Here is a 57671-nt window from a genome sequence, read left to right as displayed (position 1 = left end):
TCGACCGGGCGGACACCCAGCAGGACCGGGACGCCGACCGACGACAGCTCCTCCAGCACCGCACGGGCCAGGACGGCCCAGTTCCCGGACGGCCCGAGGTCCGAGCCCAGCCGCATCACCACCGGCAGCAGCGGACCGCCGCCCGGCTTGAAACCCAGGACGCGGGCCTGCGCCGGGGCGTCCTCCGCCGAGATGCGGCCCTCCGCCAGGTCCGTCAGGAAGTCACCGCGGCCGCGCGCCGCCAGCTCCTCCTCCTGCCGCGCCTGCATCAGGACGACGGCCAGGACGCCCGCCGTGCGTTCGGCCGCCATCCGGTGCACCGGGAGCAGCGGTGCCGAGACCCCGACCAGGACCACCCGGGCCCGGACCGAGCCCGTGCCGTGGCCCCCGCCCGGGACGTCGACCACCACCGTGTTCGTGGCCGGTTCGGCCTCGCGTTGGCCGCGTAGGCCCTCCCACACCTGGAGCGGGTCCGCCCCCGCGTCCCCCGCCGCGCTGCCGGCGGCGTACAGGAGCTGCCCGTCGGGGGTCTCCAGGAAGACCGGGTTGCCCGTGAAGTCGGCCAGGATCCGCAGCACCTGCGGGATGCCCCCACCGCCCAGCAGGGCCTCCGTACAGCGGCGGTGGACCTCCTCGGCCCGTTGGAGCAGGGCGTAGTGGTGGTTGACGATCTCGGTGTGGACCTCCTCCGTGACGGCGACGAAGGGGACCTCCCGGTGGAGTTGGACCAGGGGCAGCCCCGCCGAGCGCGCGGTCTCCACGATCGTGGCGGGCAGTCGGGTGAAGCGCGGGCCCAGTTCGACGACCAGCGCGGCGATCCCGCGGTCCGCGAGGCGCCGTACGAAGGCCCGCTGCTCGGCCGGCCGGGTGCCGAGACCCAGGCCCGTGGTCAGCAGCAACTCACCGCCCTTGAGCAGGGAGGCGATGTTGGGGACCTCGCCCGCGTGCACCCAGCGGACGGTCCGCCCCAGACGGTCGGCGCAGGCCACCACCTCCGGCAGTCCGCCGCGCAGCCCCGGCAGCTCCAGTGCCCGCTGAACCGTGATCCCGCCCTGGTTTTCCATATCGCGGGACGCTACCGGCAGACCTGTCCCCATCGTCAGGCGGGCTGGATGTTGTGGTTGAAGCGGAAGATGTTGTCCGGGTCGTACTGCCGCTTCAGCGCGCCCAGTCGCCGCATGTTCTCGGTGCCGAGGCCCGAGACCACCCGCTCCGCGCCCTCGTCGCCGGTGAAGTTGAGGTAGACCGCGCCCGTGCTCCACGGCCGGGCGTCGGCGCGGACGTCCTTGACCCACTGCCGGCAGCGCTCGTCGTCGGCCGTGTCCTGCCAGATCCCGAACGGGTGCACCGCCCACGGCGCGTCGCGGTACGGCACCGGGTAGTCGGTCGGGCCGGAGGCGATGGCGCCGCCCTGCGGGAAGACCAGGTGCTGGGTGCCGGTCGGTACCGGCATGGCCTCGGCGCGGGCGCAGAAGACGTCCACGAAGGCGTCGGGACAGCCGGTGAGGTACTCGGCCGACCAGTAGTTCCGCATCCCCGGCGGGTCGTCGATCATGCACTGGAGATCGGCGTACGGGATGGCCGTCACGATCTCCGACTCGTGGGGGATCGCCAGCAGCGGCTCGGCCAGCCCCCGCATCTCGTCCTCGGGGCCCGCGTACGTCAGCAGCGCCCCGGCCAGCAGCCGGCCGACCAGGTGCGGCGGGACGAACTCCTCGGGCGGGCCCGTGATGTAGAGCGCGGCGCCCGAGGCCTCGGGCGGGGCGGCCTCGATGACGTCCCGGTACGTACGGACCACCTCGGGGCCGCGTTCCGGCAGGTACAGCAGCATCGCGATCGACATGACCGGCAGTTCGTGCAGGCGCAGGGTGAGCGAGGTGGCGATGCCGAAGTTCCCGCCGCCGCCGTGCAGCCCCCAGAACAGCTCCGGATGCTCCTCCGCGGTCGCGTGGACCAGCTCGCCCTCGGCGGTGACCAGGTCCACGCCCAGCAGGTTGTCCACGGCCAGGCCGAACTTCCGGTCCAGCCAGCCGCTGCCGCCGCCCAGGACGTAGCCGCCGACGCCCGTGGTGGAGGCGCGGCCACCCGTCGTGGCCAGCGCGTACGGTGCGCAGGCCCGGTCCAGGTGGCTCATCGTGGCCCCGCCCTCGATGTGCGCGGCCCCGGCCGCCGGATGGACCGTCACCTCGTGCATCCGCCGCAGGTCCACGACCAGGCCACCGTCGTTGAGGGACATCCCGGCCACGCTGTGCCCGCCGCCGCGCACGGCGACGTTCAGGTCCAGTTCCCTCGCGAAACGCACCGCCGTCACCACGTCCGCCGTGCTCTCGCACTGGGCGATGACGGCGGGTCTGCGGTCGATCATCGCGTTGAAGACGGTCCGGGCCTCGTCGTACCCCGGATCCTCCGGGGCGAAGACCTCACCGGAAAGATCCTCGCGGAGCGCGGTCAGGGCCGCGCCCGCCTTCGAGAGGGGAGCCATGGCTGCCCCCTTCCACCGCAGGGCATAGGACCCTTCCAGCGTAGGCGCGGACGATCACCGGGGCGCGGCGAGAAAGTTCGCGCCCCGGCGAGCCGCCACCGTTCAGCCGCCGTACGCCCCGCTGGCCGTCAGCCGCAGGGCCGTGTCGATCAGCGGAACATGGCTGAAGGCCTGCGGGAAGTTCCCGACCTGCCGCTGGAGCCGCGGGTCCCACTCCTCCGCGAGCAGGCCCAGGTCGTTGCGCAGCGACAGCAGCCGCTCGAACAGCCGGCGCGCCTCGTCGACGCGGCCGATCATCGCCAGGTCGTCGGCCATCCAGAACGAACAGGCCAGGAAGGCCCCCTCGTCGCCCTCCAGGCCGTCCACGCCGGCCTCGTCGCCCGCCGTCGGGTAGCGCAGGATGAAACCGTCGGGCGTGGACAGCTCGCGCTGGATCGCCTCGATGGTGCCGATGACCCGCTTGTCGTCCGGCGGCAGGAAGCCCATCTGCGGGATCAGCAGCAGGGAGGCGTCCAACTCCGTCGACCCGTACGACTGGGTGAAGGTGTTGCGCTCCTTGTCGTAGCCCTTCTCGCACACGTCCTGGTGGATCTCGTCGCGCAGCTCGCGCCACCGCTCCAGCGGGCCGTCCGCGTCCCCGCTCTCGATCAGCTTGATCGTGCGGTCCACGGCCACCCAGGCCATCACCTTCGAGTGCACGAAGTGGCGGCGCGGGCCGCGCACCTCCCAGATGCCCTCGTCCGGCTGGTCCCAGTGGGTCTCCAGGTAGCGGATCAGCTTGAGCTGCAGCAGCGAGGCGTAGTCGCTGCGGGCGAGCCCGGTCATGTGCCCCAGGTGCAGGGCCTCGGTGACCTCGCCGTACACGTCGAGCTGGAGCTGGCCCGCGGCGCCGTTGCCGACGCGGACCGGGCGGGAGTTCTCGTAGCCGGGCAGCCAGTCCAGCTCGGTCTCGCCGAGCTCCCGCTCGCCCGCGATCCCGTACATGATCTGCAGGTTCTCCGGGTCGCCGGCGACCGCGCGCAGCAGCCACTCGCGCCAGGCGCGGGCCTCCTCGCGGTATCCGGTGCGCAGCAGCGAGGAGAGGGTGATCGCCGCGTCCCGCAGCCATGTGTAGCGGTAGTCCCAGTTGCGGACCCCGCCGATCTCCTCGGGGAGGGAGGTGGTCGGCGCGGCGACGATCCCGCCGGTGGGGCCGTACGTGAGCGCCTTGAGGGTGATCAGCGAGCGGATCACGGCCTCCCGGTAGGGCCCGTGGTACGTGCACTGCTCGACCCACTCGCGCCAGAAGTCGGTGGTCGACTCCAGGGCCGCCTCGGCGTCCGGGGTCTCGGGCGCGTCGCGGTGCGAGGCCTGCCAGCTGATGCTGAAGGCCTTCCGGTCGCCCGGTCCGACGGTGAAGTCGGAGTACGTCGTCAGGTCCTTGCCGTAGGTCTGCGCGTCGGCGTCCAGCCAGACGGAGTCGGGACCGGCGACGGCCACGGTGCGCCCGTCGACCTTGTGCACCCACGGCACGACCCGTCCGTAGCTGAAACGCATCCGCAGCGCCGAGCGCATCGGCACCCGCCCGCTGATGCCCTCCACGATGCGGATCAGCTGCGGCGCGTGGTCCTCGCGGGGCGGCATGAAGTCGATCACGCGGACCTTGCCGCGCGGGGTGTCCCACTCCGACTCCAGCACCAGCGAGTCACCGCGGTAGCGGCGGCGTGTGGCACGCGGGGCCTCCGTGCCGGCAGGGAACGACGGGCCGATCCGCCAGAACCCGTGATCCTCGGTGCCGAGAATGCTCGCGAACACGGCGTGCGAGTCGAAGCGTGGCAGGCACAGCCAGTCCACCGCTCCGTCCCGACAGACCAGTGCAGCGGTCTGCATGTCCCCGATGAGTGCGTAATCCTCGATGCGCCCGGACACGTGCATCTCCAGTCGAACGGCCACGTCCGCCCCGAAGGGCGCTTGCATTGCGCGGTTGCGCGGTCTCCTGTGTGCAGGGATCTCCGCGTGAGCCCATGATTCCGTATATCGGCTCGGTTAGGCCGTCTGACGGACTGCCCGGCGGTGATGTGTGCAATATCCGAGCAGGATATGACGGCACCCTAGTGATCTCCGTGATCCCGTGGAGAATGCGGTTGGGCCGAACGGGTGAGCAGCGACGATGCGACCCCGGCGCACTCGGGCGCCCCCGCACCGAGCGTGTGCGCCGCGTGCCCGGAGGCGGACCCCGCCGGGCGCTGATAGGCTGGTACCCCGTGGACCGGTGGTCTGCCTGTGCGAATCAGGGGCCCCGAAACCGCAGCTTCGGCGCCCCCAGAGAGCCTCCGGTTCGATGGTGACCGGCGCCGGACGCACCTCACTTCGCGACCACGGGAGCCCCCTCTTGGCGAGCACAGCCATGACGACCAAGCACATCTTCGTCACCGGGGGTGTCGCTTCCTCCCTCGGCAAGGGCCTGACGGCCTCCAGCCTGGGTGCGCTGCTGAAGGCGCGCGGTCTTCGGGTCACGATGCAGAAGCTCGACCCGTACCTGAACGTCGACCCCGGCACGATGAACCCGTTCCAGCACGGCGAGGTGTTCGTCACCAACGACGGCGCCGAGACCGACCTGGACATCGGCCACTACGAGCGCTTCCTCGACGTCGACCTCGACGGCTCGGCCAACGTCACCACCGGCCAGGTCTACAACACGGTCATCGCCAAGGAGCGCCGCGGCGAGTACCTCGGTGACACCGTGCAGGTCATCCCGCACATCACCAACGAGATCAAGCACCGCATCCGCCGGATGGCGACCGACGACGTCGACGTCGTCATCACCGAGGTCGGCGGCACCGTCGGCGACATCGAGTCGCTGCCGTTCCTGGAGACCGTCCGCCAGGTCCGCCACGAGGTCGGCCGCGACAACGTCTTCGTCGTGCACATCTCGCTGCTCCCCTACATCGGCCCCTCCGGTGAGCTCAAGACCAAGCCGACCCAGCACTCGGTCGCGGCCCTGCGCAACATCGGTATCCAGCCCGACGCGATCGTGCTGCGTGCCGACCGTGACGTCCCCACCTCCATCAAGCGCAAGATCTCGCTGATGTGCGACGTGGACGAGGCGGCCGTGGTCGCGGCCATCGACGCCAAGTCGATCTACGACATCCCGAAGGTGCTGCACACCGAGGGCCTGGACGCGTACGTCGTGCGCAAGCTCGACCTGCCCTTCCGTGACGTCGACTGGACCGTCTGGGAGGACCTCCTGGACCGGGTCCACAACCCCGACCACGAGGTCAAGGTCGCGCTCGTCGGCAAGTACATCGACCTGCCCGACGCCTACCTGTCGGTGACCGAGGCGCTGCGCGCCGGCGGTTTCGCCAACAAGGCCCGGGTCCAGATCAAGTGGGTCACCTCCGACGACTGCAAGACCCCGGCCGGCGCGGCGGCGGTGCTCGGCGACGTGGACGCGATCTGCGTCCCCGGCGGTTTCGGCGACCGTGGCGTCAACGGCAAGGTCGGCGCGATCACCTTCGCCCGCGAGAACAAGATCCCGCTGCTCGGCCTGTGCCTGGGTCTGCAGTGCGTGGTCATCGAGGCCGCGCGCAACCTCGCGGGCATCGACGACGCCAACTCCACCGAGTTCGACGCCTCCACCCCGCACCCGGTCATCTCGACCATGGAGGAGCAGCTGGCCTTCGTCGAGGGCGCGGGCGACCTGGGCGGCACCATGCGGCTCGGCATGTACCCGGCGAAGCTCGCCGAGGGCTCCATCGTGCGCGAGGTCTACGGCGACCAGGCGTACGTGGACGAGCGCCACCGCCACCGCTACGAGGTCAACAACGCCTACCGCGGTGAGCTCGAGAAGAAGGCGGGCCTCGTCTTCTCCGGCACCTCCCCGGACAACAAGCTCGTCGAGTACGTCGAGTACCCGCGCGAGGTGCACCCCTACCTGGTGGCCACCCAGGCCCACCCGGAGCTGCGCTCGCGCCCCACGCGCCCGCACCCGCTGTTCGCCGGCCTGGTCAAGGCCGCCGTGGAGCGCCAGCAGTCCGCGAAGTGAGAGCCTGACCGCATAACGTAGGCAGCCGGGGCACGGATCGTGCCCCGGCTGTCGCGTTCTCGGGGAAGGTATCGGCCATGGCCATGGGCAACGACATCGTGGACACACCGGAGTCGTGGGAGGTCGTCGCCTCCCGGACGCCGTTCGAGGGCGCGAAGACGGCCGTGCGCTCGGACCAGGTCCGGATGCCCGACAGCTCGGTGGTGCGCCGCGACTACCAGGTGCACCCGGGCTCGGTGTGCGTCCTCGCCCTCGACGAGGAGCAGCGGGTGCTGGTCCTCAAGCAGTTCCGCCACCCGGTGCGGCACCGGCTGTGGGAACTCCCGGCCGGTCTGCTGGACGTACCCGGCGAGAACCCGCTGCACGCCGCCCAGCGGGAGCTGTACGAGGAGGCGCACGCCAAGGCGGGCGAATGGCGGGTGCTGGCCGACTTCTTCACCTCGCCCGGCGGCTCCGACGAGGCCGTCCGGATCTTCCTCGCGCGGGATCTGGCGGAGGCCGAGGGGGAGCGGTACGAGGTCTCCGAGGAGGAGGCGGACATGGAGATCGCCCGGGTCCCGCTCACGGACCTGGTCCGCGGGGTCCTGGCGGGGGAGCTGCACAACCCGGGACTGGTGACCGGGGTACTGGCCCTGGCCGCGGCCCTCGCCTCCGAGGGCGGCATCGAGGCCCTGCGCCCGGCCCTCGCCCCCTGGCCGGCCCGCCCGTACGAGGCGTAGGCGCCGTCGCCGCGGTCCGGCCGGCCCCGGCGGGCGGACCGGACAGGACCCGCCCCGACCGGCCCCGGCCGGCCCGTCGGGGGCCTCTTGTGCGAGCGGCGCGTGAAAAATAGGTCCATCTGCTGATCCGATTGGGGGATTTGCCCGCCGCGCTCCACCCGGGTCGTCGCTCTGCGTGAACTACGCTCGCAATCCGGTGGCAGGGAGAGGAGCGGATCCGTGGCGGATTTCGTCGGGCGGCGGCGTGAGCTCAAGGAGCTGCGCGAGGACATCGCGCGAACCGGGCTCGACACCCTCTCCGGCCGCAAGGCCAAGGCGCCCCGGGCCCGGGTGCTGCTCGTCGCCGGGCGGCCGGGGTCCGGGCGCACGGCCCTCGCCGAGGCCTTCGTGCAGGAGGTGGCCGAGGAGTACCCCGACGGAGTGCTCCGCACCCGGCTCACCACCCCCGGCGGGGCGACCGTGGACACCGAGCGGGCCGTCCGTGGCCTGCTGGAGGGCCTGGGACGGCCCACCCCGCCCGGAGCCGGTGAGGACGAGCTGAGCTCGACCCTGCGCAGCGCCCTCGAAGGCCGCCGGGTCGTCATCCTGGTCGACGACGCCGTCGACCCCGAGCAGGTGGACGCCCTGCTGCCGGACAATCCCGAGTGCCTCGTCGTGGTCACCGCCGAGGGGCCGCTCACCGGAATCCCCGACGTCCGGCCCTGCACCCTCGGCGGACTCGACACCCCCTCCGCCGTCGAGCTGCTCGTCCAGCGCATCGGCGACACCCGGGTCACCGCCGACCCCCGGGCCGCCGAGGCCCTCGCCGAGGAGTGCGGGGGCCAGCCCGCCGCGCTCGTCCTGATGGGCGGGTGGCTCGCCGCCCACCCCAAGGCCTCCGTCGCCGACGTGGCCAAGCAGCTGCACGACATGCCCGCCACCACCGGCGGCCCGCTCGCCCGCGGCTTCCGGCTCGTCTACGAGTCCCTGCCGCAGCCCGCCCAGCGGACCCTGCGGCTGCTGCCGCTCGCCCCGGCCGGCATCGTCGACTCGCACACGGCCTCCGCCCTGGCCGGCTGCTCCGTGGCCGCCGCCCAGTCGACCCTCGACGACTTCGCCGGGATGGGCCTCGTCCGCCCCTCCCGTGACGGCCTCTTCCTGCTGCCCGGCTGCCTCGCGCCGCTGCTCCAGGCCCTGCTGGAGGCCAAGGAACGCCCCGCCGAGGTCCAGCTGGCCCGGGCCCGGATGCTGGAGCGCACCGTACGACTGCTGCACTCCTGCCGGGCCATGGCCGAGGCCGAGGAGCCCGGGGTGGACGCCGCCGTCGACGACGACCTGCGCGAACTGCTGGACGGGCTGCCGCGCGCCCTGCGGTTCCCCGACCGGCGGGCCGCCGCCACCTGGCTGGACACCCGGCTGCCCGCGCTCACCGCGGCCGCCTCGCTGGCCGTGGCCGACGGCGGGCTCGACACCCTGGCCCGCCGGCTGGTCGCGGCCCTGGTCCGGGCGCTGGCGGACCACCGGGGCACGGCCGGGGCCGCCCCCGAGCTGTACGGACTGCACCGCCTGGTCCTGGACGTGGCCGAGCGCCGCAACCTGCACCGGGAGCAGGCCGCCGCGCTACTGAACCTGGCCGACCTCGATGCCGAGACCGGCCGGACCCAGGAGGCCCTGGAGCGCTACCGGGCCGCTCTGGACGCGGGACGGGCCGCGATGGATCCGTACGCCACCGGCCGCGCGATGGAATCCGTAGGCGGCGCCTACCAGGAGCTGGCGGACTGGCACCGGGCCTCCGACTGGTTCGGCCGGGCGCTCTCCCAGGCCCTCGCGCGGGGCGAGCGCGCGGACGAGGCCCGGTTGTACGGGCGGCTCGGCAACGTCCACACCTACGCGGGGCGGTACGGGGACGCGCTGCGCAGCTGGCGGGCCGCCGCCGCGGGCTACCGGAAGCTGGCCGATGTACCCGGCCAGGCCAAGGCGTTGAGCGAGATGGCGCGGGTGCAGGAGTACGCCGGTCGGCCCGAGGAATCGCTGCACACCTGCCGCGAGGCGGTGGAGCTGGCGCGCCGGGCCGGGGACCAGCGACTTCAGGCCGCACTGCAGGTCAGGCTGGCCGACACGCTCGACAGATTGGGCGACCCCGCAGCTGCCAGGCTGCATCGCTCCGCAGCCGACAGATTGCTGGGTGATGACCCCGCAGCCTGCGAAATCCGTAGTACTTCCGACTGAGATTATTCGTTTGCAAGGCTAGACAGCGAGTCATCCTTCATTAGACTGGGTTCACCGCGGCATCCCGTGGTGCATCCCGTTGCGCGTTCTTGTGGGCGGGTATGTATGGAAGTGCCCCTGTAATTCCCCCAACGTCAAGGACCGTGATCGACGATGAAGGTCGGCATCCCCCGCGAGGTCAAGAACAACGAGTTCCGGGTCGCCATCACGCCCGCCGGCGTGCATGAGCTGGTCCGCAACGGCCACCAGGTCTTCATCGAGCAGAACGCCGGTGTGGGCTCCTCGATCACGGACACCGAGTACGTCGCGGCCGGCGCCGAGATCCTCGCCACCGCGGACGAGGTCTGGGCCACCGCCGACCTGCTGCTCAAGGTCAAGGAGCCCATCGCCGAGGAGTACCACCGCCTCCGCAAGGACCAGACGCTCTTCACGTACCTGCACCTGGCGGCCTCCCGTGAGTGCACGGACGCCCTGCTGGAGTCCGGCACCACCGCCATCGCCTACGAGACGGTCGAGCTCGCCAACCGCGCGCTCCCGCTGCTCGCCCCGATGTCCGAGGTCGCGGGCCGCCTGGCCCCGCAGGTCGGCGCCTACCACCTGATGCGCTCGGCCGGCGGCCGCGGCGTCCTCCCCGGCGGCGTCCCCGGCACCCACGCCGGCGAGTGCGTCGTCATCGGCGGCGGCGTCTCCGGCTGGAACGCCGCGCAGATCGCCATCGGCATGGGCTTCCACGTGACCCTGCTCGACCGTGACATCAACAAGCTCCGCGAGGCCGACAAGGTCTTCGGTACGAAGATCAAGACGATCGTCTCCAACGCCTACGAGCTGGAGAAGGCCGTCGTCGAGGCCGACCTCGTCATCGGCGCCGTCCTGATCCCGGGTGCGAAGGCCCCGAAGCTGGTCACCAACGAGCTCGTCGCCAAGATGAAGCCCGGAAGTGTCCTTGTCGACATTGCGATCGACCAGGGCGGCTGCTTCGAGGACTCCCGTCCGACCACTCACGCCGAGCCGACCTTCATGGTCCACAACTCGGTCTTCTACTGCGTCGCCAACATGCCGGGCGCGGTGCCGAACACCTCCACCTACGCGCTGACGAACGCGACGCTGCCCTACATCGTGCAGCTCGCCAACCTCGGCTGGGTCGAGGCGCTGCGTCGTGACGCCGCGCTCGGCCTGGGCCTCAACACCCATGACGGCCAGGTCGTTTACGGTCCGGTCGCCGAGGCCCACGGCCTGGAGACCCTTGAGCTGAGCACGCTGCTCGGCTGACCCGTCAACGACTGACGTCAATCTCACGTATCCGGCCGGACCTTGCCCGCAAGGTCCGGCCGGTCGCGTTTGCGCGGCGCCCCGGGACCCCGCTCAACTCGCCTCGAACGTAACCCTTTAACCCTTTCGCACACCCGCGAAACTTCGCAGCGACAGCTCGTGCGCCCTTGACAGAGTGGTGTTCGGTTGCCGACACATCGTGCCGGGTCCGGTGGATTGTGTTGCCGCTGAGTGGTGACACGCCATAGAGTCGCCAACCGTCGGCATGGTGCCACGCTGACCTATCGATAAGTGTCCTGGTCACGTCCGAGGAGGTAAGACGACTTGTGAATGAGTCGACATTTGCTCCTGGGGGTGGTCGAGCAGGGATGCCTGAGCGGGGCCAAGGCCCTACCGGGCTCGAAGCCGTCGGCTCCGTCGCAGTACGCACCTTCGCAAACCACCAGCACATGACGACGCCCCAAAAGAGCATGGACGGCCTAGACGTGAACTCCAGGGCCGGCGACCTGAGCGGCGAAAAGCCCGTGGGTTTCGCCGACTACGACAATGTGCCCGAAGGGCACTTCTACGACCCCGACGCGGAGTACGAACCGGACCCCGAGTACGCGGCCACTCTCGCCCCCGACGCTGCCCGTCAGCGCCGTGAGCGGATCGGCCCGACCGGACGCCCGCTTCCGTACTTCCCGATCCCGGGTCCGCTGACCGACCACGGTCCGGCGAAGATCATCGCGATGTGCAACCAGAAGGGCGGCGTGGGCAAGACCACGTCGACCATCAACCTGGGTGCCGCGCTCGCCGAGTACGGGCGCCGCGTGCTGCTCGTCGACTTCGACCCGCAGGGCGCGCTGTCCGTGGGTCTCGGCGTGAACCCGATGGAACTCGACCTGACGGTCTACAACCTGCTCATGGAGCGGGGCATGTCGGCCGACGAGGTGCTGCTCAAGACGGCGGTCCCCAACATGGACCTGCTGCCGAGCAACATCGACCTGTCCGCTGCCGAGGTGCAGTTGGTCAGTGAGGTCGCGCGCGAGTCCACCCTGCAGCGGGCCCTGAAGCCCCTGCTGGCCGACTACGACTACATCGTGATCGACTGTCAGCCTTCGCTCGGTCTGCTGACCGTGAACGCCCTGACGGCGGCTCACAAGGTCATCGTCCCGCTGGAGTGCGAGTTCTTCGCGCTGCGCGGCGTGGCGCTGCTGACCGAGACCATCGAGAAGGTGCAGGAGCGGCTCAACCCCGAGCTGGAGCTCGACGGCATCCTCGCCACGATGTACGACTCCCGTACGGTGCACAGCCGTGAGGTGCTGGCGCGTGTCGTCGAGGCCTTCGACGATCACGTCTACCACACGGTCATCGGCCGCACGGTGCGCTTCCCGGAGACCACGGTCGCCGGTGAGCCGATCACGACGTACGCATCCAACTCCGTCGGCGCCGCCGCCTACCGCCAGCTGGCCAGGGAGGTGCTCGCCCGGTGTCACGCCGAGTGAGTCTGCCCGGAGCCGACGAACTGTTCCGTACGACCGGGGGGATGGCGCTCCAGTCGTCCTCGCCGCGGCGCGGGGTCGAGGAGGCGCCCGCCGCGGAACACTCGGCCACTTCGGCCGAGGGCACGGGGAGCGAGGGTCGCGGCCGGGAGGCCGCGGCCGCCGCGGACGCCGGCGGGCCCGTCGTGGGGCAGCCCCGGCGGCCGCAGGAGGGTTCTGCCGGTCCGTCGGGCGGCGTGGGGTCGGCCCCGGCCGGCGCCGGCCGCCGGGGCAAAGGGCAGGGCCGGGGCGCGAACCGGCGCCCCAGTGGCCGCGAGCGCCACGACGAGAAGATCACGGTCTACGTCTCCGCCGAGGAGCTCATGGACCTGGAGCACGCGCGGCTGGTGCTGCGCGGCGAGCACGGGCTGGCGGTGGACCGGGGCCGCATCGTCCGCGAGGCGGTCGCGGTGGTCCTCGCCGATCTGGAATCCCGCGGGGACGCGAGCATCCTCGTACGGCGCCTGCGCGGCCGCTGACCGCCCTGCGGGCCTGCTCGGCGGTGTCCGGGCCGCCTGCGCGGCGTGCGGCCCGGTGTCCTCGCGCCCACGCCTCCGGGCCGTTGCTCGGGCCTGTGCACCACCTTCCCGGGCCCGGGCGTCCGGTGTCCCGGTCACCTACCACCCCGTACCACCCGGCGGGCCCGTTGCTTCGGTGTTCCGGCCGTCCGGGCCGGGTGTGTCCTGGGTCTCCGGGGAGCCGAGGCGGTTCCCCGGAACCTCGACCGCCCGGTCCGGGCGGTGATCCGCCGGGTCGCACGGGCGAGCCCGTAGGCTGCTGGTGGCCGAGGCCTCGGCGCCCGGCCTTCCACGCCGCCCCCCGCACTTCCTGGACCGCGATGCCCCTCCCCGCCGAATCCGGCCGACCGACCCGGCGCGCCCTGGGGCGCGGCCCCGGAGCCTCCGACGAGGACGGGCGGCACGGGGGAGCAGGCCCCGAAACCTCTGAGGCGCCCGCTGCGAGCCCCGCGCCGGCGGCAGGCGGTCCCGAGCCGGAACGTTCCCCCGAGCCCGCAGACGGGCAGCAGCAGCCCTCCGAGCCCGCTCCGTCCCCGGGGGCCGGCACGCCACGGGCGCGCCCGGCGGCGCACACCGGCCCGGCCGGATCCGCGGACACGGGTGCGGCCGAGCACGCGGACGCCTCGGCCCCGAACCCGGACGCGCCGAGCCCCGCGGGCGGCGACGGGCGGTTCACCCTGCGGCTCGCCAACTTCGAGGGCCCCTTCGACCTGCTGCTCCAGCTGATCTCGCGGCACAAGCTCGACGTCACCGAGGTCGCGCTGTCCCAGGTCACCGACGAGTTCATGGCGCACATCCGTGCCATGGGACCCGACTGGGACCTCGACCAGACGACCGAGTTCCTCGTCGTCGCCGCCACCCTGCTCGACCTGAAGGCCGCCCGGCTGCTGCCGGCCGCCGAGGTCGAGGACGAGGCGGACCTGGCCCTGCTGGAGGCCCGGGACCTGCTCTTCGCGCGCCTGCTCCAGTACCGCGCCTACAAGCAGATCGCCGAGATCTTCGAGCGGCGCGCGGAGGCCGAGGGCCGGCGCTACCCGCGGACGGTCGGGTTGGAGCCGCACCACGCGGACCTGCTGCCCGAGGTGGTCATCAGCATCGGCCCGGAGGGATTCGCCCGGCTCGCGGTGAAGGCCATGCAGCCCAGGGCCAAGCCCCAGGTGTACGTGGACCACATCCACGCCCCCCTGGTCAGCGTGCGCGAGCAGGCCGGGCTGGTGGTGCGGATGCTGAAGACGCGCGGGGAGGCCACCTTCCAGGAGCTCACCGAGGACGCCGAGGACACCCTCACCGTCGTCGCGCGCTTCCTGGCCCTGCTGGAGCTCTACCGGGAGAAGGCGGTCGTCCTCGACCAGGAGGAGGCCCTGCACACCCTCACCGTGCGCTGGAGCGGCGGGGACGGCGACGGCATGCCGACCGTGACCGACGAGTTCGACCGGATCGTGGAGGCGAAGGATTGAACGGCGACGTGAGCGCGGTGGCCGCGCTGGAACTGAAGCCGGCCCTGGAGGCCGTGCTCATGGTCGTGGACGAGCCGGCCACCGAGGCGCACCTGGCCAAGGTGCTGGAGCGCACCCCGCGCGAGGTCGCGCAGGCGCTGCGGGAGCTCGCCGACGAGTACACGGCCGCGCGCCGGGGTTTCGAGCTGCGGCTGGTCGCCGGCGGCTGGCGGTTCTACACCCGGGCCGAGTACGCGCCCGCCGTGGAGGGCTTCGTACTGGACGGCCAGCAGGCCCGGCTCACCCAGGCGGCCCTGGAGACCCTGGCGGTCGTCGCGTACCGCCAGCCGGTGAGCCGATCACGGGTCTCGGCGGTCCGCGGAGTCAACTGCGACGGGGTCATGCGGACCCTCCTCCAACGCGGTCTGGTGGAGGAGGCGGGGACGGAACCCGAAACAGGTGCGATCCTGTACAGGACGACGAACTACTTTCTGGAGCGGATGGGCCTGCGTGGCCTGGACGAGCTCCCGGAGCTCGCGCCCTTCCTCCCCGAGGCGGACGCGATCGAAGCCGAGACGCAAGAAGGTGTGCCGTCGTTCGATCCGGACGCACCGGACACCGATGAAGACGACGACAAGACGACGGAACTTTGATGCGAAGCAGCGGCAACGGCAACGGCGGCGGTAACAGGAACAGCGGCGGCGGCGGTGGTGGCGGACGCGGTGGTAACTCCCGCGGCGGCTCCTCCTCCGGCGGCGGTGGCTACCGCGGGAGCGGCTCCGGCGGTGGCAGCGGCTCCGGCGGCTCCCGTGGCGGCAGCTCCGGTGGCGGTTACCGGGGCGGCAGCTCCGGCGGCTCCGGCGGCTCCCGTGGCGGCAGCTCCGGCGGTGGCTACCAGGGCGGCGGCTCCCGCGGTGGCTACCAGGGCGGCGGCGGTTCCCGCGGCGGCAGCTCGGGCGGCGGCTACCAGGGCGGCTCCGACTCGCGCGACCGCGACCAGCCGGCCCCCCGTATCCGCAACCCGCGTCCCGAGGAGCGCCGCTACGACGTGGGCCCCGAGGGCGAGCGCAGCGGACGCAGCGGCCCCAAGGCCGGCGGTGGCGGTGCCCGTGGCGCCGCGGCCCGCGGTGGCGCCAAGGGCGGCCCCCGTACCTCCAAGACCCCCGGTATCGGCGGAGCCGGCGGCCCGCGCAGCGGCCCCGGCAGCCGTAGCGGCCAGTCCCGCCCCCGCGAGCTGGACGCGCGTATCGAGGAGCGCGTGCGCGACCGGTACGCCGACAAGCCCGTGGTCAAGACCCCGAAGACCTTCCCGGGTGCCGAGGAGGAGGGTGAGCGTCTGCAGAAGGTGCTCGCCCGCGCCGGTATGGGTTCGCGCCGTGCTTGCGAGGAGCTCATCGAGCAGGCTCGCGTCGAGGTCAACGGCGAGATCGTGCTGGAGCAGGGCAAGCGCGTCCAGCCCAAGGACGAGATCAAGGTGGACGGCCTGACCGTCGCCACCCAGTCGTACCTGTTCTTCGCGCTGAACAAGCCCGCCGGCGTCGTCTCCACCATGGAGGACCCGGACGGCCGTCAGTGCCTCGGTGACTACGTCACCAACCGTGAGACCCGTCTCTTCCACGTCGGCCGGCTCGACACCGAGACCGAGGGCATCATCCTGCTCACCAACCACGGTGAGCTGGCCCACCGCCTCACGCACCCGAAGTACGGCGTGCAGAAGACGTACGTGGCCGCGATCACCGGCTCGCTGCCGCGTGACATCGGCAAGCGGCTCAAGGACGGCATCGAGCTGGAGGACGGGTACGCCCGCGCCGACAACTTCCGCGTCGTCGACCAGGTCGGCAAGAACTACCTGGTCGAGGTGACCCTCCACGAGGGCCGCAAGCACATCGTGCGTCGCATGCTGTCCGAGGCGGGCTTCCCCGTCGACAAGCTCGTCCGGACCTCCTTCGGTCCGATCGAGCTGGGCGACCAGAAGTCCGGCTGGCTGCGCCGCCTGACCAACACCGAGGTCGGCATGCTGATGCGCGAGGTCGGTCTCTAGGACGCACGTCGGTCGCCCCGCGGGCGGCCGGCACGATCACGGAAAACCCGCGGTGCCCTTTCGGGCACCGCGGGTTTTTCGCTTGTCGGGAGCCCCGATCACTGTTTATAGTCAGCATGACCATTAAGCAGCCCGAGGGGGGTCGTCATGAGCTGGACCATGAGCTGGACCGAGGTGCTCGGCTTCGCCACCGGCGCCCTGTGCGTCTGGTTGGTCGCCCGGCAGCACGTGGCCAACTGGCCGATCGGCATCGCCAACAACATCTTCTTCATCGTGCTCTTCGCCCAGGCCGGCCTCTACGCCGACGCCGGGCTCCAGATCGTCTTCATCGCCCTCGCCGCCTACGGCTGGTGGTCCTGGACCCACGGGGGTGGACCAGGATCCGCCGAGGCCCTGCCGGTGCGCCGCACCACACGCGCCGAATGGGTCGGGCTCGCCGCGGCGGGGGCGGTGGGGGTGCTCGCACTCACACTGCTGCTGAGCCGGGCCACCGACTCGACCGTCCCCTTCTGGGACGCGCTGACCACCGTGCTCTCGCTCGCCGCCACGTACGGCCAGTGCCGCAAGCTCGTCGAGTCCTGGTGGCTGTGGATCGCCGCCGACCTCGTCTACATCCCGCTCTACGCGTACAAGGGCCTCTACCTGACCTCCGCGCTCTACGTGGGCTTCCTCGCCCTGTGCGTGGTCGGACTCCTCGGCTGGCGCCGCACGCTGCCGGCGCCGGTCGCCCGTACGGCGGCGGGGGCGACGGCATGAGACGCCACGGGCACGGCCTGGTCCTCGGCAAGTTCTACCCGCCGCACGCCGGACACCACCACCTCGTGCGCACCGCCCAGGACCAGTGCGAGCGACTGACCGTCCTGGTGTGCGCGGCCTCCGTGGAGTCCGTCCCGCTCGCCGACCGGGTCGCCTGGATGCGCGAGGCGCACCCCGGGGCCGAGGTCGTCGGCGCGGTGGACGACATCCCGGTCGACCTGCACGACCCGGACATATGGGAGGCCCACATGGCCGTCTTCCGCGGCGCGGTCCCCGGCCGGGTGGACGCCGTCTTCACCTCGGAGGAGTACGGGAGCGAGCTCGCCCGCCGGTTCGGCGCCCAGGAGGTCCTGGTGGACCGCGAACGCACGCTGTTCCCCGTGTCCGGGACGGCGGTACGCCGGGACCCGGCCGGCTCCTGGGAGTTCCTCGGCCCGGCCGTCCGGGCCGCCCTGACCCGGCGCGTCGTCGTCCTCGGCGCGGAGTCCACCGGGACCACCACGCTGTCGCGGGCCCTCGCGGACCACTACCGGCGCCGAGGCGGCGTATGGGCCAAGACGGGCTGGGTCGCCGAGTACGGGCGCCGGTTCAGCGAGGAGAAGCTGGCGGCCGCCCGCGCCGCCGACCCGACCGCCTCCTGGGCGGACGTGACCTTCACCTCCGAGGAGTTCCCGCTCATCGCCCGCCACCAGGACGCGGACGAGGAGCACGCCGCGCGGCTCGGCTCGCCCGTGCTGTTCTGCGACACCGACTCCTTCGCGACCGGGATCTGGCACGAGCGGTACATGGGCGGCCGCAACGAGGAGGTCGAGCGGATCGCCGACCTCACCCGACGGGACATGTACCTGCTCACCGACCACACCGACGTGCCGTTCGAGGACGACGGACTGCGGGACGGCCCACAGCTGCGGCCCTGGATGACCGAGCGTTTCCGGGCGGAACTGGAGCGCACCGGGAGGCGTTTCCTCGTCGTACGCGGGGACCGGGCGACCCGGCTGGAGACGGCCGTCCGGGCCGTGGACGGACTGCTGGCCGAGGGCTGGCACTTCACCGACCCCCTTCCGGAGAACCGATGACCGCCGGCTATGACCCCTACGCCTTCGAGCCGTTCGCGGTGACCGTCGACCTGGCCGTGTTCACCGTCCGCGCCGGCGCCCTGCACGTGCTGCTGATCCGGCGCGGCCAGGAACCGTACGCCGGGGCCTGGGCACTGCCCGGCGGATTCGTCCTGCCGCGGGAGTCCGCCGAGACCGCCGCCCGGCGCGAACTGGCCGAGGAGACCGGCCTGCCGGAGGAACTCGTCGCCGCCCTCCATCTGGAGCAGCTGCGGACCTACAGCGAACCGGACCGCGACCCCCGGATGCGGGTGGTCTCGGTGGCCTTCACCGCCCTCGTCCCGGACCTGCCCGAGCCGGCGCCCGAGGGCGGCGGGGACGCGGCCCACGCCCGCTGGCTGGCCGTGCACGACGTCTCGGAGCTCGCCTTCGACCACGCGGTGATCCTGGCGGACGCCCGCGAGCGGATCGGCGCCAAGCTGGAGTACACCTGCCTGGCCACCGGCTTCTGCCCGCCCGAGTTCACCCTTGGCGAGCTGCAGTCCGTCTACGAGACCGTCTGGAACACCACCCTCGACCGCCCCAACTTCCGCCGCAAGGTCCTGGCGACGCCGGGATTCGTCGAGGCCGTACCGGGCGCCGCCCGGCTGACCGGCGGCCGCGGCAAACCGGCCGCCCTCTACCGGCCCGGCCCGGCGACCACCCTCCACCCACCCCTGTTGCGACCGGAAGGATCCACCCGATGACGACCGAGCGAGCCGCGACGGGCGCCATGATCGGCCTGGCCCTGGGTGATGCCCTCGGCTTCCCGACCGAGTTCAACGACGTGCCCTCGATCCTGGCCAAGACGGGCCCCTGGCGCGAGATGAGCCTGCCGCGCCCGGCGATCGTCACGGACGACACCCAGATGACCCTCGCCCTGGCCCGCGGCATCCGTACGGCGGCGGAGCGGGGCCCGGTGGACCCGCTGCGCATGGCCCGGCCGGTCCGCGAGGAGTTCGTCGACTGGTACCACTCCCCGGAGAACAACCGGGCCCCGGGCCGCACCTGCCTGACGGCCTGTGGGCTGCTGGACAGCCCGGACCGGGACTGGCGCGACGCCAGCCAGATCGGCTCCAAGGGCTGCGGCGCCAACATGCGCGTGGTCCCGGTCGGACTCGTGCCGGGCTGGACCGAGGAGGAGCGGGCCGGCGCCGCCCAGCTCCAGTCGGCCCTCACCCACGGGCACCCCACGGCGCTCGCCGCCTCCGACCTGACCGCGCGGGCGGTGCACCTGCTGGCCGAGGGCACCGAGGTGACCGGGCTCGTCGGACGGCTGCGCTCGTACGCCCTGGAGAACCGCACCCGCTACCACGAGCGCTGGCTCGGCGACCTGTGGATGCGGACCGCGTCCGACGCCTCCCCGGAGTCCTTCATGGCCCGCGGCTGGGACGACTGCCTGGGGGTCCTGGACCGGCTGACGGCCGCCCTGAGGTCCCCCTCCCCGGAGACCGACCCCTGCCTGGCCACGGGCGACGGCTGGATCGCCGAGGAGGCCCTCGCCACCGCTCTGCACTGCTTCCTGCTCTTCCCCGACGAGCCGCTCACCGCGCTGCGCCGGGCCGCCTGCACGCGCGGCGACTCCGACTCCATCGCCTGCCTCGCCGGCGCCTTCGCCGGAGCCCACCTCGGCGCGGACGTCTGGCCCCGCGAGTGGGAGGGCCGCATCGAGTACCGCGACGAACTCCTGGCCTTCGGCGCCCTCTGGGATGCTTGATCCATGCTGGACGCACTGAGTCTCGACCTGACCCCCGTCGTGGCGGAGCAGCCCGACCCGCTGATCTTCGCCACGGTCTCCGGCGCGCACCTGTACGGCTTCCCCTCCCGGGACTCCGACATCGACCTGCGCGGCGCCCACCTGCTCCCGGCAGGGGACCTGCTCGGCCTGCGCGAGCCGGAGGAGACCCGGAGCCGCATGTGGGACCGGGACGACGTGGAGATGGACCTCGTCACGCACGACCTGCGCAAGTTCGTCCGCCTGATGCTGAACCGCAACGGCTACGTCCTGGAGCAGCTGCTCTCCCCGCTCGTGGTCCACACGACGGAGGCGCACGAGGAACTGATCGCGCTGGCCCCCGGCGTGCTGACCTCCCACCACGCCCACCACTACCGGGGGTTCGCGGGCACCCAGTGGCGGCTCTTCGAGAAGGCCACCGAGCTCAAACCGCTGCTCTACGCGTTCCGGGCGCTGCTCACCGGCATCCACCTCATGCGGTCGGGCGAGGTGCAGGCGCACCTGCCGACCCTGCCGGCCGAGGTGCCGGAGGCGCCCCCGTACCTCGCCGACCTGATCGAGGCCAAGGTCGCCGCCGAGCACGGGGGCTACGCGGGCCCGCCGCTCGACGGCGTACGCGAGGACATCGAGGCGCTGCACGCGGTGCTGGACGCGGCGCAGGCCGTGTCCGCGCTGCCCGAGCACGTGTCGGCGTACGACGCGCTCGACGAGTTCGTCGTACGGCGGCGGACCGTGGGCGACTGACGGCTACGCGGCCGACGCGCGCCGGGTGCGGACCAGGAAGTCCTGCACCCGGGCGTGGTCCGGCTCCTCGGGCAGCACGGTGGAGGCCAGGGCCGACTCCGTCTCCTGCTGGAGGCGGGCCATCCAGGCGTCGACCTCCTCCCAGGTGCGCTCGCCGCGGCGGACCGCGAGCAGGCGGTCGCGGTACGGGCCGGCGTCGACGGACAGCAGGCCGGTGCGCAGGAGGTCACGGCAGGACAGCAGCAGGCGCAGCAGGTGCATGGCGTGCTTCCAGCGCGGGGCCCCGTGGACACGGACGTCCGCGAGGAGTTTGCCGCGCTGCGAGGCCGCGTACCGGCTGAAGCTGGTGTGGGCCCGGCGGGAGAGGAAGGCACCGCGGAGGGAGAGCAGTTCCTCGCCGACCGGGGTGACCTCTTCCACCAAGGGGGAGTGCAGGCACTCCAGGATGTTCGGGTTGGCCCGCAGGGCGAGTTCGCAGAAGCGCTCCAGCTCCCAGGAGAACTCCTCCTCCCGCGGGCCCTCCACATGCGTGGGGGGCTTCTCGAACCGCCAGAACAGCGGCGTCGGGGCGAGGTAGACACCGCGCAGGTCGGTGTCGCTCGCCGCCGTCGCCAGTCCGAACGCCCGGGAGCCCATCACGCACCGGTAGACCGTGTGGTCCCGTACCAGCGTCAGATCGTCCATCCGGCGAGCGTAGGCGTCTGACCTGCCACTATGCCAGCGAGATATTGCCGTCCGCCGCGACCTTGATCTTCTTCTCGGCCAGTCCCTTGGTGGCCGGACCCTTGGTCACCGCACCGTCGGCGATCGCGAACTTGCTGTCGTGGCACGGGCAGTCGATGGTGCCGTCCGCGACCTTGTTGACCAGGCAGCCCTGATGGGGGCAGACCGCCGTGAAACATTTGAAGGTGCCGGCCTTGGGCTGGGTGACCACGACCTTCTCCTCCTTGAAGACCTTGCCGCCGCCCACCGGGACGTCCGCCTTCTTGGTGAGGGCCTTGTCGGCCGCTCCCGCGTCCGGGGTGGCGGGGGCGGCCGGGGCGGCGGGCTCGACGGCCGGGTCGTTCGGTTCCCCGGGGGAGGCCTTCTCGGCGCCGCCCCCGCCGCAGGCGGTGATCGCGCCGCCGGCCAGGGTGGCCGCGCCGATCGTCAGTACCGTGCGCCGGGCGGTGTGCGTGAGGTCGCTCATGAGTCTCTCCTCGCTTCGTGGCCGGATGGCGTCAGCATCCTGGCCTGCGGCGGGCCTCGGGTGAAGCCTGCCGCGCCGGTTCATCGCCCCGGTTCCCATGGGGCCAGTGAGGCAGGGCTGCCGGGAGTGCGTACGACCTCCCACACGTGGATCACGGCCTCCCGGTTCAGTGGGCCGTGAACATGCGGGTATCGCCCGCCGGAATCACTCTCCCGGCGGACCTCGGCGGTCAGCGCGCCCTCGTCGAGCTCCACCGCGAGCAGGATCCCCGGTACCGCCCGGTAGTGCGCGTCGACGATCGCGAGAGCGGTGGGGCGGTCCGCCGAACAGTGGACGAACCCTTCGGCCTCCAGCGAGGGCGGGGCGTACGGAAGCTCGGGCGCGGCGGTCCAGTCGGTGAGCGGGACGATGTGGAAGATCATGCGGATCGTTCTACAGCAGCGGGCGCGGACGTGTGCGCCAGGTGGCGGCACTGTCGACCATGAGTGACATTGACCGTGTCTCGAAGCCGGGTACGCAGCACTCCGCGCGGCCCGGCCCCTCTGCGAAAGGCATGACGATGGCGGGTAACGACCTCGGCTCTCTTCTCGGCGGCCTCCTCGGCGGGAGCGGCGGCCAGGGCGGGAGCGGCGGCGCCGGTGGCGGCAACATCCTCGGCGCGCTGCTCGGCGCCCTCATGGGCGGGGCCGGCGGCTCCCAGGCCGGCGGGAGCAACCCGCTCGGCGGGCTGCTGGACATGCTGACCAAGTCGGGCCTCGCCGACCAGGCCCAGTCCTGGATCGGCACCGGTGACAACCAGTCCGTCAGCGGCGCCCAGATCGCCGAGGCGCTGCCCGACGAGGCCCTGCAGAAGGCGGCCGCGCAGGCCGGCGTCAGCCCGCAGGAGGCCGCCGACGAGATCGCCCGGGCACTGCCGACGGCCGTCGACAAGCTGAGCCCGCAAGGGCAGCTCCCGACCGGCTCGCTGGAGGAGATCATCCGGGCGCAGAACCTCTGACCGTCCGGCAGCGGCGCACCAGGGCCCGGCCGCCGTCCCACGGGATGGGCGGTCGGGCCCTCGTGCCGCGGGTGCTGGATACCCTGGCCGGACAGTCCGTCAGCTCGCCTTTTCGTCCCCTGGGAGTGCCTCGTGAGAACCGCCGTCGTCATCGGAACCGGACTGATCGGCACCTCCGCGGCGCTCGCCCTGTCCGCCCGGGGCATCACCGTCCACCTCGCCGACCACGACCCGGACCGGGCCCGTACGGCGGCCGCCCTCGGGGCCGGCACCGACGAGCCCGCGCGGGAGCAGGTCGACCTCGCGATCGTCGCCGTACCGCCGGCCCACGTGGCCGCGACCCTGGCCGACCTGATCGGGCGCGACGTCGCGCGCGCCTACGTGGACGTGGCCAGCGTCAAGGGCGGACCGCGGCGGGAGCTGGCGGCGCTCGGCGTGGACGTCACCGCCTACATCGGCACGCACCCGATGGCCGGCAAGGAGCAGTCCGGGCCGCTCGCCGCCACCGCCGACCTCTTCGAGGGCCGCCCGTGGGTGCTGACCCCCACCCGGGACACCGACCACGAGGTGCTCAACCTCGCGCTGGAGCTGGTGGCCCTCTCCCGCGCCGTACCGGTGGTGATGGACGCCGACGCCCACGACCGCGCGGTGGCCCTCGTCTCTCACACCCCCCAGCTGGTCTCCAGCATGGTCGCGGCCCGGCTGGAGGAGGCCGACGAGACGGCGGTACGGCTCTGCGGGCAGGGCATCCGCGACGTGACCCGGATCGCCGCCTCCGACCCGCGGATGTGGGTGGAGATCCTGTCGGCCAACCCGGGACCGGTGGCCGACGTCCTCGCCGGGATCGCCGCCGACCTGGAGGAGACCGTGGAAGCCCTACGGGGCCTGCAGTCCGCCGACGTGGAGAAGCGGCGCGGCGGCGCCGCCGGCATCGAGGACGTGCTGCGCCGGGGCAACGCCGGCCGCGTCCGGGTCCCCGGCAAGCACGGCGCGGCACCCACGGTCTACGAGACGGTGGCCGTCCTCATCAGCGACCAGCCCGGTGAACTGGCCCGGATCTTCGCCGACGCCGGCCGGGCCGGGGTCAACATCGAGGACGTCCGGATCGAGCACGCGACGGGCCAGCAGGCCGGCCTCGTCCAGCTCATGGTGGAACCGCGGGCGGTGGCCGGCCTGACCGCCGAGCTGCGCGAGCGGGGCTGGGCGCTGCGCCAGCAGTAGGGGAGCGGCGGGCGAGCGGCGGCGAGGGGCGGGCGAGGGGCGGCGGAGAGCGGCGGGCGAGGGGCGGCGGAGAGGGGCCGCCGGCCCCCAGGACGCACGGCGGGGACGGGGGCCGTCCGGGGCCGGTAACCTTGGGGAGGGGCGCTTTGCCGCGCCCGGACACGTACGCGCAACCAGGAAGGTGCCCGCACCGTGGAAACCGCAGCTCCGTCCGCCGTGATCGTCGCCATCGACGGTCCCTCCGGCACGGGCAAGTCCAGCACCTCCAAGGCCGTGGCCGCCAAGCTCGGGCTGCGCTACCTGGACACCGGCGCCCAGTACCGGGCCATCACCTGGTGGATGATCACCAACGGCGTCGACACCGACGACCCGCAGGCCATCGCGATCGCCGCCGGCAAGCCCACCATCGTGTCCGGCACCGATCCGGCCGCCCCCACCATCACCGTGGACGGCCTCGACGCCGCCGGTCCCATCCGGACCCAGGAGGTCACCTCGAAGGTCAGCGCCGTCAGCGCCGTCCCCGAGGTGCGCACCCTGATCACCGACCTGCAACGCTCCATCGCCGCCGAGGCGGCCCAGGAGGCCGACGGGATCGTCGTCGAGGGCCGGGACATCGGCACCACCGTCCTGCCCGACGCCGACCTCAAGGTCTTCCTGACCGCTTCCGCCGAGGCGCGCGCCGCCCGGCGCAGCGGCGAGCTCCGCGGCAAGGAGGCCGCCGACCTCGCGGCCACCAAGGAGGCGCTGATCAAGCGCGACGCGGCCGACTCCGGCCGCAAGACCTCCCCGCTGGCCAAGGCCGACGACGCCGTCGAGGTGGACACCACCGAGCTCACGCTCGACCAGGTGATCGAATGCGTCGTGACGCTGGTGGAAGAGAAGCGGGCGGGCCGCAAGTGAGCCAAGCGCCCTCCCTCAAGGGTGCGGCGGTCGGTAGGCGCATCGGCATCGGGCTCATGTACGGGCTCTGGAAGCCGCGCGTACTGGGGGCCTGGAAGGTGCCCGCCTCGGGCCCCGTCATCCTCGCGGTGAACCACTCGCACAACATCGACGGCCCCATGGTCATGGGCACCGCGCCCCGGCCGCTGCACTTCCTGATCAAGAAGGAAGCGTACGTGGGCCCGCTCGGCCCCTTCCTCGACGGGATCGGGCAGGTCAAGGTCGACCGCGGCGGCCCCGACCGGACGGCGATAGGCCGCGCCCTCGGCGTGCTCGACAATGGAGGAGCCCTGGGGATATTTCCCGAGGGCACCCGGGGCGAGGGCGACTTCGCCTCGCTGCGCGCGGGCCTCGCGTACTTCGCGGTCCGTAGCGGCGCACCCATCGTCCCCGTGGCCGTGCTGGGCAGCGGGGACACCCCGGGGCGGGTCGTCAAGGGCCTGCCGGCCCTCAAGAGCCGGGTCGACGTCGTCTTCGGCTCGGCCTTCGACGCGGGCGACGGCAGTGGCCGCCGTACCCGTACCGCCCTGGACCAGGCCACCGTACGCATCCAGGACCGGCTGACCGCCCACCTGGCCGATGCCAAGCGCCTGACCGGGCGCTGAGCGAGACTTGAACCAGTAGTGGAACCGCGCTGCGCGGGTACCACCGACCACCACGAACGACGAGGAACGGACTTCATGAACGACCAGCACGACCACGGAGCACTTGGCGACGCCGAGTACGCGGAGTTCATGGAGCTCGCCGCGGAAGAGGGCTTCGACATCGAAGAGGTCGAAGGCGCGATCGAGGAGGCCGGTCACGGCCCGCTTCCCGTCCTCGCCGTCGTCGGCCGCCCCAATGTCGGCAAGTCGACCCTGGTGAACCGGATCATCGGCCGCCGCGAAGCGGTCGTCGAGGACAAGCCCGGCGTCACCCGCGACCGCGTCACGTACGAGGCCGAATGGGCCGGCCGCCGCTTCAAGGTCGTCGACACCGGCGGCTGGGAGCAGGACGTCCTCGGCATCGACGCCTCCGTCGCCGCCCAGGCCGAGTACGCCATCGAGGCCGCCGACGCGGTCGTCTTCGTCGTCGACTCCAAGGTCGGCGCCACCGACACCGACGAGGCCGTCGTCCGGCTGCTGCGCAAGGCGGGCAAGCCCGTCGTGCTGTGCGCCAACAAGGTCGACGGCCAGAGCGGCGAGTCCGACGCGGCCTCCCTGTGGTCGCTGGGCCTCGGCATGCCGCACCCGGTCTCCTCGCTGCACGGCCGCGGCACCGGTGACATGCTCGACGCCGTCCTGGAGGCCCTGCCCGAGGCCCCCGAGCAGACCTTCGGCGGCGCCGCCCCCGGCGGCCCGCGCCGCATCGCGCTCATCGGCCGCCCGAACGTCGGCAAGTCCTCGCTCCTGAACAAGGTGGCGAAGGAGGACCGCGTCGTCGTCAACGAGCTGGCCGGCACCACCCGCGACCCGGTCGACGAGCTCATCGAACTCGGTGGCATCACCTGGAAGTTCGTCGACACCGCCGGTATCCGCAAGAAGGTCCACCTGCAGCAGGGCGCCGACTACTACGCCTCCCTGCGCACGGCCGCCGCCGTCGAGAAGGCGGAGGTCGCGGTGATCCTCATCGACACCACCGAGACCATCAGCGTCCAGGACCAGCGCATCATCACGATGGCCGTCGAGGCGGGCCGCGCGATCGTGGTCGCCTACAACAAGTGGGACGAGCTCGACGAGGAGCGCCGCTACTACCTCGAGCGCGAGATCGAGACCGAGATGCAGCAGGTCTCGTGGGCGCCCCGGGTGAACGTCTCGGCGCTCACCGGCCGTCACATGGAGAAGCTGGTCCCGGCGATCGAGACGGCCCTGGCGGGCTGGGAGACGCGCGTCCCCACCGGCCGGCTGAACGCCTTCCTCGGTGAGGTCGTCGCCGCCCACCCGCACCCGATCCGTGGCGGCAAGCAGCCCCGCATCCTGTTCGGTACCCAGGCGGGCAGCAAGCCGCCGCGGTTCGTCCTCTTCGCCTCCGGCTTCCTGGAGCACGGCTACCGGCGCTTCATCGAGCGCCGCCTGCGCGAGGAGTTCGGCTTCGAGGGCACCCCGATCCACATCTCGGTACGGGTGCGCGAGAAGCGCGGCGCCCAGTACAAGAAGAAGAAGTAGCAGCAGGGCGAGGACTCCGGCGCACTCGGCGGGGTCAGTAGCCCCGGCGCGGAGCGGGCGGCAGGGCCGCCGGGATGTGTGTCATCCCGGTCTGGTGCTGCCGCCCGTCGGCGTATGCGGGGTTGCCCGCGTACGAGTACGCCGGCTGCGGCTGCGGGGTGTACGAGGGCTGCCAGCCGTCGACGCGCTGCCACGCGGAGCCGTTCCAACCGCTGCCGTACGACGTGCCGCTCGTGTACGAGCCCCCGTAGGAGAAGGCCGTGAAGCCGTGGTCCTCCTCGCCGCTGCGGTCGCCCGGCAGCGCCCTGAAGGCGCGCAGGTACTCCGAGTACAGCGTGTCGTAGATCGGGGTGTGCGAGACGGCCGGAGAAGGGTCCCGGTCCCGTGCGGGACGCATCGCGGGGACGGTGCTCGGATGGGACGGGGCGCGGGAGGAGTCGTATGAATGCACGTACCAGCCAACGAAACCGGCGCTCTGCGGATGCGGGGTGACAGGGTCGGAAACACAGATCGCCGGGGGTGTGCGGGACGGACCGCACACCCCCGGCGCACGCCGCCCGGCCCCCTCGGCAGGGGGCTGGGCGGCCGTCTCCGTACCGGCTGGATCAGGCGCCGGGCGTACCCGCCAGCGGCATCGCGGCGGCCACGAGCTTGCCCGCGGCGGCGGCCTTGTCCAGCGCGTCGCGCAGCAGGTCCTCGCGGGGCTGCTGGCCGATGGAACCGACCGGGGCGGCGTAGATGAGCACGCGCTGGGTCTTGTTGACGGCGGCCCGCCAGCCGTCGGTGACCGACAGCGCCTGGTGCGCCTGCCACCAGGCGACCTGACCGCCACCGTCGTTGCCCGGCTGCAGCACGGCGTGCAGCTGGCCCGCGGCGAGCAGGACCGACCAACCGCCGAGGACGGTGGGGACCTCGGAGGTGTCGGTGACCGGGATGAAGCCCTGCTCGATCAGGAGCGGCAGGAAGTCGTCGCCGGGGCCGTCGCTGCCGGGGCGGGCGATGGGCGCGGTCGGCTCGACGACCAGGGCGGGGTGCAGCTCCCCGGCGATCAGGATCAGGCCGCTGGTGATGCCGAGGACGGCCTGGCCGCCGGAGACGTTCTGCGGGGCGACACCGGGGCCGCCGGCGCCGGCCGGGCTGTCGCCGGTGATGCTGCGGACGGCGCCCTGGAGCTGCTCCTCGGAGACCGAGACCACCTGCGAGGGGATGCACGTGGCGTGGGCGAAGGCGAGGACGGCGGTCTCCTCGCCGACGAACAGCACCGTGCTGGTGCGGTCGTTCTCGGGGTCGCCCGGGGTGCGGCAGGAGGTGCAGTCGTAACTGCGCGGCGCGTCCTCGCCGACGAGCAGCCTGTCGGCTTCTTCGTCACCGATCTCGGCACGTACCTCATCACTGACGTCGAGCATGCGCGGCACGGGGTGGCTCCTCGGCATAGGTGCGGGTCCGGGAGGCTCCCGGCTCGCCGGGCTCAACGGCCGAGCGACGGCCGGGGTCACGCCATTTGAGGGAACGGATTCGAACCTGGCCCCCGGAAGGGTGAACCGTCCGACCGGAGCTTTGCTTTCATGCCAACTGATTTCTGGTTGTGCTCAGTTGATGCCCAGGTGTGGTCGTTCGGAGCGGTGTCGGCGGTCGGCCGACCGAGTGGGCGCGGTGACCTGCCGCGTGGCGGGCCGAAGGAGGCCGCGCACGGCTGCGTAGCGTGACCCGATGCCCAACCACCGGACCAGTCGGGCCGCTTTCGGCGGCGCCGTCGCGCTCGCCGCCTTACTGGCGCTCCTGCCGCCCCCCGGCCCGGCGGCCGCGGCTCCGCCGCCACCGGCGCCCGGACCGGCCGGGGCGGCGTACCCGGGCTCGCCCGGGGTGATCGGCGACGGGCCGGGGGACTGCGGACCGGGCGGGGAGTGGCCCTGGGACTGCGTGGCCGACTGCGAGAGCGGCGGGCGGTGGTCGGTGAACACCGGCAACGGCTTCTACGGCGGGCTGCAGTTCTGGCAGCCGACCTGGGAGGAGTTCGGCGGATCGGCGTTCGCGGAACGGGCCGACCTGGCCACCCGCGTGCAGCAGATCCGCGTCGCGGAGGAGGTCCTCGGCTCGCAGGGCTGGAACGCGTGGCCGGTGTGCTCCAAGCGGTACGGGCTGGCCGGGCGGATGCACGCGGTGCGGACCGGCGACACCCTGGTGTCGATCGCCCGCAAGCACCGCGTCCGGGGCGGGTGGCGGGCGCTGTACGAGGCGAACCGGGAGCGGATCGGGCCGAAGCCGGAGGCCCTGGTGGTGGGCATGCTGCTGGTCGTCCCCACGTCGGAGCCCGCCGCCCGGCCGCCGGCCCCGGCCGGGCCGACACCCGCGCAGCCGCCGGCCCCGGTGCCGGGTCCGAAGCCCGCGCCGGTCACCACCCCGACCGGGGGGCCCGTTACGCCGGCGCCGTCACCACGCCCCTGACCAGGCAGTCCGGACGGTCCGGGCCGGCCGCGCGTTGCGCGATGCCGTGAGGGCGTCGACCCTGGAGACGACGGGCCGAACGGCTCGATCGGACTCCGGTGGTGAGCCAGATGCTCCAGAGCAGACACCCACGCGCACGCCGACGGGCACCCGCACGTGCCACGGCCTGCGCCGCGGCCGCGGTCCTGCTGGCCGTACCGGCGGTCGTGGGGTGGTCCTCACCCGCCGGGGCCACCGAGGCCCCCCGCGCGCCCTTCGCCACGGTCCTCGCCCTGCCCGCCGCGGACGGGCCCGCGGATCCCGAGGCGGCCGAGGAGCAGATCGAGAAGAACTGGACCGCCTTCTTCGACCCGAAGACCCCGACCGACGAGAAGGCCGAGCTGCTGCAGCACGGCGAGCTGCTCACGGTGCTGCTGGACGGGTTCTCGGCCGGTGCCGAGGCGGCCAAGACCTCCGTCGAGGTCACCGGCGTCACCTTCACCTCGCCCACCGAGGCCGAGGTGACCTACGACCTCAAGGTCGGCGACGAGACGGTACTGCCCGGCAGCAAGGGGACCGTGGAGTTCGAGGACGGGGTCTGGAAGGTCTCCGTGAAGACCCTCTGCGCGCTCGTCGAACTCAGCGGCGCCGAGGCACCCCCGCTGGTCTGCTGAGCCCCGCCCACTCCCGGCACGGGCCGCCGCGGCGCGCCGGCAGACTCTGGGGATGCTCGATACCTCCGCACGCCTGCTGCGCCTGCTGTCCCTGCTGCAGGCCCACCGTGAATGGACCGGGGCCGACCTCGCCGACCGCCTCGGGGTCACCGCGCGGACGGTCCGGCGCGACGTCGACCGGCTGCGGGAGCTCGGCTATCCGGTCAACGCCAGCCCCGGGACCGGCGGCGGCTACCAGTTGGGCGCGGGGGCCGAGCTGCCGCCGCTGCTGCTGGACGACGACGAGGCCGTGGCCGTCGCCGTGGGCCTGCGCACCGCCGCCGGGAACGGGGTCGAGGGCATCGGGGAGGCCTCCGTACGAGCCCTCGCGAAGCTGGAGCAGGTACTGCCGTCGCGGCTGCGCCGCCGGGTGTCCGCGCTCAACGAGTTCACCGTACCGATGCTGCGCGGCGCCCAGCGGTCCACCGTGGACCCGGCGGTGTTGACCGAGCTGGCCTCGGTCTGCCGGGACGGCGAACGGCTGCGCTTCGGATACCGCGACCACGAGGGCGACGTCAGCCGCCGCACCGTCGAACCGCACCGGCTGGTGTGCACCGAGCGGCGTTGGTACCTCGTGGCCTGGGACCTGGACCGGGAGGCGTGGCGGACCTTCCGCGCGGACCGGATCGAGCCGCGGCCTCCGCACGGACCGCGGTTCACCCCACGCCCGCCGCCCGCCGAGGACCTCGCCGCGTACGTCGCCGAGGGCGTGTCCCAGCGGGCGTACGCGGCCCGCGCGGTGGTGCGACTGAAGGTCTCGGCGCAGGACGCGGCACAGATCATCGGGCCGAGCGACGGAGTCCTGGAACCGCTCGACGAGCAGAGCTGTCTGCTGCGCACCGGGGCGGTGAGCCTGGACGTTCTGGTGATTCACGTCATGCTGATCGGTTGTGAGTTCGAAGTGGTCGAGCCGCCTGAGCTGACGGATCGGATCAGGGCCGCGCGGGATCTCCTGGGGAGGGCCGTGGGGGCCGGAGAAGTGAAGGAAATGTAGGGAAGCTGAGGGGGATTCAACTGGTCTGGGCCAAGGGGATCGTGGCTATCCCGGACCGGAATTCGGTCGTGTTCCGCGCGAATTCCAAACGGTCTGAACCCCGGGCGTGTCGCGGACCGCTAAACAATGTGCGGCTGTTGATATTCTGTGACACAAGCGTGACCCGGGACGGACGAACGTCCGGGCGCGGCGCTGACGAACGGCGAAGGCGGGCCGGGTCCGAGGACCCGACCCGCCTTCGTGCGTCGCGGGGTGAGGTGGTGCGTACCGCCCCCGCGGTGGTGCGTCAGCCGCCGGCGACCGGACGGGCCGCGGTCCCCCGGGTGGCGGCCCGTTCGGTGTGCGCCGGGCGGCGGCTGCCGACCGGGGTGACCGGGGTCCGCTCGGAGCGGATCACGTGCGGCCGGCCGGCCGGGTGCACGACGGGCCGGGCGGTGGGGGAGTGCGCGGTGACGGCGCTCGCGGGGGCCGCGGCGGCCGCCACCGTGACGGCGCCCCTGACGGGCTGCGGGACCGGCTCCTCGACGGCGCCCGTGGCGGTGCCGACGACAACCTCGGTGGAGACCGCGGTGACGGGCCGCAACTGCCACTTGCCGCCCGCCGAGAGCAGCGGGGTGAGCGCGGCGACGACCGGCGCGGGCATCCGTCCGGTCTCGGCGCGGCGGCGCAGCAGTTCGCGCACGTCGAAGACGTAGGTCTCGGTCCGGGCGATGAGCGGCTCGAACCAGGGGAGCGCCAGCAGGATCAGCAGACCCGCGGACCATCCGAGCAGGACGTCACTGACCCAGTGGGTGCCGAGGTACACGGTGGTGGCGCCGACGCTCAGCGAGACGACGGCGGACACCACGGACAGCACCCGACGGGTGACCCCGGTGGAGGCCAGGTAGGCCAGGATTCCCCAGGTCACCACGGCGTTGGCGGTGTGACCGGAAGGGAATATATCGCCACCGGCGAAGAGTTCGGCGGATCCGATCTCCGTGGCGTAGTGCGGGCCGAGCCGGCCGAGGCCGAGCTTGACGGCCCCGACGGTGATGTTGAGCAGCAGCAGCGCCACGCCGAGGGTGATCAGCGGGCGGAGGGTGTGCTGGCGCCAGGAGCGCCAGCCGAGCCAGGCGGCGACCATGACCGCGGTGGGTCCGCGCTGGCCGAGCACGACCAGGTAGTCGAGGAAGGCGTGCAGCTGCGGCCACTGCTCGTAGGGCCGGAAGAACATGATCTGCCAGTCGAGGCGGACCAGCCAGGAGGTGGTCAGTACGGCGACCACGATGGCGAGGTAGAAGGCGAGGGTCGATCCCAGGAGTACGACGCGGTGCCGGCTCATCTGCGGGGTTTGCAGATGAGCCGGTCGCTCTGGTTCCCGGTCCAGCCGGGCGAACACCCGCTCCAGACGGGTCAGGATTTGGTCGGTACGCACTCAATCGACGTTACCGTCCGGCGATGGTCGGCCCGGGCGAATCACGGGCTTTGTGATGACCATGTGATGTGGAGTTGGTCTCACACGGGACTTAATTCCCGTTATTTCGACTGCGGTTGACCGTCTCTTGATCCACAGCTTCGGCAATTGCTTTGGTCACTTATCCGGACTTTATTGCTGTGGAGGCCATTTCTTTTGCTGAAAGATGGACCGGAATGATCCATTCCGTGATGTGGGGGCCCTAGGGAGGACCCGAGCCGTTCAGCCAGAACGCCCCGTAGACCGCGGAGGCCAGGGCCAGCGCGCCCACCACCGAGGCCGCCCGCCCCGTCCGCCACCGCGCCAGCGCCACCGCCGGCGGCAGCAGCAACGGGAAGGCGGGCAACAGCAGCCGGGGCTTGGAACCGAAGTAGCCGGACGCGCACAGCGCCAGCGCCACCACGATCCCGCAGTACACGAGCAGCGGCACCGGCTGCCGCTGCTGTACGCACTTCCCGTACAGCCAGAGCACCAGCACGACCCCCGCGATCAGTCCCACCCCGGCGAGGAACGCGGACGAGGCCAGCTTCGCCCCGATGAACCCGGCGAACGCCCAGCCGCCGTCGAAGCCGTTGCCCCAGCCGCCCTGCACGTCCAGGTAGCCCAGCAGGCCGCCGCCGGTGCGCGCGCCGACCCACAGCACGTACGCCGCCGCGCCCGCCGGAGCCAGCAGCGCCCCCGCGACCGTCCGCCAGGACCGCTCCCCGCGCCGCCAGGCCAGAGCCGCGGCCACCCACACCGCCGCGACCACCGCCGCACCGACCGGGCGGGTCAGCCCGGCTCCGGCCGCGAGCAGCCCCGCCGTCAGCCACCGTCCGCGCAGGGCCGCGTGGATCGACCAGGCGGCCAGGGCGGTGAACAGCGACTCGCTGTACGCCATGGACTGCACGATCCCGACCGGCAGCGCGGCCCAGACGGCGACCGCGAAGACCCCGACCCGGCGGCCGTGGACCAGCTCCGCCACCGCGAAGATCCCCCAGGCCGCGGCGAACCCCGCGACCACCGACACCACCAGACCCGCGGAGCCGTACGAGAGCCCGGTCGGCGCCGACACCAACCGCTCCAGCCACGGCAGCAACGGGAAGAACGCCAGGTTCGAGTGGACGTCCCCGTTCGGGAGCAGCACCTCGTACCCGTATCCCTCCGCGGCGATACGGGCGTACCAGAGCGAGTCCCAGCGGGCCGACAGCAGCGTGTGCGGGCTGCTGCCGACCACCGCGCCCCACACCGCGAGCACGGTCAGCCCGAGCAGCCGGACCGCAGCGAAGGCGGCCAGCGCGGGGGCGGCCCGGCGAAATCCAAGATCTTCCACAGACATGATTATCGGTGCCGCCGGCCCAGGACCCTTCGGAGGCCGCGGCGGGGCCGGTGCGTGGGGGACGCGGACACCACGAGCCGTGAGCGCGCGTGTACACGGGGGAATGCTGAGGGTGGGGGGAGTGGCGCACGCCACACCGGGGCCTCCGCCGGGATGAGAGCTTGGCCACGTGACGGGCAGACGAACTCGCGTACGCTGACCGTTCACTCGCGTGTCGATGCCGGACCCCGTTGGACGCCGCACAGCGCACCACCCCCCGTGGCTCCACAAGACGCTGGTCCGCCGAGCGCGAGGGATCACCTGGGAGGTACATGCATGTCGGGGACGAACGCGGCCGGGGTCCGGACCCTTTCCCCCTGGCAGCGGCTCCACGCGGCTTCCGGTGGGGCCAACCGCTGGGTCGTCCTGGCGGTGCTCTGCGTCAGCCTGGTCCTCGTCGCGCTCGACGCGACGATCCTGCACGTCGCCGTCCCCTCCGTCACCGAGGACCTGCGCCCCGGCTCGATCGAGCTCCTGTGGATCGTCGACGCGTACCCCTTGGTCTGCGCCTCGCTCCTCATCCTCTTCGGCACCCTCGGCGACCGGGTCGGCCGCCGTCGCATCCTCCTCCTCGGCTACGGGCTCTTCGGCGTGGCCTCCGCGATAGCCGCCCTGGCCGACAACGCCCAGGTCCTCATCGCCGCGCGCGCCCTGCTCGGCATCGGCGGCGCGATGATCATGCCCGCCACCCTGTCGATCCTGCGGCAGGTCTTCCCCGACCGGCGCGAGCGCGCGCTCGCCATCGGCATCTGGACCGCCGTCGCCGCCGTCGGCGCGGCCAGTGGCCCGGTGCTCGGCGGCTTCCTCGTCCAGCACTTCTGGTGGGGCTCCGTCTTCCTCATCAACATCCCGCTGATGGCGCTGATCCTGCCGCTCGGCCGCTGGCTGCTGCCGGAATCGCGCGGCTCCGCCGACGGGCCGTGGGACGTGCTCGGCGCGCTGATGGCCGCCGCCGGTGTGCTCGGCGCGGTGCTCGGGGTCAAGCGGCTGGGCGCCGAACGCCGGCTCCTCGACGTGGAGGCGCTGGTCCCGCTGCTGATCGGCGTGGTGCTGCTCGTGCTGTTCGTACGGCGGCAGAAGCGGCGCGAGCACCCGCTCATCGACATGCGGATGTTCTCGCGGGCCGCCTTCTCCACGTCGGTCGCGTGCATCGTCCTCGCCATGCTGGCCCTGGTCGGCCTCGAGCTGATCGCCGTCCAGTACCTGCAGCTGGTGCTGGACCTCAGCCCGCTGGAGACCGGTCTGCGGCTGCTGCCGCTGACCTTCGCCGCCATGGCCGCGGGCGCCACCGGCTCGTACACCCTGAGCCGGGTCGGGCCGCGCACGATGGTGTCGCTGGGCTTCGTCCTGACCGCCTTCGCCGTGCTGCTGCTGACGTTCATGGGCCAGCAGGACCGGCCGCTGCTGCTGACCATCGGCTTCGTCCTGCTCGGCTTCGGGCTGCAGACCACGCTGTTCGCCGCGTACGAGTCGATGCTGAGCGAGGCCCCGGCGGCCACCGCGGGCGGCGCGGCCTCGATCGGCGAGACCTCGTACCAGCTGGGCGCGGGCATGGGCATCGCACTGCTGGGCAGCGTGATGAACGCGGCGTACCGGCCGGGGCTCATGGGCGTGCCCGGGGTGTCGGCGGCGGATTCGGCGGGCGCGGCCAATTCTCTGGGCGAGGCCTACCAGATCGCCGCGCACCTCGGGGGGCCGGCGGGGGCTTCGCTGTACGCGGCGGCGCGCCAGTCGTTCGTGCACGGTCTGCATGTGACGTTGCTGGTGAGTGCCGGGTTGTTGGTGGCGGGGGCCGTGATGGCGCTGAAGTTGCCGCGGGTGATGGAGTGCGGGGCGGCCGATGCGGCCGATGCGGCCGAGGACGCGGAGTCGGCCGGCGTGCGGGTGCCCGCGCAGGCGAAGTGCGAGGCGCGGGCGACCGCGGTCGAGCAGGCGGGCTGAGCTTCGGCTCTGTGACGTGCGGCGCCGTTGCCGGGGCGCCGCCCCGGACCCCGCGCCTCAAACGCCGGCGAGGCTGGAAGAGCGCCTCGAACGCCGGCGGGGCTGCTTCGGTGGGGCTGGATTTGCGGGGCCGGGGCCAATAACGTCGGCCGGGCGCAAAACTTGCGCTGCTAGGTTCTGTCTCAGGCCGCCGGGAGGCCCCGTGTCAGCGTTCCTGCCCCATGACCCGCTCGGGCTCGACGAGCTCCTCGGGCCCGAGGACCTCGCCGTCCGGGACACCGTCCGTGCCTGGGCCGCCGACCGGGTGCTGCCGAACATCGCGCAGTGGTACGAGAGCGGCGAGCTGCCCGGGATCCGCGAGCTGGCCCGGGAACTCGGTGGCATCGGGGCGCTCGGGATGTCCCTCCAGGGCTACGGGTGCGCCGGCGCGAGCGCCGTGCAGTACGGGCTGGCCTGCCTGGAGCTGGAGGCCGCCGACTCCGGGATCCGCTCGCTCGTGTCGGTGCAGGGCTCGCTGGCCATGTACGCGATCTGGAAGTACGGCTCCGAGGAGCAGAAGCAGCGTTGGCTGCCCGGCATGGCCGCCGGCGAGCTGATCGGCTGCTTCGGGCTGACCGAACCCGATGTGGGCTCGGACCCCGCGGCAATGCGGACGTACGCCAAGCGCGACGGCACCGACTGGGTGCTGAACGGTCGCAAGATGTGGATCACGAACGGTTCCGTCGCGGCGGTCGCCGTGGTGTGGGCGCAGACCGACGAGGGGATCCGCGGCTTCGCGGTGCCCACCGACACCCCCGGTTTCTCCGCGCCGGAGATCAAGCACAAGTGGTCACTGCGGGCCAGCGTCACCAGCGAGCTGGTGATGGACGACGTACGGCTGCCCGCCGACGCGGTGCTGCCGCAGGTCACCGGGCTCAAGGGACCGCTGGGCTGCCTCAGCCACGCGCGGTACGGGATCATCTGGGGATCCATGGGCGCGGCGCGGGCCAGCTTCGAGTCCGCGCTCGACTACGCGAGGACGCGGGAGCAGTTCGGTCGGCCGATCGGCGGTTTCCAGCTCACCCAGGCCAAGCTGGCGGACATGGCCCTGGAGCTCCACAAGGGCATCCTGCTCGCCCACCACCTGGGCCGGCGGATGGACGCGGGCACCCTGCGGCCGGAGCAGATCAGCTTCGGCAAGCTCAACAACGTCCGCGAGGCCATCGAGATCTGCCGCACCGCGCGGACCATCCTCGGCGCCAACGGGATCTCCCTGGAGTATCCCGTCATGCGGCACGCCACCAACCTCGAATCGGTCCTCACCTACGAGGGCACGGTCGAGATGCACCAGCTGGTGCTGGGCAAGGCACTCACCGGCCTGGACGCCTTCCGGTGAGAGCCCTGCTCAGCTCTGGTTGAAGAAGTCGCGTGAGCGGCCGCCCGCTTCGCCACTGACGATCTGGGTGTCGGCCGGGGTCAGGAGGAAGACCCTGGTCGCCACCCGCTCGATCGAACCGCGCAGCCCGAAGGTCAGTCCGGCCGCGAAGTCGACGACGCGCTTCGCGTCGCCCGGGTCCATCGACGACAGGTTGACGATCACCGGGACCCCGTCGCGGAACAGCTCGCCGATGCCCCGCGCGTCACGGAAACCGTCCGGGGTGACCGTCGCGATGCGACGGCCGTGCTCCACGGCGGACTCGGAGGCCACCCGCACCCGCGGGTCGGTGACCCACTGCTCGCCGGGGCCGGCCACCGAACCCTGAGGGGCCTCCGCGTAGTCGTCGTCGTAGTAGCGCTCGTCGTCGCTGTCCTCCACGAGACCCAGCCAGGCACTCGCCTTGCGCACCGAACCCATGGACTGCCTCCTTTCACCGCGGTCAGTCTGTCTTCTCTCCGCTGCCCCTATGCTCGTCCATGATGCTGACAACGCGCCAAGTGGATAGTCGCCGCGCAGGGGTTTCGTGACGGTACTGGTGCAGAACATCCGTTGCACGGTCAAGGATCCTGGTGGCTACCGCTGCTGACTGAGTGAAAATACGACCGCCACCGCTGTACGGGTGAGCGATGCGGACGTTCGGGTGAAAGGCGCGGGTCGATACGATGCCCGGCAAGCAGGCGTACGACACACGGGGGAAGCGGCTTGTTCGGCATAGTGAGACCTTGCACGCACCGGCTGGGAGAGCGGTTCAAGGCGGAGTGGATGGCTCATCTGTGCGGGCTGTGCCTGGCACTTCGGGGAGACCACGGACAGTTCGCCCGGATCGTGACGAACTATGACGGGCTGCTCGTCTCCGTTCTGACGGAGGCTCAGTCAGGCATCGCGCCCGAGGCCCGGCGCACCGCCGGCCCGTGCCCGCTGCGCGGCATGCGCACCGCCTCCGTGGCCCAGGGCGAGGGCGCGCGGCTCGCCGCGGCCGTCTCGCTCGTGCTCGCCTCCGCCAAGGTGCGCGACCACGTGGCCGACCGGGACGGGCTGTTGGCCCGCGCCCCCATGGCCTTGGCCGCGCGCAAGGTGGCCCGCGGCTGGGACCGGGCCGGAGCCCGCACCGGGGCCTCGCTCGGCTTCGACACCGCCGTGCTCGTCGACGCCGTGGACCGGCAGGCGGGCATCGAGACCCTCGCGGGCCTCGGTACCTCCGTACTGGTGGTGACCGAGCCGACGGAGACCGCCACGGCCGCCGCCTTCGCGCATACCGCGCAGCTGGCCGGACGGCCGGGCAACGCCCCCGCGCTGGCCGAGGCCGGTCGGTACTTCGGCCGCCTCGCGCACCTGCTCGACGCGGTGGAGGACCAGGGCGCCGACGCCGTCGCGGGCGCCTGGAACCCGCTCACCGCCACCGGGACCTCGCTCGCCGAGGCGCGCAGGCTCTGCGACGACGCCTTGCACGGCATCCGGCTGGCCCTGCGGGAGGTCGAGTTCACGGACGCGGGACTCGCCCACCGGCTGCTCGTGCACGAGCTGCGCACCTCGGTGGACCGGGCCTTCGGCACCAGCAGCTGCGGCCACGGCGCCACGGCCTCCGCCGGGCAGGGAGGCAACCCGTACGCGGGCGGCCCCGTGGTGGAGAATCCGTACGGAGCGAACCCGTACGGCCAGAATCCGTACGGCGGCAACCCCTACGCCCCGAACGCCCCCCAGGCCCCCGGCGGCCCGGGCGTGCCGCCCATGGGGCCCGGCGGTGGCGGCGGCGGTGGTGGCGGTGGCTGGGGGCTGCCCCCGCAGCGGCCGCGCCGCGGGCTGCTGGCCGGCTGCGCGGTGGCCATCGGGCTGTTCTGCACCTGCCAGATGTGCTGCGCCGAGCACGAGGGCCCGTGGTCGCGGGAGAAGAAGGACCCGTGGTGCGACGCAGGTGACTGCTGTGACGGCTGCGACTGCTGCGGCGACTGCGGATGCGGCGACTGCTGCTGCTGTCCCTGCGACGGCTGCTGAGGCCCTTTCAGATTTCACAGGTCCGGACGGCGTACGCGGGGATTCCCGTCCGGACCCGCGTGGAAGGGTTCAGCGGGATGAGCGACGACGCAGACGACCCGCACGCCGCGTGGCGGGAATGGCACGAGCGCAGGGCGGCGGCCGTGTCCGCGCCCTACGGGCCCCTCGCGCTGACCGGAACCTGCTGGCTCGCCGACTACCCGGAAGGTCGAATTCCGGCCGTTCCGGGGCGCTGGCGCGCCACAGAGGCCGCAGCGGCGCCGACCGCCACCCCCGAGGACTCCTGCCGGCTCGACGGCGAGCCCCAGGCCGGTGAGGTGCTCCTCGACGCCGACGAGGGTGCTCCCGCGCACGCCCGAACCTCCACCGGACAACCGCGGATCGTCGTGATCCGGCGCCAGGGGGAGTGGGGAGTCCGCGTCCACGACCCCGCCTCCGAGGCCCGCCGGGCCTTCGCCGGCGTCGAAGTCACCCCCTGCGACCCCGCCTTCGTCCTGCCGGGACGGTTCCGGCCGTACGCCGAGGACCGGAGCGTCGAGGTGGAGAACGACGACGGGCGGGCGCGTGGGCTCGCCCTCGGCGGAGAGCTGATCTTCCCCTACCAGGGTGCCGAGCACACCCTCCAGGTCGCCGTCGACCCGGACGACGGCAGCCTCCGGGCCGTCTTCGCCGATGCCACCGCGGCGACCGCCGGCCACCGCTTCCTGCGACCCGGCATACCCGACGCGCGAGGCGCGATCACGGTCGATCCCAACCGTTCCCCGCTGCCTCCCTGCGCTTTCGCGGACCACGTCATCTGACCTTTCCCGCCGCCCGGGAACACGCTGCCCTTCGAGGTCGCGGCGGGCGAGCGGAGGCTGAAAGCCGCTCTTGCGACCGGTATCCGACGCCAGGACACTCCCGACAGCGCTTGTCAGGGGCACGGCCAAAGTTCATGCGCCCGCCGTGCCCCCGGCTGCGCCTCACGGGCTCTGGCACCCCCACAACCGCCGGGCCCCCGACCCTCTCCAGGAGGACGCGAAGTGAGGATCAAGCGCATGACCCGTACCAGGCTGCTCGCGGCGGCCACCGGCCTGGCCGCCGCCGCAGCGCTCGCCGTCCCCACGGCCGCGAGCGCGGAAGCCGGCCGGGACGGCAAGGACACGGCATTCAGCGCCGACCGGCTCGCCTCGGCCGGCGCATCCGTCCTGCGCGCCGACGTGGCGGGCACCGCCTGGCACACCGACCCCGCCAACGGAACCCTCGTGGTCTCCGCCGACTCCACCGTCTCCGACGCCGGAATCGCGAGAATCAAGCGCGAGGCCGGAACCGACGTCGGCGCGCTGCGCATCGAACGCATCCCCGGCAAGCTCACCAAACTGGTGTCCGGCGGCGACGCCATCTACGCCACCAGCTGGCGCTGTTCGCTCGGCTTCAACGTGCGCAGCGGCAGCACCTACTACGCCCTGACCGCCGGGCACTGCACCGACGGCGCGGGCACCTGGTGGAGCAACTCCGCCCGCACCACCGTCGTGGGTTCCACGGTCGGCTCCAGCTTCCCGACCAACGACTACGGCCTCATCAAGTACGCGAGCAACTCGCCGGTGCCCCCCGGTACCGTCGGCAGCCAGGACATCACCAGCGCCGTGAACGCCACGGTCAACATGTCCGTGACCAGGCGCGGGTCCACCACCGGGATCCACAGCGGCCGGGTCACCGGCCTCAACGCCACCGTCAACTACGGCGGCGGCGACATCGTCTACGGCATGATCCGCACCAACGTGTGCGCCGAACCCGGCGACAGCGGCGGCCCGCTCTACTCGGGCGCCCGCGCCGTCGGCCTGACCTCCGGCGGCAGCGGCAACTGCTCCTCGGGCGGAACGACCTTCTTCCAGCCCGTGGTCGAAGCCCTGGGCGCCTACGGGGTCAGCGTCTACTGACGGTGACTCATACGCCCCCGTCGCACCCCTGGACGTCCTCCCGCCTTCTGGGAGGATGTTCCGGGCGGCCATGTCCACGGGGGAGGCTGGTTACTGCATGAAACGAATCGGCGTGACCGGGCACCGAGCCATTCCGGACTCGGTGCTCGGCCATGTGGAGAGCGCCCTGCGGGCCGTACTGGGCGGCCACGAAGGACCGCTGGAGGCCTTCTCCAGCCTCGCCGAGGGAGCGGACCAACTCTTCGCCGCCATCGCCCTCGAACACGGCGCCGACCTCACCGTGGTGATCCCCAGCGGGGACTACGAGGACGCCTTCGAGGGCCCCGACGCACTCGCCCGCTACCGAGGCCTGAAGAACCGGGCCACCCAGGAGGTCCGGATGGACTTCCCCCGCTCCACGGACGAGGCCTACTACGCCGCCGGCACCTACATCGCCGACTCCTGCGACCGGCTCGTCGCCGTCTGGGACGGGCAGCCCGCCCGCGGGCACGGCGGCACCGCCGAGATCGTCGCCTACGCGCGGACACTCGGCAAACCGGTCACCGTCATCTGGCGCGAGGGCGTGACCCGCGACTGAGCCACGCCCCCACCCTCAACTGCTGTGCCGGGCCAGCCAGTCCGTGTGCTGCGGCGACACGTACCGCTCGGTCTCGTACACCGACGACGGCCACTGCGACTCGGTGATGGTCGTCTGCATCACGACCATCATCGCCGCCAGATCCTGCTCGATCAGGGTGTGCGCCTCGATCAGCGGATGGTGCCGGCGCACCTCGTTCCAGGCGATCCCGGCCGCCGCCGCCGCGCTCAGCAGCGCGGTCAGCCTCGGCCCCGGACCCGAACCGAACGACCCCAGCAGCGCGAACAGCAGCGCCAGACAGGTCAGCAGCACGATCGTCCACGACCACAGGTTCGTCGCCCGCCGGGACACCTCCGTCCGCCGCCGGTACCAGTTGCGCTGCTCGATCAGCCGGTCCCGGACGTACGTCTCCCGCCGCGCCTGGTAGTCCATCCCGCGCAGCCGCTCCATCGCGCCGGTGATCTCCCCGCCCTCCGGCACCGCCCCGGCGGCCCGCGGATCGTCCCAACCCATCTTCCGCAGCTCGGCCAGACCCGCCTCCAGCCGGGTCCGGTACGTCGCCTCGGGCGCGGCGACCTCACTGCCGAACGGTGCCCCGTGGACCGCGTACCGCCAGGCCAGGGACTTGATGAACTCCGCCGCACTACGGTTGAGCTGCCACTGCGGGCGGGCCCGGCGCCGGGTCGCCCGCACGCCCACGCCCAGCACCCCCACGTACGCGAGCACGCTCAGCAGCCCGAAGAAGTACATCGAACCCAGCTTCGGCCCGGCGGGCAGCGCGGCCGCCGCCGCGGCCAGGACCAGCAGCAGCAACTGGGCACGGGTGGCCTGCGTGGACTCCCGCTGGCGGGAGATCGCCGCCTGGTCGGTGTGGTGGAAGAGGGCCGGCAGGTCCTCGTTTCGAAAGGTCATGCTGTCGGTCACAGCGCCCCCCTGCTGTCGGGTGGCGGGCGGCGGGACCCCGCGGTCGCGGAGCCCCACCACCCTCCGTCGGATCAGACGGCGAGAGGCTCCAGGTCGCGATGGACCCGCCGCTCGTCGCGCGCGTACCGGGTCAGACTGTGGTCCTCGCCGAGCAGCCGGGTCAGCTCGGACACCGCCTCCGCCCGCAGCCGGGCCGCCTCCTCCTTGCGACCCATCGAGTCCAGGCTGACCGCCATGTTGGAACTGCTCGCCAAGGTCTCGGGATGGTGCGCCCCGAGCGCCTCGCGCAACCGCATCACCGCCAGCCGCTCCAGCTCCAGAGCGCCCTCCGGATCACCCAGGTCCGCCCGGGTGTTGGCCAGGTTGAGGTGGGCGAACACGGTGTGCGGGTGGTTGTCGCCGAGCACGTCCCGCATCCCCCGTATCGTCTGGCGCAGCATCGTCTCCGCCGTCTCGGCGGCCCCTGTGCCCCAGTGGAAGACCGCCAGGTTGTTCACGGCCGCCAGGGTGTACGGGTGCCGCTCGCCCGGCACCTTCATGTACTCGTCCACCACCTCCTGCGCCAGGTCCCGCGCCCCGCCCGGATCCCCGGTCGCGAACAGGTCCGAGGCCAGGTTGAGCTCGCAGGACAACAGGTCCGGGTTGACCGAGGTGTACTTGGCCCGGTAGCGCGCCCGGGTGGCCGTCGTCAGCCGCAGCGCGTCCTCCAACTGGCCGGCCCGGCGCAGCGACACCGCCAGGTTCTTCGCCGCCGACAGGGTGCCGGGGAACGCCCGCCCCAGCGTCCGCTTGTAGGTCTCGTACGTCCGGCTGAGCAGCTGCACCGAATCCTCGTACCGGCCCACCTCACGCAGGTCACGAGCCAGGTTCTGCGCGGAGGACAGCGTGTACGGGTGCTCCGGCCCGAGGACCTCCGTCCGCAGGTCGTGCACCTCCTGGTCGATCTCGCGGGCCCTGGTGTACTGACCCACCAGCCGCAGGTTCAACGCCAGGTTGTTCGCGGCGGCCAGCGTGCGCGGGTGCGCCTCGTGGAAGATCTGGCTGAAGCCTTCGTGCGCCTCGGTCGCCAGCTCCATCGCCTGGCCGTAATGACCCAGCGCGCCGAGCGTGTTCGCCAGACCGCTCATGGTCATGTACGTGTGCGGGTGCGAGGGACCGAGCACCGCCTTCTGCCGCTCCAGCGTGACCTCGTCCAGCTCCTTCGCCTCCACGAACCGGCCCTGCGAACGCAGGATGTTCGACAGGTGGAAGCGCAGGTACAGGTACTGCAGGTCGTTGTTGCCCAGCATCTCCTTCCACGCCTCGCGCAGCTCCTCGCCCAGCGCGTACGCGGCCTTGAAGTCACCGCGCTTCCACAGGTACCGCACCCGGTCGATCAACAGCCGGCGCGTCTCCGGCTCCTTGCAGTACCGGGCCTCCGACGGGGTCAGGTGCGACCAGATCGTGTTGAACCGCGGCCACGTCTCCGGGTTGTCGATCGGCTCGTCGTCGTCCGGCCGGGCACCGGCCAGGATCCGGTGGACCGCGTGCCGGGCCTCACGCTGCTCCTCCTCGCTCAGCTGCGCCCGGATCACCGCCTGCACCAGCCGGTGCACCTGGATGCTGTTGCTGACCTGGTCGACCTTGGCCAGCGCGAACCGGCCGATCTCCCGGATCACCCGGCCCAGCACCAACTTCTCCTGCAGCGAGGAGTCGTACGGCTTGAGCGCGTCGATCATCTCCTTGCTGTAGAGCAGGTTCGCGGAGATCGGCTCGGGCGCGAGGAAGGCACAGAGCTGGAGCAGCCGCACGGCCGCCGGGGACCGCGACTGCAACCGCTCGATGGAGATGTTCCAGGTGGCGGCCACCGGCTCCGGGTAGCCGGGCGGCTGGTTCAGGGCCAGCACGCGGGCGGCCTGCTGCGCCAACTGCTCCAGGTACGCGGACACCGGCGTCGCCGTCTCCGCGATCCAGGCACCCGCCTGCTCGACGGCCAACGGCAGGTCGCCCACCGCCACCGCCACCTGCTCGGCGTCGTCCTTGCCGAGTCCGGGCGCCCGGCGCTGGAGGTGCTCGATGGACTCCTCCCGCAGGAACACGTCCACCGGCAGCGCGTCACCGTACTGCGACCACGACTGGTTGCGGGAGGTCACCAGCACATGGCCCGGCCCGCCCGGCGGGAAGAACCGCTTGAGCGTCTCGGGATCGTCCGCGTTGTCGAAGACCAGCAACCAGCGCGAGGACGGAACCCCGCGCCGCAGCAGGTCGATCGCCTCCTGCGAGGCGGCCGCCATGTCCTCACCGGTCTGCGCGCCCAGCCGGACCGCCAGCTCCGCGAGGGCCGCGACCACGTCGTCGGTCTGCTCCGAGGAGATCCACCACACCAGGTCGTAGTCGGCCATGAACCGGTGCACGTACTCCAGGGCCACCTGGGTCTTGCCCACACCGCCGAGCCCGAACAGGGTCTGCGGCTGCGGCAGCACCACGGCCATGCCCCCGCCGAGCTGGTCGCGCATCCGCTCCAGCACGATGCTGCGCCCGGTGAACCCGGGGTTGCGGGGCGGCGCGTTCCAGATCTTCGGGACGGTCCCCGGGAACCGGGGGCCGGGCTGCGAGGCGCTGCCCGCGCTGTCGGGCAGGGCCATGGGCCGCTCCACCGCACGCAGCAGGGCGGTGGTGGCATGCACCTCGTCGAGCCGGAAGAGGTCCACCGGGTTGCGGTCGATGTACGGCGTCGACAGCCGTACGTCGCCCACCCTCAGCGGCACCAACTGGCGCCGCCCCCCGGTCGGGTCCTCCGCGGCCGCGCGCTCCCACACGTCCACGGCCCGGGCCGACTTGAGGTACGCCGTCGAGAGCAGCACCACGGTCCGGGCGGCCGTGTCGATGCTGATGCCCGTCCCCCCGCCCAGGGTGTCCCCGGGCCCGGTGTGCGCGGGCCGCTCGGCGGAGACGTCCTTCGGCACGACCCGGAAACCGGCCCGGGTGAGCACCGACTCGATCCAGTCCGCCCACATCCGGTTCTCGGCGACGTACGACAGGAACAGGTCGGCGGGCAGGGCCGGGCGGCGCCGGGTGAAGGCGTCCCGGATGCGCAGCCGGACCTCCTCGCCGATGACCGGCATCGAGGTGATGTGGCCCTCGGTGACCACGGAGGTGAGCCGTTCGAAGGCGGAGAGCAGGGAGTTGGTGAGCCCGGCCTCGTCACCGAAGGTGGCCAGGGTCTCCTCGTAGGCGTAGTAGGGGCGGTACGGGATCTCCACCGCGCCCCAGTAGGAGGTGAGCTCGTCCCCGACCAGTCCGTTCGGGAAGCGGTCGAACTTGATCCGGGCCAGCGCCCGGCCGGCGTCGGCCTTCTCCTTCTCGCCCTCGTCGATGCGCATCGGGACGGGATAGATCTTGATGCCGCGGTCGTTGAACCGCTCGTCGATCTGGCGGGCGACCGAGGCCGCGCCGTCGATGGACTGGTCGGACAGGGTGAAGCAGTCGACCAGGACGTCCGGGAGGTGGACCGTGCAGATGTCCGCGATATCGGACAGGCCGGTGCGGCTGTCGATCAGGACGTAGTCGTAGTTCCGCTTCATGTCGGCGCGTAAGGCGTCGAAGAAGAGCCCGCCGCCGAGCCGGTCGTAGAAGTTGTCCCAGTCGAAGGTGGAGACGGTCGCCGAGTACTCGCGGTTCTGCCGGCCCGCCGAGACGAAGTCCAGGGTGCCGCCGTCCGGGAACTCCCAGCCGTGGGTCTCCGGGGTGAGCGAGACGGCGTGCGGCTGTATCCGCGCGTAGTCCTTGTGCCAGTCGTCGGGCCGCTGCACCGGGCTGGTCGCCGCCCAGGCGTACTCGCTGATCAGATCGATCACCCCGGTGGTGGCCCCCAGCGTGGAGGGGTCCAGGAAGGGGTGGAAGAAGCGGTGCAGGCCCGGCGCCTCCAGGTCCCAGTCCACGGCGAGGACCCGCTTGCCGTTGGCCGCCAGGATCCAGGCGGTGTTGGCCAGCGCCATGGTGCGGCCCGTGCCGCCCTTGTACGAGTAGAAGGTGACGATGCGTCCGTCACGGCTGTCGCTGTCGCCGCTGCTGTCACTGCTCGCTGTCATCCGCGTCCCCCCGGTCGGTGTCGTTGTCGTCGTTGTCATGGAGACCGGCGCCCGCCGGCCCTGCCCGGTGCCGGTCGGAGTCGGGTGGGAAGGGGGCACGGGGCACCATCGGTCCGGGCGGCCCGTTCATCCCCATCGGCCCCAGCAACCGGGGCCGCTCGATGGAGGTGTCGCCCTTCGGCGGATACGGCTGCGCGTGTCTGAGGAACTGCTGGGCGGCGGCCTCGACCACCTGCGGCAGGATCTGCCCGAGGGTCTCCACGTTCGCCACGCCGTTCGCGGCGGCCCGGCAGGCGGCCCGGCCCTGGCTCATCGTCTTGGGCATGGTGCTCTCCAGCCGGTCGGCCAGCTCGTTCTCCTTCGACCGGCTCTGATGGTCGTACCGGTTCCACGGCACGACCACGTTGACCCAGGGCCTCGGCTCCCGGTCGAAGGCGGCCAGGCGCCGACGCCGCTGCTCGTCCTCCACCGCCCACCGGTCGACGATCAGGATCTCCGGCCGGGTCGGCAGCTGCTTGCTGTCCAGGTGCCCGGCCTCGTCGTCGAAGGAGGACATGGTGGTCTGGTAGTTGAGGTTCTTGACCAGGTCCTCGGCGACATAGGCGATCGGCCGCTGGGCGACCGGATGGTACGGGTTCCACTCCAGCGCGGAGTCCCCGTAGTACTCGGGGGTGCGGCCCTCGGGCAGATCGTGCCGGGAGGCGGCGGCCACGGTCACGTGCAGGGTGCGGGTCGGGCTCCCGCTGGAGCCGAAGGCGCTCGGTACGTTGCGGTAGTCCAACGGCCGGATGGGGTCCAGGTGGGCGGTCTCGGCGACCTGGACGATGCGCCGGGCGAGCTCGTACACGGCATGCTCGTACTGCTCGGCGTAACCGCGCAGTTTGATCAGCCCGTACAGGCCGTCGGTGACGTAGCGCTCGCCGAAGGTGTTGTGGTTGAACTGCAACCGCTCGGCAGGTCCCGGCAGTTGCTCAGGCGGCACCGGCACCCATAACGCGGGCACGATGGCCTCGGCCTGTTTGTTGCTGACCGCGCCGTGCTGGACGGCGCGCTGCGCGAAGGCGAACCACTCCTTCCCGCACATCTCGCTGGCGAAGTACCGCGGCGAGAACAGGGGAACGAAGACGCGACAGTTGGCGAGTGCCCGGGCGAGCCGTTCGGACCAGCCCTCGCCGCTGCGTATCTCCCGGTCCATGAACCCGACGTCGTACCCGGCGCGCAGGTCCGTCAGCGCCATGACATGCCCGCAGAGATCACGGAAAAGGCGCTCGACCCACATGTCCGGGTCGGGGCCCCCGGCCCCGAACCTCGGTGTATGTGCGTAACTGAGAAAAAAGTACGGCTCCCCTGATGCGGGCACACGACCCCCGTCCCGAAGATGCGAAGCGAAGAAACATCATTCCGGAGCTGCTTCGCCACATCCCCTCATCGTTCAGTCAATCAGCGTCTGTTTTCGGTCATCCAGTCAAGGGCGTGATCGACGGCCTCCGGGAGGGAGAAGAGCATGGTCGACGCGCCTCCCACCCGCCCCCTGCGCACCCGTGAATCCGGGAACGCGTCACCGATCACCGCGAAATCGCTGTCATCCAGCGCGACGTCCTCGTATGCGGTCCACTCCCCCTCCTGCCGGTGCCTTTGCGGCCCCGGAAGGTTCACCTTCACCACACACTCGTACATGCGCAAGGGGGGCTTCGGAATTCGGTACTCCGCGAGATGGAAAGCGGTGCAGACCGAAAACCCCACATTGATCATGAGTACCTGCCCGCCCTCCCAACACAGCTTTCCCAGGGGTGAGTCCTCCCCCAGATGGCTTTCGAGACGATGACCTGCGCACAGCCGCTCCGCGTCCGCCCCGAGGGCCGCGAAAGAGGTCTGCGGATGGGCGCTGCGCTCGGCGCCCGGCGCGGTGCGGACGGCCTCGGCGAGGGACCCCATGCCCTGACTCGGGGTGCTCGCCGCGTCGAAGGCGGACATCCGCTCGCGGAAGGCCCGCACCCCGACCTCGTCCAGACCGCGGATCCGCTCCAGATGGGCGGTGGAGGTCTTGGAGTTCTCCGGGGTGAACGCCGGGACCACCAGGGTGCCGCGCGGCCCGAGGACACCCGTCAGGGCGTCGCGCAGCAGCTCCGCCCGCAGGCCCGTCCCACCGAGCGAGGAGTGCACCATGAGCCGCATGCCGGGGCGGACCCCGGCCAGCCGTAACTGCACGGCGAGCCGGAGCCTGCCGGGGGAGGGGGAGGGGGAGGGCGCCGGCGAGGGCTCCGGGGAGGGCGCGGTCACGCGTCGACCGCCTTCAGTTCGTAGCGGAGCTCCGCGACCAGGCTCTTTCCGGTGACGGTCAGCTCGGCCGCCTCCGAGAGCCGGTCCAGCGCCCGGTGGATACGGTCCGAGCCGCCGGGCTCGGGCGTCGCCGTGGCCCGCCGGTACGCCTCCACCGCCACCCGCTCGTGCACGTCGGCCAGCAGCCGGGACACCGGCACCGGCCGCTCCCGCCACGGCGAGCGGTGCTCCCACTGCCCGTCCAGCGCGTACAGGTCGGCCACCTCGGTCAGTGCCCGCAACCGGGTCCGCCGCCGCCCGGTCAGCAGCGCCAGCGCGGTCTCCCGCACCCCCGCCGCGTACGGCACCCCGAGCGCTCCCGGCCCGTGCCGCCCGGCCTCGCCCCAGCCGCCCGACCGCGGGCCGCCCGCGAGCGGGGTCAGGGTGGTCAGCCCGGTGGCCGCCGCCCGGGCGAACTCGGGCACCGCCTTGTGCAGCAGCGCCCACGCCCGGTCCAGCCTGCCCCGCCACTCCTCGGCCTCCCCGGCGCCGAGGCGCAGCCTGGGCGGGCGGGGGAAGCAGTTGCGGTACGGGTCGAGGTCCTCCAACGCCACCGGCGCCGCGTCCGGCCCGCGCGACCAGGTGCGTACGGGCTGCCAGCGGGCGTCCCCCGCCGTGGGCCCGAAGCGGTGCTCGGCGCGGCCGTCCCGTACGGCGTACCCCTCGTCGGTGACGTGCAGCGCGGCCCGGCCCTCGGTGCCGGGCTCCCCGAGCCGCAGCAGCCCCAGCGTCGGCAGGTACACCTCGCCGTCCCGGTAGGCCACCTCGGCCGGCAGGTCCAGGCCGCCGCGGAGCACGGCCGCGGCGGCCAGGGCGGTCAGCCTGCGCGCCGCCTCCGGGGCGGCCGGCCCGCCGTCGCGGGCGGCGTCCAGGGCCGCCAGTACCCAGGTCCGGGTGAAGGGGTGGTCCAGTACGGCGTCCAGCGCGCCCGTGCCGGCCTCCCCGGCCCGCTCCACGGCGGCCAGCAGCTCCCAGGCGCGCGCCCAGCCGGGGTCGGCGGCGAGGTCCGCGTGCAGCCGGGCCAGCAGGATCCGGGTCAGCTCCTCCTGGGAGCGGGCGAGTTCGGCGGGGTCGGACAGCTGTGGCGCGGTCTCCCGGGGCATGGTGCGGCCCTCGACCCCGTCCACGAGCTCGCGCAGGTCGGTGCAGTAGACGGAGGGGTTGTCGAAGCCGTTCCGGTCGCGGTAGCGGTGCGTGTAGAGCCCGCCGCCGCACGAACGTACGACGGGGCACCGGCGGCACGAATCGCTGACGCCCGCGAGGCCCAGCTGCCGGGCGCGGACCCCGGGATGGGCCGCGACCTGGTCAAACGCGTGGTCGAAGACATTGAAGCCGGTGGCCGCGGCCCCCTCGAAGGCGCTCTTGAGCGAGTCGACCTGTTCCAGGGTTCCGTCGGTCTCGACGACGACGAGGTCGGTGGGAGCGAGGCCGAGCGACTCGGTGAGGCTGGGGCCGCCGCGCAGGGTGGAGAGCAGGGACTCGAAGAGCCGCACGGGCACCGGGCGCCCCAGGCGGTCCCAGTGGTCGAAGATCCGCAGCAGCCAGCGCGCGTACGCGTCGGGGGCGCCGTCGGGCCGGGCCGGGGGTGTCTCCCAGGTGGCGTGGGGGAGGAGGAAGTCCACCCGCGGGGGCTCCAGTTCGACCAGGGCGTCCAGTACGGCGACGGGGTCGTTGGCCACGTCCACGGTGCAGAGCAGACCTTGGTAGAGGTGGCGGTACGGCTCGGAGCGGAGCAGTGCGACGGCGGCCAGGACCAACGGGTGGCTCGTACGGCCGTCGGCGAAGCGGCGGTGGCGGTCGTTGGCGGCGCGGTCCCCGTCGAGGGAGATGCCGACCCGGACGCCGTACTCGTCGAAGAGGTCGAGGTAACGGGTGCTGAGCTGGAGCCCGTTGGTGTGGATCCGCAGGTCGAGTTCGGCGATGCCGTCGAGCGCCCGAGTGAACTCCTCGCACACGAGGCGGAGCCGGGCGGTGCCCGCCAACAGGGGTTCCCCTCCATGGAGAATCACCGTGACGGAGGGGAGTGCATGGTCACGGGCATGTTCGGCGAGCCTGGACGCCGTATGCGAAATAACCTCGGGGGAGATCACTTTCGGCCGGGCTCGCCAGCTCTGATCTGCGTGTTCGTAGACATAGCAATGATCACAAGCAAGATCGCATCTGCTGTGAACTTTCAGGACGATCTCGCGAAATGGGATCAGGCCGGTCATTCCACCAGTCTAGAGCGCGGAGTTCGGGTCAGAGCGCGGAGTTGAAGATCGGTGCCTGAACCGGACGAGCAGATTCGGCCGGCAGGACACGACCGAGCGTCGTCGCCGCGGACGCGGTGTGGACGTCGATCTTGCCGAGCGGGACCCGGTGGGCCTTGACCGAGCTGGTCACGGGGGATGCTGAAGTGTTCACGGCACCGTCCTTGGGGAAGCCATGTGGAATGGACATGTGAATGACAACGGCTACACGCTGCTGTCAAGCAGGGACTTTACTAGGACAGTCCCCCTTGGCAACACGAGACATGACGCCTGGTCAAGACTTCCATGCATTGCGCTGCGGATTTCTCAAGAGGGTGGATTCGGCCGTTTGCCGGAAGGAAAGATCCTTTTCACCGCCGGGGGTTCCGGCGGAGGCCTCGGCCGGTCCGGAGCTACGGTGACCGCACCTCGCCGACCTGCTGCGATATGGGGGTGTGGCCCGCCGGCCGGGAGTCCTCCCCGGCGGCCGCGGAGCCGCCCGCGGTCAGCAGCAGGAAGAGCGCGGTGACCACCGCGGCGGCGGCGCCGATCGCGCCGACGATGTCCCCCTTGGAGGTGCCCCCGGCGGCCGCCGCGGTGTGCTTGTGCACGGCGCGGCCGACGAGGAGCCCGACGGCGAGGACGAGCAGAGCGACAGGGTCGATGTGCAGGGTCATGAGGCGAACCTCCACGGCTCATGGGGCCCCGTCGAGGTGATGGCGGGCCCGGTGCCCGGACTTTACCGGGGCAGACCCCGTCGCCAACTCGAAGCTGACGACTGTGCACTTGGGTGGTTCGAGCCCGTGGAGGGTGATCAACAACCCTTAGGCAGGCTGCTGTTCGGTGACGTCCGGTGCCGGCAGGTCGCGCAGCAGCCAGTTCAGTACGTCGGGCAGTGCGCGCAGGGCGGCGAAGTGCGCGGCGAAGGGAACGATGTTGGTGGTGGCCCCGGGGATACGGCGGGCCAGCCAACGGGAGTGGCCCACCGGGGAGAAGACGTCGAGCTCGCCGTGCCAGATCAGCACCGGGCAGCGGATGTCGGCCGGGTCGAAGCCCCAGGGGCGGCTGAAGGCGAGGACGTCGTCGATCCATCCGTACGCCGAATGGCGCAGCCCCTCACGGTAGTTCCGCAGGAGCATCGACCGCAGTCCGGCGTCCGAGACGATCATGCGGTCGTTGTCGGTCAGCTCCCGGCGCAGTTCGTCCAGCAGCCGGCCGGGGTCCTTGCGGATGCCGGCGGCACGCGGGATCAGCCGGGCGGCCAGTTCCTCGGGATCGTCGGTGGCGGTGGTGTACTCCCGCACGTTCGACGCGGCCATCCCGGCGAACCAGTCCAGGTCCTCCGCGTCCCGGGGGGCGAGGCCGACCATCGTCGCGGTCCGGGTGACCCGGTCCGGGAGGAGGGCGGCGCAGGCGAGCGCGCCGGCGGCGCCGCCGGAGCGGCCGGCGACGGCGAAGGTGTCCAGGCCGAGGGCGTCGGCGATGGCGGCCACGTCCTCGGCCACGTCGGCGACGGTGCGGCCCACGTGGCGGTCGGAGCCGCCGTAGCCGGGTCTGTCGTAGGCGATGAGCTGCATCCGGCGCTGGTAGAGGACCATGCCGCGAGGGGCCGGGCCGAGGCGGCTGCCGGGCATGCCGTGCAGCAGGAAGACGGGTTTACCGTCGGGGTCGCCCCGGCGCTCCACGGTCAGAGCGCGCCCGTCCGCTGTGCGCACCTGATTGCGCACGCGCTCCCTCCTTCTCGGTCGATGTGAGTCGTCACCGCGATTGTGCGCGCCGGCGGAGGAGCGCGGTAGGGCGCACTTCCGGCGGAATTGTTGTGAATGCCTTCACGAGCCCCGGAAAGGCCTTTGTCTCTCTTGCATATGCCCTGGTCAAGGGGGTGTGGCAGGGGGCGGAAGGGCGTGAACGGGCGTGAACGCACGGCCGGACGTCGCGAAAGGGCTTTTGGTGCGGCGGCTTCCGCTTTCGGATGCCGAATTGCGTCGCCGGGCCGAGTGGGCGGCCGGGTGGGGGGCCGAGTAGGCGGGCCGAGTGGGTGGGTCGAGTGGTGGATCGAGTCTTCAGGTCGGGAAAAGGGGGAGTTTCCCGATCCGTCGGGACGAGAAGCGTCGCCCGAGCCCTCGGCTCAGGTGCGGGGGACGAGCAGGGCCGCCGCCGAGCGGGCCTGCTCCAAGGCCCGGGCGCGGTCCGCGCCCCGCTGGCCCAGGACGACACGGGTGCTCAGGCCGTCCAGCAGGGCGAGCAGCTCCGAAGCCCGCGCGGGCACGTCCAGGGGCGCGAAGCGGCCTTGGTCCACGCCCTTGGTCAGGAGCGCCTCCAGGTCCCGCTGCCAGCTGTCGTCGATCTCCTCCTGGGCGGCCTTCAGCGGCTGATTGGAGGCGGTGCGGGCCCACAGCTCGATCCACAGCGTCCAGCGCGGGTCGCGGGGGCCCTCGGGGAGGTAGAGCTCCAGGAACTGGTCCAGCTTGCGCGTCGCCGTCACCCTGCGGCCCAGCAGCGCCCGGCGCTCCCCGGTGAGCTGCTCCTCGCTCCAGCGCAGGGCCTCCAGCAGGAGCCGGTCCTTGCTGCCGAAGTAGTACAGGATGTGGCCGCCGCTGGTGCCGAGCCGCTCGGCCAGCGCGGACATGGTGAGCGCGGCCAGTCCGTCCTCGGCGATGGCCGCCATGGCCTCTTCCAGCATCCGCTCCTGGGCGATCTGCCCGTCGCGCCGCCGTGCTGCTCCCGCCACCGCTCCCGCCCTCCGGATCTTCGTGGACCGACCTTATCCCGGACAGGGTCTTGACGGGGTCGAGGTCCACCCCTCATCTTGAATGCCATTCAAGAAGTTAGAACGCCATTCAAGATCGCTCAAGGTCAGGGGTCCTCATGGGACAGCAGGACACAATCGACGTCGACGAGGTGTTCCGGGTCGAGACCCACGGGATCGACCCCATCCCCGACGCCGAACGCCACGGCAGCGCCAAGGACCTCTTCTGGCTGTGGTTCGGCTCCAACCTCACCTTCACCTACGTGATCAACGGCGCCCTTGCCGTCGCCTTCGGTCTCTCCTTCTGGCAGGCCACCGCCGTGGTCGTGATCGGCGGGCTCTCCTTCTTCGCCATCAGCGCCGCCGGACTCAGCGGCATCCGCACCGGCACCGCCACCCTGGTCATCTCCCGCGCCACCTTCGGCGTACGCGGCAACTTCCCGGCCGGCGTCCTGAACTGGGTGGTGAGCATCGGCTACACCATCGTCAACACCGTCGTGGGCACCCTCGCGCTGGAAGTCTTCTTCGCCGAGATCGGCTGGCAGAGCGGCACCGCAGGCCGCGCCGTCGCCCTCCTCGTCACCCTCGCGCTGACCTTCGCCGTCGCCATGTGGGGTCACGCCACCGTGCAGTTCGCCGAGCGCTGGATGGCCTACGTCCTCGCCGCCGGCTTCGGCGTCCTGCTCCTCTTCGTCATCCCCGGCACCGACACCGCAGCCCCGGCCGGCGCCGCCCCCGGGCTCTCCGGCTGGAGCCTCGCCTTCGTGGTCATGCTCGCCGGCCCCTTCTCGTACCTGCCGATGCCCGCCGACTACACCCGCTACCTGCCCCGGACCACCTCGCTGAAGTCCATCACCTGGATGGGTGCCCTCGGCGGCTTCCTCTCCTCGGTCGCCCTCGGCGTCGCGGGCGTCGCCGCCGCCACCCAGGTCGACATGACCGACGCCGTCGCCGGAGCCGAGAGCCTGCTGCCCGGCTGGTTCCAGCCGCTGTTCCTGGCCCTCGTACTCGGCGGCTCGGTCACCAACTCGATCATCACGCTCTACTCCTCCAGCCTGAACCTCCAGGTCCTCGGCATCCCGTGGAGCCGCGCCCGAGCCATCGTCATCAGCGCCGCCGTCACCGCCCTCGGCTCGCTCGCCGCGCTCTTCCTCACCGACTTCACCACCTCCCTCCTCTCCTTCCTCTCCCTGCTGATCATCGTGTTCGCCCCCTGGGGCGGCGTCTTCCTCGCCGACATGCTGCTGCGCCGCTGCCACTACGACGCCGACGCCCTGCACGCCGGAAGCGCCGGCGCCTACTGGTACCGCTCCGGCTACCACCCCGCCGGCATCGCCGCCCTGCTCGCCGGAATGACCTTCGCCGCCCTGACCTGCGACTCCGAGCTGTGGACCGGGCCGCTGGTCGCCCCGCTCGGCGGCGCCGACCTCACCCTGCTCGGCTCGGTCGTCTCCGGACTCACCTACTGGGCCCTCACCCGCCGCCGGGTCGCGGCGTACGCCCCGGCCGCCTGAACATCACCGCACACGCAACGGAGCACCCCCACATGGCACGCCACCCCTTCCCCGCCGACCTGCTGCTCACCGGAGCGCGGATCCACACCGTCGACCCCGCCCTGCCGGAGGCCGAAGCCCTCGCCGTCCACGACGGGCGGATCGTCTGGGTCGGCCCGGACGCCGAGGCCGCCGCCTGGGCCGGCCCCGACACCCAGCGGATCGACGCGGGCGGCAAGCTGGTCCTGCCCGGCTTCATCGACGCCCACAACCACGTCCGGCTCGGCTCCGACGCGGACTGCGTCCAGCTCGCCGGGGTGCGCACCCTCGCGGGCATCCACGAACGGATCCTGGCCTGGCGGGAGGCCAACCCGGACGCCGGCTGGATCGAGGCCGAGGCCTTCGACTACTCCGCCATCCCCGGCGGGCGCATGCCGTGCGCCGCCGACCTGGACCCCGTCACCGGCGACACCCCGGCGATCGTGCTCTCGTACGACGTGCACACGGCCTGGCTGAACACGGCGGCCATGCGGCGACTGGGGGTCACGCGGGACCGTACCGACCTCGCCTTCGGCACGGCGGCGGTGGACCCGGAGACCGGCGAACCCACCGGATTCGTCAAGGACTTCGCCATCAAGGGGCTCTCCCGCGCCGGCCACCGCGCCCTGCGCGAACTGGGCGTGCCGTGGGCCTCGCCGGACCGGCAGTACGGACGGCTGGCCAAGAGCCTCGACGACGCCATCGGCTTCGGCATCACCACGGTGGTCGAACCGCAGAACTCCCTCGACGACCTCGAACTCTACGAACGGGCCCGCTCCGAAGGACGGTTGCGCTCCCGGATCGTCGCGGCGCTGTTCCACCCGCGCGGCACCGGCGACGCCGACCTCGACGAATTCGCCGACGCGGCACGCCGGTTCGCCGGGGACCGGCTGCGGGTCGGCCCGCTCAAGCTGTACATCGACGACGTGGTGGAACCGCGTACGGCCGCACTGCTGGAGCCGTACACCGGCTGCGGCGCGCACCGGGGCGAGACCTTCTACCCGGCGGAGGAGTTCGCGGACCTGCTGGCGAAGCTGGACGCGCGCGGCTTCCAGTGCTTCGTGCACGCGACCGGCGACCGGGGCATCCGGACCGTCCTGGACGCGGTGGAGCACGCGCGGACCCTGAACGGCCCGCGCGACGCCCGCCACCAGGTGGTCCACGTGGAATGCCTCGACCCGGCGGACGTACCGCGCTTCGCGGAGCTCGGCGTGATCGCGTGCATGCAGCCGAGGCACTGCGCGCCGGAGATCGCCGGCCCCGGCCAGGACTGGGCGCAGAACGTGGGCGAGGACCGCTGGCACAAGGCCTGGCCGATGCGGAGCCTGCACGAGGCGGGGGCGGTGCTGGCGTTCTCCAGCGACTGGAACGTGGCGGAGATGGACCCGATGGTCGGCATCTACACGGCGGTGACGCGTCGCCCGCTGTCCGGGGACGGCCCGGCCTGGCAGCCGGCCGAGACGGTGGACGTGGAGACGGCCGTGTACGGCTACACGATGGGCTCGGCCCACGCCAACTTCCTCGATCAGGAACGCGGTTCCCTCACCGTGGGCAAGGCCGCGGACTTCGTGATCCTGTCCCGGGACATCCTCACCGCCCCGGCGGACGAGATCCCGGGCACGGTCGCCGAGACGGTGGTGGTGGCGGGGGAGGTGGTCCACCGGGTGCCCTGCGGGCGGCTCGGCGGTTCATAGCGCGGGCCTCCCTGCGGGGTGCTCGGTGGTGTGCGGTGCTGCTCGGGCTGCGCCCGGGCGGCCGCCTCAAGCGCCGGCGGGGCTGGTGGTGTGGGGCGGGGCCCCGCAGGAGGGTCTCCTCGGCTCGGCGCGTGCTGGCCTGTCGCGGCAAGGCGGCCGTGGTCGCGCCTCGTCCTGCGGGGACCCTCCTGCGTGTCCCCGCCCCACGGGTGGCTTCGACAGCGACGGCCCGAGGGGCGGGGGGGACGGGGTGGGGTGTCCCCGCAGGACGAGCGCACAACCCCGCCCCACAACCGAGACAAACCAGTAAGGCGCGAGCCGAGGAGACA

The 57671-nt window shown here is 72.1% G+C and carries 50 protein-coding genes (1 of these 50 cut by a window edge); 30 read left to right on the top strand and 20 right to left on the bottom strand.

Annotated elements, in window-relative coordinates; translation table 11 throughout:
* The 3 genes from BCL76_RS21275 to BCL76_RS21265 form a co-directional block, all read right to left on the bottom strand.
* Positions 1 to 1064, bottom strand: partial view of a PucR family transcriptional regulator gene (locus BCL76_RS21275; protein ID WP_109781019.1) — the 5' portion only. It extends 559 nt beyond the left edge of the window; 1064 of the gene's 1623 nt are visible here — the first part of the coding sequence; it begins with the start codon at positions 1062 to 1064; its stop codon lies beyond the left edge, outside the window.
* A 35-nt stretch (positions 1065 to 1099) separates the two neighbouring features.
* Positions 1100 to 2482 (bottom strand): FAD-binding oxidoreductase, encoded by a 1383-nt coding sequence (locus tag BCL76_RS21270; RefSeq protein WP_109781018.1) that lies wholly within the window; start codon positions 2480 to 2482, stop codon positions 1100 to 1102.
* Between the two features lie 102 nt (positions 2483 to 2584).
* Positions 2585 to 4396 (bottom strand): glycoside hydrolase family 15 protein, encoded by a 1812-nt coding sequence (locus tag BCL76_RS21265; protein WP_109781070.1) that lies wholly within the window; start codon positions 4394 to 4396, stop codon positions 2585 to 2587.
* Between the two features lie 472 nt (positions 4397 to 4868).
* On the opposite strand from BCL76_RS21265, the gene BCL76_RS21260 reads away from it, so the two are divergent.
* From BCL76_RS21260 to BCL76_RS21195, 14 genes are all read left to right on the top strand, one after another.
* Positions 4869 to 6506, top strand: a complete 1638-nt coding sequence (locus BCL76_RS21260) for a CTP synthase (protein ID WP_030769506.1) — start codon at positions 4869 to 4871, stop codon at positions 6504 to 6506.
* An 83-nt stretch (positions 6507 to 6589) separates the two neighbouring features.
* Positions 6590 to 7225: an NUDIX domain-containing protein gene (locus tag BCL76_RS21255; RefSeq protein WP_109781069.1), complete on the top strand. Its 636-nt coding sequence runs from the start codon at positions 6590 to 6592 to the stop codon at positions 7223 to 7225.
* Positions 7226 to 7444: 219 nt separating this feature from the next.
* Entirely contained in the window at positions 7445 to 9433 is a 1989-nt protein-coding gene (locus tag BCL76_RS21250; protein WP_258309818.1) for a tetratricopeptide repeat protein, read from the top strand.
* A gap of 153 nt (positions 9434 to 9586) precedes the next feature.
* The gene (gene ald, locus BCL76_RS21245) at positions 9587 to 10702 is read left to right on the top strand and encodes an alanine dehydrogenase (RefSeq protein ID WP_109781016.1); all 1116 of its coding nucleotides are present in this window, start codon (positions 9587 to 9589) and stop codon (positions 10700 to 10702) included.
* 368 nt (positions 10703 to 11070) lie between these two features.
* Positions 11071 to 12189, top strand: coding sequence for a ParA family protein (locus BCL76_RS21240; RefSeq protein WP_078851667.1), 1119 nt, complete (start codon positions 11071 to 11073; stop codon positions 12187 to 12189).
* Positions 12174 to 12704, top strand: coding sequence for a hypothetical protein (locus tag BCL76_RS21235; protein WP_109781015.1), 531 nt, complete (start codon positions 12174 to 12176; stop codon positions 12702 to 12704). Before BCL76_RS21240 ends, BCL76_RS21235 begins: the two co-directional genes overlap by 16 nt.
* A gap of 359 nt (positions 12705 to 13063) precedes the next feature.
* Positions 13064 to 14200 carry a segregation and condensation protein A gene (locus BCL76_RS21230; RefSeq protein ID WP_109781014.1) on the top strand — a complete coding sequence of 379 codons (1137 nt, stop codon included), beginning with the start codon at positions 13064 to 13066 and terminating at the stop codon, positions 14198 to 14200.
* A gap of 59 nt (positions 14201 to 14259) precedes the next feature.
* Positions 14260 to 14832 carry an SMC-Scp complex subunit ScpB gene (gene scpB / locus BCL76_RS21225; protein WP_375137949.1) on the top strand — a complete coding sequence of 191 codons (573 nt, stop codon included), beginning with the start codon at positions 14260 to 14262 and terminating at the stop codon, positions 14830 to 14832.
* Positions 14832 to 16220 carry a pseudouridine synthase gene (locus BCL76_RS21220; RefSeq protein ID WP_109781013.1) on the top strand — a complete coding sequence of 463 codons (1389 nt, stop codon included), beginning with the start codon at positions 14832 to 14834 and terminating at the stop codon, positions 16218 to 16220. Before scpB ends, BCL76_RS21220 begins: the two co-directional genes overlap by 1 nt.
* 147 nt (positions 16221 to 16367) lie before the next feature.
* The gene (pnuC, locus tag BCL76_RS21215) at positions 16368 to 16976 is read left to right on the top strand and encodes a nicotinamide riboside transporter PnuC (protein ID WP_109781012.1); all 609 of its coding nucleotides are present in this window, start codon (positions 16368 to 16370) and stop codon (positions 16974 to 16976) included.
* A complete protein-coding gene (locus tag BCL76_RS21210) occupies positions 16973 to 18052 on the top strand; it encodes an AAA family ATPase (RefSeq protein ID WP_109781011.1) in 1080 nt (359 codons plus the stop codon). Before pnuC ends, BCL76_RS21210 begins: the two co-directional genes overlap by 4 nt.
* Positions 18049 to 18777, top strand: a complete 729-nt coding sequence (locus BCL76_RS21205; protein ID WP_109781010.1) for an NUDIX hydrolase — start codon at positions 18049 to 18051, stop codon at positions 18775 to 18777. The genes BCL76_RS21210 and BCL76_RS21205 overlap by 4 nt, the downstream gene beginning before the upstream one ends.
* Complete coding sequence (locus BCL76_RS21200; protein WP_109781009.1) at positions 18774 to 19787, top strand: ADP-ribosylglycohydrolase family protein; 1014 nt, start codon at positions 18774 to 18776, stop codon at positions 19785 to 19787. The genes BCL76_RS21205 and BCL76_RS21200 overlap by 4 nt, the downstream gene beginning before the upstream one ends.
* Before the next feature lie 3 nt (positions 19788 to 19790).
* Positions 19791 to 20549 carry a nucleotidyltransferase domain-containing protein gene (locus tag BCL76_RS21195; RefSeq protein WP_109781008.1) on the top strand — a complete coding sequence of 253 codons (759 nt, stop codon included), beginning with the start codon at positions 19791 to 19793 and terminating at the stop codon, positions 20547 to 20549.
* Positions 20550 to 20552: 3 nt separating this feature from the next.
* On the opposite strand, the gene BCL76_RS21190 is transcribed toward BCL76_RS21195, so the two are convergent.
* From BCL76_RS21190 to BCL76_RS21180, 3 genes are all read right to left on the bottom strand, one after another.
* Positions 20553 to 21233 carry a nucleotidyltransferase domain-containing protein gene (locus BCL76_RS21190; RefSeq protein WP_109781007.1) on the bottom strand — a complete coding sequence of 227 codons (681 nt, stop codon included), beginning with the start codon at positions 21231 to 21233 and terminating at the stop codon, positions 20553 to 20555.
* Positions 21234 to 21261: 28 nt separating this feature from the next.
* Entirely contained in the window at positions 21262 to 21738 is a 477-nt protein-coding gene (locus tag BCL76_RS21185) for a Rieske (2Fe-2S) protein (RefSeq protein ID WP_109781006.1), read from the bottom strand.
* Between the two features lie 80 nt (positions 21739 to 21818).
* A complete protein-coding gene (locus tag BCL76_RS21180) occupies positions 21819 to 22160 on the bottom strand; it encodes a DUF952 domain-containing protein (RefSeq protein ID WP_109781005.1) in 342 nt (113 codons plus the stop codon).
* Between the two features lie 59 nt (positions 22161 to 22219).
* Between BCL76_RS21180 and BCL76_RS21175 the strand changes: the two genes are divergently transcribed.
* The 5 genes from BCL76_RS21175 (at position 22220) to der (ending at position 27039) form a co-directional block, all read left to right on the top strand.
* Positions 22220 to 22735 (top strand): YidB family protein, encoded by a 516-nt coding sequence (locus BCL76_RS21175; protein ID WP_375137947.1) that lies wholly within the window; start codon positions 22220 to 22222, stop codon positions 22733 to 22735.
* A 132-nt stretch (positions 22736 to 22867) separates the two neighbouring features.
* The gene (locus BCL76_RS21170) at positions 22868 to 23956 is read left to right on the top strand and encodes a prephenate dehydrogenase (protein ID WP_109781001.1); all 1089 of its coding nucleotides are present in this window, start codon (positions 22868 to 22870) and stop codon (positions 23954 to 23956) included.
* A gap of 192 nt (positions 23957 to 24148) precedes the next feature.
* Positions 24149 to 24856 (top strand): (d)CMP kinase, encoded by a 708-nt coding sequence (gene cmk / locus BCL76_RS21165; RefSeq protein WP_030769457.1) that lies wholly within the window; start codon positions 24149 to 24151, stop codon positions 24854 to 24856.
* Complete coding sequence (locus BCL76_RS21160) at positions 24811 to 25500, top strand: lysophospholipid acyltransferase family protein (RefSeq protein ID WP_375137946.1); 690 nt, start codon at positions 24811 to 24813, stop codon at positions 25498 to 25500. Before cmk ends, BCL76_RS21160 begins: the two co-directional genes overlap by 46 nt.
* A gap of 75 nt (positions 25501 to 25575) precedes the next feature.
* Positions 25576 to 27039 (top strand): ribosome biogenesis GTPase Der, encoded by a 1464-nt coding sequence (gene der / locus BCL76_RS21155; protein ID WP_109781000.1) that lies wholly within the window; start codon positions 25576 to 25578, stop codon positions 27037 to 27039.
* Positions 27040 to 27073: 34 nt separating this feature from the next.
* Here der and BCL76_RS21150 read toward each other — a convergent pair whose 3' ends face one another.
* Both BCL76_RS21150 and BCL76_RS21145 read right to left on the bottom strand, forming a co-directional pair.
* Positions 27074 to 27436, bottom strand: coding sequence for a hypothetical protein (locus BCL76_RS21150; protein WP_109780999.1), 363 nt, complete (start codon positions 27434 to 27436; stop codon positions 27074 to 27076).
* 208 nt (positions 27437 to 27644) lie between these two features.
* Positions 27645 to 28454, bottom strand: coding sequence for a hypothetical protein (locus tag BCL76_RS21145; protein WP_109780997.1), 810 nt, complete (start codon positions 28452 to 28454; stop codon positions 27645 to 27647).
* Positions 28455 to 28749: 295 nt separating this feature from the next.
* Between BCL76_RS21145 and BCL76_RS21140 the strand changes: the two genes are divergently transcribed.
* The 3 genes from BCL76_RS21140 to BCL76_RS21130 all read left to right on the top strand — a co-directional run bounded on the left by BCL76_RS21140 (position 28750) and on the right by BCL76_RS21130 (position 31170).
* Positions 28750 to 29484 carry a LysM peptidoglycan-binding domain-containing protein gene (locus tag BCL76_RS21140; RefSeq protein WP_109780995.1) on the top strand — a complete coding sequence of 245 codons (735 nt, stop codon included), beginning with the start codon at positions 28750 to 28752 and terminating at the stop codon, positions 29482 to 29484.
* A gap of 110 nt (positions 29485 to 29594) precedes the next feature.
* Complete coding sequence (locus BCL76_RS21135; RefSeq protein WP_258309817.1) at positions 29595 to 30137, top strand: hypothetical protein; 543 nt, start codon at positions 29595 to 29597, stop codon at positions 30135 to 30137.
* Between the two features lie 52 nt (positions 30138 to 30189).
* On the top strand, positions 30190 to 31170 hold the full coding sequence (locus BCL76_RS21130; RefSeq protein WP_109780993.1) for a helix-turn-helix transcriptional regulator: 981 nt from the start codon (positions 30190 to 30192) through the stop codon (positions 31168 to 31170).
* Positions 31171 to 31456: 286 nt separating this feature from the next.
* On the opposite strand, the gene BCL76_RS21125 is transcribed toward BCL76_RS21130, so the two are convergent.
* The gene (locus BCL76_RS21125; RefSeq protein WP_109780992.1) at positions 31457 to 32584 is read right to left on the bottom strand and encodes a phosphatase PAP2 family protein; all 1128 of its coding nucleotides are present in this window, start codon (positions 32582 to 32584) and stop codon (positions 31457 to 31459) included.
* A gap of 241 nt (positions 32585 to 32825) precedes the next feature.
* Complete coding sequence (locus BCL76_RS21120; protein ID WP_109780991.1) at positions 32826 to 33941, bottom strand: glycosyltransferase family 39 protein; 1116 nt, start codon at positions 33939 to 33941, stop codon at positions 32826 to 32828.
* Between the two features lie 315 nt (positions 33942 to 34256).
* Here BCL76_RS21120 and BCL76_RS21115 point away from each other — a divergent pair, with 315 nt between their 5' ends.
* Together BCL76_RS21115 and BCL76_RS21110 are read left to right on the top strand one after the other, a co-directional pair.
* Complete coding sequence (locus tag BCL76_RS21115) at positions 34257 to 35921, top strand: MFS transporter (RefSeq protein ID WP_109780990.1); 1665 nt, start codon at positions 34257 to 34259, stop codon at positions 35919 to 35921.
* Between the two features lie 202 nt (positions 35922 to 36123).
* Positions 36124 to 37296, top strand: coding sequence for an acyl-CoA dehydrogenase family protein (locus BCL76_RS21110; RefSeq protein ID WP_109780989.1), 1173 nt, complete (start codon positions 36124 to 36126; stop codon positions 37294 to 37296).
* A gap of 9 nt (positions 37297 to 37305) precedes the next feature.
* Here the strand turns inward: BCL76_RS21110 and BCL76_RS21105 are convergent, their stop codons facing one another.
* Complete coding sequence (locus tag BCL76_RS21105; RefSeq protein WP_030730025.1) at positions 37306 to 37755, bottom strand: cell division protein SepF; 450 nt, start codon at positions 37753 to 37755, stop codon at positions 37306 to 37308.
* Positions 37756 to 38040: 285 nt separating this feature from the next.
* Here BCL76_RS21105 and BCL76_RS21100 point away from each other — a divergent pair, with 285 nt between their 5' ends.
* The 4 genes from BCL76_RS21100 to BCL76_RS21085 all read left to right on the top strand — a co-directional run bounded on the left by BCL76_RS21100 (position 38041) and on the right by BCL76_RS21085 (position 41826).
* Positions 38041 to 39330 carry a DUF5685 family protein gene (locus tag BCL76_RS21100; protein WP_109780988.1) on the top strand — a complete coding sequence of 430 codons (1290 nt, stop codon included), beginning with the start codon at positions 38041 to 38043 and terminating at the stop codon, positions 39328 to 39330.
* A gap of 77 nt (positions 39331 to 39407) precedes the next feature.
* Complete coding sequence (locus BCL76_RS21095; RefSeq protein ID WP_109780987.1) at positions 39408 to 40130, top strand: DUF1684 domain-containing protein; 723 nt, start codon at positions 39408 to 39410, stop codon at positions 40128 to 40130.
* A gap of 222 nt (positions 40131 to 40352) precedes the next feature.
* Positions 40353 to 41249, top strand: coding sequence for a S1 family peptidase (locus BCL76_RS21090; RefSeq protein WP_375137945.1), 897 nt, complete (start codon positions 40353 to 40355; stop codon positions 41247 to 41249).
* Between the two features lie 97 nt (positions 41250 to 41346).
* Positions 41347 to 41826 (top strand): hypothetical protein, encoded by a 480-nt coding sequence (locus tag BCL76_RS21085; RefSeq protein WP_109780986.1) that lies wholly within the window; start codon positions 41347 to 41349, stop codon positions 41824 to 41826.
* Between the two features lie 15 nt (positions 41827 to 41841).
* Here BCL76_RS21085 and BCL76_RS21080 read toward each other — a convergent pair whose 3' ends face one another.
* The 9 genes from BCL76_RS21080 to BCL76_RS21040 form a co-directional block, all read right to left on the bottom strand.
* Positions 41842 to 42738 (bottom strand): DUF4231 domain-containing protein, encoded by an 897-nt coding sequence (locus BCL76_RS21080; RefSeq protein ID WP_109781067.1) that lies wholly within the window; start codon positions 42736 to 42738, stop codon positions 41842 to 41844.
* An 83-nt stretch (positions 42739 to 42821) separates the two neighbouring features.
* Positions 42822 to 46820, bottom strand: coding sequence for an FxSxx-COOH system tetratricopeptide repeat protein (fxsT, locus tag BCL76_RS21075; RefSeq protein ID WP_109780985.1), 3999 nt, complete (start codon positions 46818 to 46820; stop codon positions 42822 to 42824).
* On the bottom strand, positions 46804 to 48180 hold the full coding sequence (locus BCL76_RS21070; protein WP_158820957.1) for a TIR-like protein FxsC: 1377 nt from the start codon (positions 48178 to 48180) through the stop codon (positions 46804 to 46806). Before BCL76_RS21070 ends, fxsT begins: the two co-directional genes overlap by 17 nt.
* An 80-nt stretch (positions 48181 to 48260) precedes the next feature.
* Positions 48261 to 49100: an aminoglycoside N(3)-acetyltransferase gene (locus BCL76_RS21065; protein ID WP_258309816.1), complete on the bottom strand. Its 840-nt coding sequence runs from the start codon at positions 49098 to 49100 to the stop codon at positions 48261 to 48263.
* Positions 49097 to 51349 carry a radical SAM/SPASM protein FxsBH, inactivated beta-hydroxylase extension form gene (gene fxsBH / locus BCL76_RS21060; RefSeq protein WP_181382636.1) on the bottom strand — a complete coding sequence of 751 codons (2253 nt, stop codon included), beginning with the start codon at positions 51347 to 51349 and terminating at the stop codon, positions 49097 to 49099. Before fxsBH ends, BCL76_RS21065 begins: the two co-directional genes overlap by 4 nt.
* Positions 51350 to 51377: 28 nt before the next feature.
* Positions 51378 to 51542: an FxSxx-COOH cyclophane-containing RiPP peptide gene (gene fxsA, locus BCL76_RS21055; RefSeq protein ID WP_219933967.1), complete on the bottom strand. Its 165-nt coding sequence runs from the start codon at positions 51540 to 51542 to the stop codon at positions 51378 to 51380.
* 238 nt (positions 51543 to 51780) lie between these two features.
* Positions 51781 to 52044, bottom strand: a complete 264-nt coding sequence (locus BCL76_RS21050; RefSeq protein ID WP_109780983.1) for a hypothetical protein — start codon at positions 52042 to 52044, stop codon at positions 51781 to 51783.
* 147 nt (positions 52045 to 52191) lie between these two features.
* Entirely contained in the window at positions 52192 to 53094 is a 903-nt protein-coding gene (locus tag BCL76_RS21045; RefSeq protein WP_109780982.1) for an alpha/beta fold hydrolase, read from the bottom strand.
* A gap of 401 nt (positions 53095 to 53495) precedes the next feature.
* A complete protein-coding gene (locus BCL76_RS21040; protein ID WP_109780981.1) occupies positions 53496 to 54098 on the bottom strand; it encodes a TetR/AcrR family transcriptional regulator in 603 nt (200 codons plus the stop codon).
* Between the two features lie 137 nt (positions 54099 to 54235).
* On the opposite strand from BCL76_RS21040, the gene BCL76_RS21035 reads away from it, so the two are divergent.
* Both BCL76_RS21035 and BCL76_RS21030 read left to right on the top strand, forming a co-directional pair.
* On the top strand, positions 54236 to 55630 hold the full coding sequence (locus tag BCL76_RS21035; RefSeq protein ID WP_109780980.1) for a purine-cytosine permease family protein: 1395 nt from the start codon (positions 54236 to 54238) through the stop codon (positions 55628 to 55630).
* A gap of 32 nt (positions 55631 to 55662) precedes the next feature.
* Positions 55663 to 57342 carry an amidohydrolase gene (locus BCL76_RS21030; protein WP_109780979.1) on the top strand — a complete coding sequence of 560 codons (1680 nt, stop codon included), beginning with the start codon at positions 55663 to 55665 and terminating at the stop codon, positions 57340 to 57342.
* The last annotated feature ends 329 nt before the right edge of the window (positions 57343 to 57671 follow it).

The organism is Streptomyces sp. CG 926, from assembly GCF_003148825.1.
Classification (GTDB): Bacteria; Actinomycetota; Actinomycetes; order Streptomycetales; family Streptomycetaceae; genus Streptomyces.
The sequence above is the reverse complement of the archived record's forward strand: the minus strand, read 5'-3'. Positions and strand labels throughout refer to the sequence as shown.

Coding starts and splice junctions, on each gene's coding strand:
- BCL76_RS21270 (WP_109781018.1), bottom strand. CDS start 2,482: ATGGCTCCCCTCTCGAAGGCGGGCGCGGCCCTGACCGCGCTCCGCGAG.
- BCL76_RS21265 (WP_109781070.1), bottom strand. CDS start 4,396: ATGCACGTGTCCGGGCGCATCGAGGATTACGCACTCATCGGGGACATG.
- BCL76_RS21260 (WP_030769506.1), top strand. CDS start 4,869: ATGACGACCAAGCACATCTTCGTCACCGGGGGTGTCGCTTCCTCCCTC.
- BCL76_RS21255 (WP_109781069.1), top strand. CDS start 6,590: ATGGGCAACGACATCGTGGACACACCGGAGTCGTGGGAGGTCGTCGCC.
- ald (WP_109781016.1), top strand. CDS start 9,587: ATGAAGGTCGGCATCCCCCGCGAGGTCAAGAACAACGAGTTCCGGGTC.
- BCL76_RS21240 (WP_078851667.1), top strand. CDS start 11,071: ATGCCTGAGCGGGGCCAAGGCCCTACCGGGCTCGAAGCCGTCGGCTCC.
- BCL76_RS21230 (WP_109781014.1), top strand. CDS start 13,064: ATGCCCCTCCCCGCCGAATCCGGCCGACCGACCCGGCGCGCCCTGGGG.
- scpB (WP_375137949.1), top strand. CDS start 14,260: ATGGTCGTGGACGAGCCGGCCACCGAGGCGCACCTGGCCAAGGTGCTG.
- BCL76_RS21220 (WP_109781013.1), top strand. CDS start 14,832: ATGCGAAGCAGCGGCAACGGCAACGGCGGCGGTAACAGGAACAGCGGC.
- pnuC (WP_109781012.1), top strand. CDS start 16,368: ATGAGCTGGACCATGAGCTGGACCGAGGTGCTCGGCTTCGCCACCGGC.
- BCL76_RS21210 (WP_109781011.1), top strand. CDS start 16,973: ATGAGACGCCACGGGCACGGCCTGGTCCTCGGCAAGTTCTACCCGCCG.
- BCL76_RS21205 (WP_109781010.1), top strand. CDS start 18,049: ATGACCGCCGGCTATGACCCCTACGCCTTCGAGCCGTTCGCGGTGACC.
- BCL76_RS21200 (WP_109781009.1), top strand. CDS start 18,774: ATGACGACCGAGCGAGCCGCGACGGGCGCCATGATCGGCCTGGCCCTG.
- BCL76_RS21195 (WP_109781008.1), top strand. CDS start 19,791: ATGCTGGACGCACTGAGTCTCGACCTGACCCCCGTCGTGGCGGAGCAG.
- BCL76_RS21190 (WP_109781007.1), bottom strand. CDS start 21,233: ATGGACGATCTGACGCTGGTACGGGACCACACGGTCTACCGGTGCGTG.
- BCL76_RS21185 (WP_109781006.1), bottom strand. CDS start 21,738: ATGAGCGACCTCACGCACACCGCCCGGCGCACGGTACTGACGATCGGC.
- BCL76_RS21180 (WP_109781005.1), bottom strand. CDS start 22,160: ATGATCTTCCACATCGTCCCGCTCACCGACTGGACCGCCGCGCCCGAG.
- BCL76_RS21175 (WP_375137947.1), top strand. CDS start 22,220: ATGAGTGACATTGACCGTGTCTCGAAGCCGGGTACGCAGCACTCCGCG.
- BCL76_RS21160 (WP_375137946.1), top strand. CDS start 24,811: ATGCGTCGTGACGCTGGTGGAAGAGAAGCGGGCGGGCCGCAAGTGAGC.
- der (WP_109781000.1), top strand. CDS start 25,576: ATGAACGACCAGCACGACCACGGAGCACTTGGCGACGCCGAGTACGCG.
- BCL76_RS21150 (WP_109780999.1), bottom strand. CDS start 27,436: ATGCGTCCCGCACGGGACCGGGACCCTTCTCCGGCCGTCTCGCACACC.
- BCL76_RS21140 (WP_109780995.1), top strand. CDS start 28,750: ATGCCCAACCACCGGACCAGTCGGGCCGCTTTCGGCGGCGCCGTCGCG.
- BCL76_RS21135 (WP_258309817.1), top strand. CDS start 29,595: ATGCTCCAGAGCAGACACCCACGCGCACGCCGACGGGCACCCGCACGT.
- BCL76_RS21130 (WP_109780993.1), top strand. CDS start 30,190: ATGCTCGATACCTCCGCACGCCTGCTGCGCCTGCTGTCCCTGCTGCAG.
- BCL76_RS21120 (WP_109780991.1), bottom strand. CDS start 33,941: ATGTCTGTGGAAGATCTTGGATTTCGCCGGGCCGCCCCCGCGCTGGCC.
- BCL76_RS21115 (WP_109780990.1), top strand. CDS start 34,257: ATGTCGGGGACGAACGCGGCCGGGGTCCGGACCCTTTCCCCCTGGCAG.
- BCL76_RS21105 (WP_030730025.1), bottom strand. CDS start 37,755: ATGGGTTCGGTGCGCAAGGCGAGTGCCTGGCTGGGTCTCGTGGAGGAC.
- BCL76_RS21095 (WP_109780987.1), top strand. CDS start 39,408: ATGAGCGACGACGCAGACGACCCGCACGCCGCGTGGCGGGAATGGCAC.
- BCL76_RS21085 (WP_109780986.1), top strand. CDS start 41,347: ATGAAACGAATCGGCGTGACCGGGCACCGAGCCATTCCGGACTCGGTG.
- BCL76_RS21080 (WP_109781067.1), bottom strand. CDS start 42,738: ATGACCTTTCGAAACGAGGACCTGCCGGCCCTCTTCCACCACACCGAC.
- fxsT (WP_109780985.1), bottom strand. CDS start 46,820: ATGACAGCGAGCAGTGACAGCAGCGGCGACAGCGACAGCCGTGACGGA.
- fxsBH (WP_181382636.1), bottom strand. CDS start 51,349: ATGACCGGCCTGATCCCATTTCGCGAGATCGTCCTGAAAGTTCACAGC.
- BCL76_RS21050 (WP_109780983.1), bottom strand. CDS start 52,044: ATGACCCTGCACATCGACCCTGTCGCTCTGCTCGTCCTCGCCGTCGGG.
- BCL76_RS21035 (WP_109780980.1), top strand. CDS start 54,236: ATGGGACAGCAGGACACAATCGACGTCGACGAGGTGTTCCGGGTCGAG.
- BCL76_RS21030 (WP_109780979.1), top strand. CDS start 55,663: ATGGCACGCCACCCCTTCCCCGCCGACCTGCTGCTCACCGGAGCGCGG.